Genomic DNA, 57,671 nt, shown 5'->3' with positions numbered 1-57,671 from the left:
CCAGCACCGCCGCCTGAAGCACGAACAGAACGGTCAGGGCGCGCACCGGGTTTCGATTGGCAAGTTTGCCCCCGGCAATATTACCGATCGCAATCGCCACACCGTAAAAGATCAGGATCAGACTGACCGATGATTCGGTAAAACCGGTAATTTCCTGCAAGATCGCCGACAGATAGGTAAAGGCCACGAATGTGCCCCCATAGCCCAGGGCTGTCATGCCATACACAATCAGCAACCGCGAACTGCCAAGCACCCGCACCTGATCACCAAGACCGGCCGTTTCACCGCGCTTGAGATTGCCCGGCAACAGCAACGCAATCCCGGCAAAGGAAATCACACCAAGCAGTGCAACACCCCAGAAGGTCGCGCGCCAGCCAAACATCTGCCCGATAAAGGTGCCAAGCGGCACACCGGTCACAATGGCAACGGTCAGCCCCATGAACATCATGGCAATCGCCGATGCCCGGCGGTCTTCCGGAACCAGATCGGCAGCAATGGTCGCCCCGACCGAGAAGAATACACCATGGGCAAAGGCCGAAATCACCCGCGCAACCAGAAGCAATTCATAACTCGGGCTTAGCGCGGCAACACCGTTACCGATGATGAACAGGCCCATAAGCCCCAACATCAGGGATTTACGGTTCATGCGCCCGGTCAATGCCGTCAGGACCGGGGCACCAAAAGTCACGCCAAGGGCATAAACACTGACAATCAGCCCCGCCATCGGCAGGGTCACATCAAGATCGCTTGCAACTGTCGGCAACAGGCCGACAACCACAAACTCCGTTGTTCCGATCGCATAGGCCGCGATGGTCAACGCAAACAAGGCAAGTGGCATTCAAATTCTCCTTCCGCACTTAGCGCGGATAAACAGGTTTCATCGGGGTTTCCCCGGAATTTGGTGTGACTATGCCAATCAAAACCTTGCGCGATAATCCGGATTGCGCGACAACCATATTTGAATTCAATTCAAAAACGAGGATGCATTGGACAACCGTGCGGGCGAAATGGAGACCTTTATCAAGGTCATCGAACATGGCAGCTTTTCACAAGCCGGGCGGGATTTGCACATGTCGCCATCCGCTGTCAGCAAGCTGGTCACACGGATCGAAGACCGGCTTGGCACCAGACTTCTTGTCCGTTCGACACGGCAATTGCAGCTTACCCCCGAAGGCGAGATGTATTTGCGCCGCGCCCGTACCATCCTTGACCAGATTGATGAAACCGAACGGCTGATTGGTGGTGGCGGTCAGGCAGCCCCGCGCGGCAAACTAAGCATCAATGCATCCGTGGCCTTTGCCCAGGTCTTTATCATCCCCTACCTGCCCGGTTTTTTGCGGCAATATCCCGATATCGAACTGGAACTGACCCAGACAGACGGCATTGTTGATCTGCTTGAAGAGCGGGCCGATATCGCCATTCGTTCCGGCGGGCTTCCGGATTCCAGTTTGATGGCGCGCAAGCTTCTTGAAACCAAACGCAAGATCGTCGCATCCCCGGCCTATCTCGAACAGTGCGGGATCCCGCAAACGCCTGCCGACCTTGCCGATCACAATTGCCTGCGTTTCAATTTTATCAAGGGACGCAATTTCTGGCCATTTACCGATCCGCAAACCGGACGCCAGTTCGATCAGACGATCACCGGTGACTTTCTTGGCAATAATGGCCCATTGGTCAAATCAATGTGTCTGGCCGGTATCGGCATTGCGCGCATTGGCAATTTCCACGTCCATAATGCGCTTGAAAAAGGGGATCTGGTGGAAATCCTAGCCGACTGGACCAAAGACGATATTGAAACCGTTCATGCCGTTTGGGCCGGTCACGACCATCTGGCGACACGCATCCGGGCCTTTATCGACTTTGTTGTCGATTGTGTGCGCAAAAGCCCGTCACGATGATTTGCGCAGGGTCAGGATCACAATCCCGCTGACCACGATCAACCCGCCCACCATCTGGATCGGGCTGATCATCTGATCAAGGATCACCCAGCCAAACAACAATGTGGCAATCGGTTCAACATTCATGACCGACGCATTGCGCGCCATATCCAGACGCGGCACAGTGATGAACAGAACCGAAAAGGCACTGCCATAAAGTGCCACCAGAACGGCAAGCCCGATCCAGCCTGGCCCTGCCTGTGGCAAGGCCATTCCGCCCGGCAACACATCGCCCAATCCGGCAAAGATCATGGCGACAAACACCACCAGCATGGTGAACATTGAACGCACTGAACCGTTCAGTGCCGCCAGCTTGTGATCGGTCACCCAAAACGCAACCGACAGCGCCGTTGCCGCCGTCAGCGCAAAGGCAATGCCAAGCCACCATTCATCGGTGACCGTCACCCCGCCGCCGAGAATTCCCGGAAGATCAAGCGCCAGAACAAGACCGGAAAGTATGAAAAGCATCAATGCTGCCGACTTCAATGTCGGGCGTGCCCCGCCCAATCCCCAGGTCAACAGAGCAAGAATGATCGGAAATGTGTTGGCCGTCAGCAACGCCAGTGCCACCGGCACGCGGGCAACCGCGGAATAAAGACACAGGCTTTGCACCGTGATCATCACCCCCAGCAAAACTTGCCAGCGCCCGAGCCGCTTGGGCAGGCGAATGGAGTGATGCTGGAAAGTCACGATCGAAATCAGGATCAACAAGGCAACGCCGGACCGGCACAAAACCGCCAGCAAAAGCCCCGTGCCGTTTTCAAATGCCAGTCGGGCGGCAACATGATTTCCGGCAAAGCTGCATGCCACAAGCGCAAGCACCATCACCGCAATGTGGCGGGGAAAAAGTGCGGGCGCACCATTCTGGCGTGTCGGGGACGAATTGGCGTTGGCGGCGGGCATTCGCAGACATCCTGACTGTTCGGGGCACCCCGAATAGACCTTATGGCCATAGAAGAATCAAGGCGTTATATGGAATCCTGATGTTCTGTTGCGCGAAGAAGTTCCAGACATCTTTGCGCAACCAGACGGGCGGGCTGCAAGGACGGATGGCGGAACGGCACAAGCTCAGTCCCGGTTTGCATCGGCCGAGCATAATCGCCGTCATAAAGTGACTGGTGCAATCGTTGATGGCGCTCGGATGCCAATCCATCAGGGGCATAGATATACACCCCGCCCGGCGCGGCCGCGGCCTCGCAACACATGGAAACGGAATCCCCGGTAACAATCAGCACATCGGCCAGGGCCAGATACCCGAAATAGGGATTTTCATCCTGCGACGTCCAGTCATGGAGATGATAGCCAAGCCCCGACGCAGCGAGACGTTCGGCGATCAGTTCTTCGTTCGCCGGCCCGGTGCGCCGACTGGTCGTCACCAGCAAACTGCCATCCACCGCGCGGGCCGCGTCAATCGCACGCGAAATCAGTTCATCGGCCATATCACGGGTAAAGGTGGTTTTCTTTGTGCTGCCCCCCACGATCACGGCAAAACGCGGCGCCGGCAATCCTTTGAAATGAGGACGCCAGGTATCAGCTTCGATCAGAAGACGCGTTTCGGTAACACGGTGCGGCGCGCCCGGAATTTCAAGGATGTTTTCACGAAGCGCCATCCGGTCGTGGGCCGGAACAGCAATCAGATCAAATGCACTTTCACCACTATCGGGGCGCATGATCTGACAAATGCGGGTGTGGCCGCGGCTTTGTTTTTTGATCCATCGTGCCACCGGCGCGGTTCGTCGTCCGGCCGAAATCACCAGATCAGGCCAAGGTGCCACCAGACGCATGCGCGAGGGCACATCAACCCCGATCAAACTCGCCCCGCGAATGATATTGGGCAGGCGCGCCAGTTTTGTATATCCGATATCAACACGTTTGAAGGGTTGCGCCAGTGCTTCGGCCACACCGATTGCCTGATTGATGTTTCCCGCACGGTCATCGGCCAGAACCCAGATCAGATGCGTATCTTGTTCGGACATTCAGGGAGACTTTCCTGATTTGATTATTGTTATTGGATTGCGGCCCCAAAGATCATAGTCGCTAATCCTGCATGCGTCGATGGTCTGGCATGATTGGTAGCGTCAGATCACGGCTTTATCAAGCATGGACGCCGGGTTATGAAATTGGCGCTGGGCTTCGCAACAGTTTTGTAATTTAATCTGCGCCCACCCACCTATTCTTTAGGGTGGGTTTTAACCGTCAGTGAAGTGTGGACAGAATGCTTGGGACATCCGTTTCCGTCAAAAGAACATCGCGCATTGTCCTGTGCGTCTTGCTTGCCTTGTTGCCTATTACGGTCTGGATGGTCACGGAATTCTGGCGCGAGACCAAACTTGTCGACATCACCGAAGACGGCCGCAACAAACTGGAACTGTACCGGTCCAACCTTCAGGGTGCGATCAAGGAACACGAATATCTGCCGATCACGCTGGCATCTGACAAACGTATTCTTGATCTTGCTTTGTTTGCCGACCCGGCCAATGCGGCGGCGGTCAATGTCTATCTTGAAAAGCTGGCAGCCGACAGCGGTGCGTCCGACATCTATTTCATGGATCAGAACGGCACGACCATTGCGGCAAGCAACTGGAACAGTCAGGCATCCTTTATCGGGCGCAACTTTTCATTCCGTCCCTATTTTCAACAAGCCCAGGCCGGACTGACCGGCCATTATTTCGCATTTGGCATCACATCAAACGTGCCGGGCTATTACATTTCGCATCCTGTACGTCCGGACGGCACCACGTTCGAAGGTGCCGTGGTGGTCAAAACCCATCTTGAAACACTTGTCCAGCGCTGGGCACGCGGCAGTGAAAGCGTGCTGGTCACCGATGAAAACGGCATCGTGATCATTGCATCCCATCCCGAATGGCGTTTTCGCGATCTTGGTGGTCTGGCGGCCAAGGATCGCCCGCGAATTATCGCGTCGCGCAAATATGGGGATTACCCGCTTGCGCCGATGCCGTTGCTTTCGGGCCATTGGCCGTCCGATGATGATCTTGGCGTGTTGTCACTGGGAGGAACGCCACGTAGCGCCGGGGATCGCAATACCGACCGTGGTGCCGACTGGAATGCAGACCAAAATGCCCCTGCCCCGCGTGCACGCGGCGTCACAAACACGCCATCAGGTGATAGCGCATCGGGAAAACCCGAACCGGCCAGGACGACCTATCTGGTGACAGGAAGCACGCTTCCTGTTCAGGGATGGCGGATGTATCTGTTGACCGACAAGTCATCGCTTGATCGTTCCGTGATCAGTGCCGGGTTGATGGGCGGGGCTGCGCATATCATTTTCACCGGCCTTGTCTTTATCATTTTACAGCGCCGGCGCGCGATGCTGGAACAGCTTGAAATCCGGGACTGGTCGCAACGCGAACTGGAACGGCAAGTTCGCCTGCGCACCGCCGACCTGATGAGCACAAATTTGCGCCTGGCCCAGGAAATTACCGAACGTTCGCGCACCGAAGATGCCCTGCGATCAGCACAGGCCGAACTGGTCCAGACCAGCAAACTTGCCGCCCTTGGCCAGATGTCAGCCGGGATCGCGCATGAAATAAACCAGCCGCTGACCGCCATTCGCAGCTATGCGGAAAACGCCCTTAAATTCATTGCACGCGGCAACGAGGAAACGGCGACCCGCAACCTGCAACGCATTTCCGAACTGACCGACCGCATGGGGCGGATTACCAACAACCTTAAAACGTTTTCCAGACGCCCGGAACAGGACAACCACCCGGTTGATGTTCCCAAACAGGTGCAGACGGCGATTGATCTGGTGCTTGAAACCGGTCGGGCCGGCGTTACCGACATTGCGCTGAGCCATGATGAACATGTGCGCCCGGTCATTGCCGAGGCCAATCAGCTGACACAGGTTTTCATCAACCTGATCAACAATGCTGCCGATGCCTGCCAGAATATCAGTGACCCGAAAATCGAAATTTCAATCACCGAACGGGAAGACCGTGTTCTGGTAAAGGTCAATGATAATGGCCACGGCATTCTGCCCGAAAACCTGCCAAAACTGTTTGACCCGTTCTTTACCACCAAACCATTTGGTGACGGCCTTGGGCTGGGACTTTCGATCTGTTATGGCATCATCCGAAGCTTTGGCGGGACCATCCGTGCGGAAAACCGCCCAAATGGCGGATCCTCCTTTATCATCGAGTTGCGCCACGAAGGCATTGGCGAGGATACGGCGGAAAACAGCCTCTCGACGGCAATCGCCGGGCCTGATAGAAACTTCGGCCAAACCACGACCGTGCTTAATATGCTTAGCGATCAGGCCGACCTTTGACCGGGTTTCCTGATCCCTGATCCGGGCCGAAGGATACGCCAGTGCCAACCACCGCCGATTGCGTTCTGTTTGTTGACGATGATGCCGATGTGCGTGAAGCCGCACAGCAAACGCTTGAACTTGCCGACATTCATGTCGAAGTCTTTGCCGATGCCGGGTCCGCACTTGCCCGATTGCGCAAAGGCTGGCCCGGGGTGGTTGTTTCCGACATCCGCATGCCCAAGATGGATGGTCTGGAATTTCTGGGCGAAATCAAAAAGATCGATAATGACATGCCCGTCATCATGATCACCGGTCATGGCGATGTCGCGACCGCGGTCAAGGCGATGCAAAACGGCGCGTTCGATTTTATCGAAAAACCCTATTCCCCGGATCTGTTCATCGACATTACCAAACGTGCCATGGCCCACCGCAAGCTGATCCTGGAAAACAGGACGCTGCGCATCGAGTTGGCCCGTCATACCAAAAATGCATCCGACTTTATCGGCCGCAATCCGGCGATGGAAAAGCTCCGCACCCTGATCGGCAATGTCGCCAGTACCAATGCCCATGTCCTGATCAATGGTGAAACCGGATCAGGCAAGGAAGTGATTGCGCGCAATCTGCATGAAATGTCGGGGCGTCCCGGACCGTTTGTTGCGGTCAATTGCGGGGGCATGCCCGAAAACCTGATAGAATCGGAACTGTTTGGCCATGAAGCCGGGGCCTTTACCGGGGCGGACCACAAACGCATCGGCAAATTCGAATTTGCCGACAAGGGCACGATCTTCCTTGATGAAATCGAAAGCATGCCGCTTGCTCTTCAGATCAAGCTTCTGCGTGTCTTGCAGGAACGCGCCCTTGAACGGCTTGGCTCAAACCGGGTGCAGCCGATTGACCTGCGCGTTGTCGCGGCAACCAAGACCGACCTCAGAGAAGCATCTTCACGCGGCGAATTCCGCGAAGATCTTTATTACCGGCTGAATGTCGTGCAGCTCCATATTCCGCCATTGCGCGAACGCAAAGACGACATTCCGCTGTTGTTCGAACATTTCACCCGCGATGCCGCCAAACGGTTCGACCGCCCGGTCAAACTGGTCACCCCGGCTGAAATGGCACAATTCACCGCCTATGACTGGCCGGGCAATGTGCGCGAATTGCGCAACGCCGCCGAACGGCGCGTTCTTGGCCTTGATCCGCTGGCGACCGGCAATGACATGGCCAGCCAGAACGGCATGACCCTGCCCCAACAGGTCGAAGCCTTTGAACGAAGCCTGATTACCGAGGCCCTTCGCGAACATGGCGGCAATGTCACCGCCACGGTCAGTGCCCTTGGCGTACCGCGCAAAACCTTTTACGACAAGCTGACCAAATACGACATAACCCCCGCCGAATTCAGGCGCGCACGCAGCGCATCGGAATAATCCAAAGCCCGCCCTTCCGGCGGGCTTTTTCTTTGCCCTTTTGCCCGCAAGACCAGCGCAGCCACAATGTGCGGACATCCACACATCAGACAAGATTTCATGTGTGAAATCGACAACAAAACAGCCGAATATGCTGCAACGCAACAGCGACGAATACCGCACAAGTGCATGATTTTACGTTGTTATCCAGCATCCCTGAAAACTGGCCCGTACCTTGCTGATTACGGCACAGCGCCAAACGGCGTTTTAAAACGACGCCACAAAAGGCGCGCTTACGGGAAAACGCATAAGTTAGTAAAGGGAGACACTTTAATGCGTCCTATTACCAAGCATATCCTCGCAGCAGGCGTTGCCGCAGCAGCCCTGATGGGTGTTAATGCCGCTTCTGCACAGGAAGTCATCAAGTTCGCACACGTTGTCGCACCGAACACCCCGAAAGGTCAGGGTGCGGAATATTTCAAAAAGCGTGCGGAAGAAATCCTTGGCGACAAGGTAAAAATCGAAATTTACCCGAACTCCCAGCTGTTTGACGACGACAAGGTTCTGCCGGCCATCCTGCGTGGTGATGTTCAGTTCGGCGCACCGTCGCTTGCCAAATTCGGCAAATGGACCAAGAAACTTCAGGTCTTCGATCTGCCGTTCCTGTTCAAGGACATGGATGCTGTTTCGTGCTTCCAGGATGGCGAAAAAGGCCAGGAACTGCTGAATGCCATGTCTGGCAAAGGTCTGACCGGTGTCGGTTACTGGCACAATGGCCTGAAACAGCTTTCGGCGAACAAGCCGCTGCGCGTTCCCGAAGATGCCGCTGGCCAGAAATTCCGTATCCAGTCGTCTGACGTGATCGCAGCCCAGTTCGAAGCTGTAGATGCCGTCCCGCAGAAAATGGCGTTCTCGGAAACCTATTCCGCGCTTCAGACCGGCGTTGTTGATGGTCAGGAAAACACCTGGTCGAACATCTATTCGAAGAAATTCTTCGAAGTTCAGGATTACATCACTGAATCCAACCACGGTCTTCTCGACTATATGGTCGTGACCTCGACCAAATGGTGGGAAGGTCTGGATCCGGAAATTCGTGACGGCCTGACCCAGGCAATGAACGAAGCATCCGATTACGCAAACGGCCTGTCGGCTGAACTGACCGCAGAACAGCGTCAGGCAGTGATTGATTCGGGTGAAACCGAAATCCTTCAGCTGTCGGCTGACGATTTCGCAAAGTGGCAGACCGCAATGAAGCCGGTTTGGGATGAGTTCTCTGGCGATATCGGTCAGGACATCATCGACGCCGCTGCTGCGTGTAACTGATCCTTACTTTTTCCCAACATTATCGGAAAAGGGCCGTTTACGATGATCTCAACGGTCGTTAACCGGCTGGAGGAGGGCATTATTGCCCTCCTGCTTGCCTCCATGACTTCGCTGACCTTTGTTAACGTTGTCATGCGTTACGTCTTCAATTCCGGCCTGACCTGGGCCCTGGAAATTACCGAATTCCTGTTTGCCTGGCTGATCCTGTTTGGCATGTCATACGGGGTCAAGGTCGGCTCGCACATTGGTGTCGACGCGCTTGTGCGCCTGTTCCCGGACCGGGTTCAGCGCGTCATTGGCCTGTTCGTTGTTGCCACGGGCATCCTGTATTCAAGCTGGTTGATCATTGGTGGCTGGGAACTGGTCAGCTTCAACCACATGCTTGAAATGGAAGCCGAAGACAGCCCGATCATGCTGTGGTTCGTCTATCTGATCATGCCGGTTGGCGCTGCTTTGCTGGCGTTCCGTCTGGCACAGGTGGGCTGGCGCATCATTACCGGCAAACAGGTCGGCTTTAACCTGGCAGACGAAGCACGCGAAGCCATTGACCAGCTTAATCATGCTGGCAATGCCGCAGATGGCGACAAAACCGCCACACCGTCTAAGCCAAACGCATAAGCCGCGCGGGGGACATTTTTCATGACTATCGCATTTCTGTTTATCCTGCTGTTCGGCTTGATGGCACTGGGCGCACCGATCGCCATTTCGCTTGGTGTTTCTTCGCTTGCGACCATTCTGATGTTTGGCGATGACAGCCTTGCCACGCTGGCCGAAAAGCTGTTTGGCGGGATGGAACATTACACCCTTCTTGCCATCCCCTACTTCATTCTGGCATCGGCATTCCTTTCGACCGGCGGGGTTGCCCGCCGTCTGATCCGGTTTGCCATTGATACCGTGGGCTGGTTCCCCGGTGGTCTGGCCATGGCATCGGTTCTGGCCTGCATGCTGTTTGCTGCTGTGTCGGGGTCAAGCCCGGCAACCGTGGTTGCCATCGGCTCGATCGTGATCGCCGGCATGGTGCGCGCAGGTTATCCGCAAAGTTTCGCCGCCGGTGTGATCTGTAACGCCGGGACACTTGGCATCCTGATCCCGCCATCGATCGTTATGGTGGTCTATGCGGCCGCGACCGAAGTTTCGGTCGGGCGCATGTTCCTGGGCGGGGTCATTCCGGGCATCATGGTCGGCCTGATGCTGATGATTGCGATTTACATCGTTGCACGCATCAAGAAACTGCCAAGCCAGCCGCGTCCGTCACTTGCCGAATGGGGTGGTGCCCTGTTCTCGGCGTCTGGCGGGCTGTTGCTGGTGCTGCTGATCATGGGCGGCATTTATGGCGGGGTCTTCACCCCGACCGAGGCCGCGGCAGTTGCCGCCTTCTATGCCATGTTTGTCGCCGTACTGTTTTACCGTGACATGGGCCCGATCAAGGAAATGTCCTGGGTCCCGGAAAATGGCAATAAAAGCATCGGCAGCCTGATCGCCCACAACGTTCCCCAAATGGGCAAGGCACTGGCGTTGCTGCCATTTGACAAGGATGTGCGTCACGTTCTTCTGGATGCTGGCAAAGTCACCATCATGCTGATGTTCATCATCGCCAATGCGATGTTGTTTGCCCATGTCCTGACGTCTGAACGCATCCCGCACACCATTGCCGAAACCATCATCGGATGGGGACTTCCGGCTTGGGGCTTCCTGATTGTGGTGAACATCGTCCTGTTGCTGGCCGGTAACTTCATGGAACCGAGCGCCATTCTTCTGATCATGGCACCGATCCTGTTCCCGATTGCCATGCAGCTGGGCATTGATCCGATCCATCTGGGCATCATCATGGTGGTCAATATGGAAATCGGCATGATCACGCCGCCGGTGGGTCTGAACCTGTTTGTGACATCCGGGATTACGGGCATGCCGTTGCTCAAGGTTGTCAAGGCAGCCCTGCCCTGGCTGATGATCCTGCTGGGCTTCCTTATCTTGATTACCTATGTCCCGGCGATATCGACCTGGCTTCCGACAACCCTTATGGGGCCGGAACGGATCATGACCCACTAGTCATCCCCGTTTCACGGAAACTGATCTTCCAAAGGGCGACACCGCAAACCGGTGTCGCCCTTTTTGCATGCGCATGCATGGCTGCCATTCCGCGCCTGGCAAACTGTCGCGCTTGGAAAAAACAGCGATCTTGTGGATAATGATCTTTCTTCAATCGTTTCAGGTTGCTGTCCTTGATGGCGTGATCGACAATCGCGCAAGCCCGGACGCAAAGTTGCGCCGTTTATTTGCCTTTTCCTGTCCTGGTTCCGACCGTGACCCGCGTTCACATTTGTGCGCGGCCCTTTGCGCCCCACGCATTGGCAAATCAATGGCAACTTGCGCCGGCAATCAGGGATATGCGCCCTAAGCGCCCCTAATGAAACGGAATGCAGACATATGGCAAAGTCCATGCCCGATACCCGGCCCGATCCCAAACGTCTGGCCCTGCTTCTTGCAGCCCTGATTGCAACCGCGCCGTTTGCAATCGACACCTATTTGCCTGCGATCCCGGCCATGGCAGCCGATTTCGGCACTGCCACCCATGCGGTTGAAGTTTCAATCAGCACCTTTTTGATCGGCTTTGCACTGGGTCAGTTGATTGGCGGGCCGCTTTCCGATCGTGTCGGACGCAGACCGGTCGCCCTTGGCGGTCTTGTGATCTATATCGTGACCAGTGCGATCATTACCGGTGTCGATAGTGCGACAACGCTGAATGTCATGCGGTTTGTTCAGGCGATTGGGGGTGGCTTTGCGCTTGTTGTGGTCGGGGCATCTGTCCGTGATCTTTACGACGGCAAGGAAGCGGCCAAGATGTTTGCCCTGATTGCGGTGATCATGATGATCGCCCCGCTCGCCGCCCCGACGGTCGGTTCGGTGCTGCTGGTCTGGTTTAACTGGCAGGCGATCTTTGTTCTGTTGATTGTATATGGCAGCCTGATGCTGGGGGTTGTCTGGTTCAGAATGCCTGAAACCACCCGGTTCCGCCCGCATTATGCCGGCCCGACCCGGCGCGTCTGGTGGACCTATCTGGAAGTTTTGCGTACCCGGCGTGCCGTCGGCTTCATGCTGACCCATACCGGGGCAAGTGCGGTGATGTTCAGCTTTCTGACAGACAGCCCGTTCATGTATATCGATTTCTTTGGCGTCAGCCCGGCCCAGTTTCCCTATCTGTTTGGTGCCAATGTTCTGGTGATCGTTGTGTGCAACCGCTTGAACACGCCGTTGCTCAAACGTCTGGAACTCCATCAGATCCTTAAGATCGCAACCGCCATTCAGCTGGCAGCCGTCATCGGACTGTTTCTGGCGATCAATGTCTTTGAGCCAAGCCTTTATAGCGTCGTGCCGATGGTGATGATTTCGGTCGGGATGATCGGCCTGACGGCACCCAGTGCGACCGCATCCTTCATGCAGTTTTTCCCCCATATTGGCGGAACCGCGACCGCATTGATGGGCACCATTCAGTTTGCAACCGGTGCCGTGGCGGGCATGGTGATTGGTCATTTCCACGACGGAACCTTGTTGCCGGTGACCTTGTCCATGCTGGGCTTCGGGATTTTTGCCAATGTGATGGTCCATTTCATCGCAGAGGCCCGACCATCGGAAATCACGGCGAATTTACATGAAACGCGCTCGACCGAAGCAGCGGGTTAAGACCTTTCCAAGGAGCACCATCAACCATGGCAAAGATGAATTTCAACGATTACGGGCGCTGCATGGCGACCTATAACAGTTGGCAGAATGCGGTTCTGTTTGATCTGTGTGAACAGATTGGCGACGAGGAACGCCGCCGTGATCGCAACATGTTTTTCACATCAATCCACAATACGCTGAACCATATTCTTTATATCGATCTGCGTATTCTCGACATCCTCAAGACCGGTCAGGCCGGCCCGTATGATGCACGCACCATTGTTGCCGATGATTTTGACGATCTGAAAGAACAGCGCATCCGGATCGACCGTGAAATCGGCGCCTTTGTCGATGCCAATGACCATGCCTGGCAGGACGGTATTCGCGAATTGCAGGGGCTGGACGGGATCAAGCGCAAACTGCCCCGTCAGCTTTTCCTGATGCAGCTGTTCAACCATCAAACCCATCACAGATCGCAAATCACCAGTGAATTGCACAAGATGGGCATTGATTACGGCATCACGGACGTTCCGTTAACGCCCGATCTGCCGCTGTAAAGCCGGGCCTATTTGCCGGTAAAGACAGCTTTGCGCTTTTCAAGGAAGGCAGTGTAGCCTTCCTTGAAGTCCGCGCTGTCAAAAGCGCGATAGCCTTCGTCAAACTCGCGCGCATCAATTGCCCCGCCCTGACGCAGGCGATTGATCATTTTCTTGTGCAGGCGCTGGGTGATCGGCGCACCACCGGCGATGCGATGGGCGGTTTTGTCGATCTCGGCATCAAAATCGGCAATCGGCACGTGACGGGCAACAAAGCCGATCTCGCGGGCGCGTTCGGCACCAAACACCTGTCCTTCAAGAAGAATTTCAAACAGGGCGGCCTCCCCCAGAAGATCAAGCATGATCTCAAGCTCCGGATAGCCAAGTGTCGCGCCAAGCTTCATCGGCGGCACGGCAAATTTGGCGTTATCCGCCGCAACGCGCAGATCACAGGCCGATGCCAGCACAAACGATGCCCCCATGCACGGCCCATCGATTGCCGCAATGACCGGATGGGTGCAATTCTGGATTGCTTGCAGGGCCTCGGCATGAAGCAACCCGTAATCACGGGCCTTTTCGAAACCTGCCCGTTCGCGGACAAATTCATGAATATCGGCCCCCGCGCCGAACCCGACCCCGTCGCCGCCGCGAATGACAATACAGCGCAGATCAAGATCGTCGGAAAGCTCCTGTGCGATATTGGCAAGCGTGCCCCACATCGGCTTTGTCAGCGCATTCTTGCGTTCAGGCTGGCAAATGGTGACAGTTGCGATGCCATCTGCAATGGCAACATTCAATCCGGTCTGGTCGGTCATGACATTTCCTTTGGGGCTTGCTGTTTTGGCACAGCTTAAATCGGCATAACGATACCGAATAAACCGAAACAACCGATTTGCCAATATAAGACAACAACTTCATCGCCGTCGGGCATCAGGCGTGATGCTTGCCGGTCAGTTCGGTTTTTGCCGTGACCACGGGATCAAGCCGTTTGTTCAGCCAGGCGACCGCCTGATCAATATCGGCTTCATAATGTACCATTGGCGGCTTCATCCCGTGGACAAAAAGGTCACGCCGGATATCGTGTTTTGTCCCGCAAAAGACGATATTCCCGCCACGCCCGCGCACCTTCTGTACCAACCCGGCCAGCGTATTGGCTGCTGTTGAATCCAGAAATGGAACAGCGGAAAAATCGATCACAAGTGCCCGGCGCGTATCACCAATACGGTCCAGGACCGATCCGAACGCCGCCGTCGCGCCAAAGAAAAACACCCCCGAAATACGAAAGACAACAATATCGGGATCGCCTGCCAAGGCGGTTCCATCCTGGGGCACTGAAACCTGACTGTCTGCGCGGTCTTCGGCAACAAATGGCGTGTCGCTTTCGACATCGGCGATATTGGACATCCGGCGGATAAACAAAACCGATCCCAGGGCAAATCCGACCACAATCGCCTCAAGCAGGTCGCGAAACACCGTCAGCAATAATGTCGTCAGCAAAACAGCCGCATCACCGCGCGAAGACCGCAACAATGTGATGATCGCATGTCTTTCAATCATGTTCCAGGCAACCACCGCCAACACACCGGCAAGACATGCAAGCGGAATGAAGCTGGCCAGGGGGGCGGCAATCAGGATGAACAGCAACAGGAAAACCCCGTGCAGAATTCCGGCAACCGGCCCATGTGCCTTGGAACGCACATTGGTTGCAGTACGCGCAATCGTGCCGGTCACGCAGATGCCACCAAACAGACCCGACGCAACATTGGCGACACCTTGTGCCACCAGTTCACAATTTGAACGATGCCGCCGCCCCGTCATCCCGTCCGCAACCACGGCCGAAAGCAAAGATTCAATCGCGCCCAGCAACGCAAATGCAATGGCGTTGGGCAGAACGGCCTGTATTTTGGCCACCGTGATTTCCGGAAGCGACGGCACCGGTAATGAACCGGGAATGCCCCCAAAGACACTGCCGATCGTTGAAACCGGCAAATCAAGCATGGCGGTCGCCGTTGCCGCACAGGCCACCGCAATCAGCATCCCGGGCCAATGTGGCCGCAGATGTTTGAGACCGACAATTATCAGGATTGTCAGTCCCGACAGGACCACGGTGGTCACATCGGTTCCGGGCAAGGCATCCCAGATGACCGGCAATTTTTCAAGAAGCGGTCCGGGCTCCGCCCCCGACAGCTTCAACCCCAAAAGATCCTTGATCTGGCTTGCAAAGATAATGACAGCAATACCGGCGGTAAAACCGACCGTAACCGGATATGGAATGAACTTGATATAGGTTCCCAGACGCAGAAAACCGATCAGAACCAGCATCCCGCCAGCAAGGATTGTTGCCAGCAACAAGCCATCCATCCCGTGTTGCTGAACCGTTGCCGCGACAAGCACGATGAAGGCCCCCGCAGGCCCGCCAATCTGAAAACGGCTTCCACCAAGAAGTGATACCAGAATACCGCCAATGATCGCGGTATAAAGCCCCTGGGCCGGGCTTGCCCCCGACGCGATGGCAATGGCCATCGACAAGGGCAAGGCCACGATTGCCACCGTCAATCCGGCAATCGCGTCGGCACGCAACTGCGCAAGACCATAGCCTTCCCGTAAAACCGTGATGAGTTTCGGGGTGAAAAGCTCCACAAATCCCGGGCCGGTTGGGCGGCCCTTGTTTGGTGTTGCTGTCTTCATGGTGTCTGGCAACCTCGTGACAGTGATTGCACAAAACGGTTCCCCGTTCAGATAACCGGGCAACCGCCATATTCGTCAATGGACTTTGACCCTGAACAAGGGCGTCATTCTTAAACCGCGTTATCGTCGCGGGCAGGCTGTGACACGGGGTCCTTTAACCGAACGCCGCGCCCCGTGGCTGTGCTGGGAGCCTGTTCACCGATAAGTTCGATACCGGCACGATCAAGGGCCGTGACCACCTTTGACAATGTGTCGACCACACCGCGAACATTGCCCTGACTGGCTTCCATGCGCTGAATGGTCGGTACCGATACCCCCGCCATTTCGGCAAGTGTTTTTTGATCAATCCCCAAAAGGGCACGCGCAGCCCGCATTTGTCCGGCTGTAATCATATCGGCACCTTTGTCTTCGTCGTCCTTGCACACGCCCCAAAGGACCCAATGCGCATAATTTCGATACTAAACCATAATATTGATGTTTGAAATATCAATATTGCTGCTTGTGATACGACATTACGCGCGGCATGCAGAAATCAGCACGGGTATAGACACCGGATCGGCCGGTACCACCGGCAAACCTGACCAAATGGTCAGCGGCTTTTCTTTGCGCTTTTTGGCAGAAAGCGTTAAGAGGTCGGCAAATATACGATCCGAGAAGGGTAAATTCGTCATGACCAACGCCAATCCGACCGCGCATTGCACTTATGCCGCGAAAACCGTTGCCAAGATTTTGCTTGATATCGGAGCGGTGAATTTCCGCCCGGAAGAAGCCTATATCCTGACGTCCGGCTGGGCCAGCCCGGTCTATATCGATTGCCGCAAGCTGATTTCATTCCCGCGTGCGCGCCGCAAGGTCATCGAACTTGCTGCGCGTCAGGTTTCTGATGCCGCCGGTTACGAGGCATTCGACGCGGTTGCCGGTGGTGAAACGGCTGGCATCCCCTATTCGGCGTGGCTGGCAGATGCCCTTGATCTTCCGATGCAGTATGTCCGCAAAAAACCCAAAGGTTTCGGGCGCAAGGCCCGCATCGAAGGGGATATTCACGAAGGTCAGCGTGTTCTTCTGGTCGAAGATCTGGCAACCGATGGCGCATCGAAAGTCAATTTCGTCAATGCGATCCGCGAAGCCGGTGCCGAATGCAAACATGCCTTTGTCGTTTTCTTCTATGACATTTTCGAAGGCGCACTTGATGAACTGCGCAAAGACGACATCGAAATGCATTACCTTGCAACCTGGGCCGATGTGCTGGCCGTTGCCGAAGAAGGCGAATATTTCAGCAAGGAAGCCATCGAAGGTGTTCGTTCCTTCCTGAACGACCCGATCGGCTGGTCCAAGGCCAATGGCGGCAAGCACGACTAAACTGCAACAAGCCCAAAAGACAAAACGCCCGCAGGTTCAACCAAGCGGGCGTTTTTTATTGCCTTTATTGCGCATCACGTCATCAGCTTGGTGGCGCAAGCACAATGTTGTCTTGCGGTATCATGCGTAAACGGTTTGCCAGATATCCACCCTTGCACGCGATGAACTCGTGCAGTTCCCGATAATAGGTGGCGGGCACTGCGTTTCGGACCGTCTCGTGCTTGGCCAAATCGCTTGCCCAACCACGCAACCCGGGAAAACCGGCAAACAGATCCCGGTTTAGCGCGACCGCGATCACGGCAAAAGGCCGAAAAACCGTCGCAAAAACGATATCGAGCATCGAAAGCTCTTTGCCCGCGCCTAAGGCCTGTGGCAACACAAGACCGGACACAATCGACATCTGTTTGTGGATCTGATGCATCGTTGCATCGAAGCTGTTTTCAGACAGATCGCGATAAATCATATCTGCCGTGAGGGATAATAACTTATCCCCGATCGCAACCACCCCCTGCGCAAAGGCAAGGTCGTAGGCATCCGTCGCATACGGGCTTTTACCCGCTATTGCCTCAAGGTATTGGCAGATGGCGGCGGCCTCAAACAAGGTCCGCCCATCATCAACCACCAAAACAGGAACATTTCCGGTTGGGCTTAGCCCCAGAAACCAGTCCGGCTTGGCATCAAGGACAATGTCTGTGCGTTTGTGGGTAATGCCATTTTGCGCCAGAACCATCGCGACACGCTGGACATAGGGGCAAAGCCGGTGACCGATCAAATGATACGATGTCATCAGTTCATCGTCCTTAGCATCACAACCAATCATCGCCCTAGCCCATATGATGGATGTTGAGTTTGTTACCATCCGGATCGCGGAAGTAGGCCGCGTAAAACCCGCTTTCATGTCGTTGACCCGGCTCACCTTCCGACGTCGCACCAAGCGAGATCGCCTTTTTATAAAGCGCATCGACCTGATCACGCGACGCTGTTGAAAGTGCGATCATCGTGCCATTTCCAACCGTCGCCGCATTCCCGTCAAACGGAACATGCACCGAAAACGCGGGGACGTTTTCGCTAGCACTCCAAACGATAAAGTCCGGCTGATCAAAGACCCGCTGCGCACCAAAGCCGGCAAGCAATGCGTCATAGAACGCGCCCGAACGGGATAAGTCATTGGTGCCGAGTGATGTGTATCCGATCATGTTTTCTTTCCTGACATATGAAGGTGAAATCCGTATGTCGACCAATGTAGGTAATTTCAATTTTGCAATACACAGGCAATTTTGTAGTGTTTAATTGCAAATTTGAAATGGAGTATTCGGTGGATTGGAACTACATCAAGTCATTTCTTGCCATTGTCGAAACGGGAAATCTCGAACAGGCAGCACAGAAAATCCGGGTAAGCACCACTACGGTATTTCGCCATATCCACGCCCTGGAGGAGCAAACAGGAAGCCGGTTGTTTGATCGAATACGCGGTCAATATCACTTGACTGACACGGGAAATGAAATGCTCGTTCCCGCCCGTCAGATCATGAATAGTTTCGATACCATCAGCACTCATGTTGCCGGTGCCGATACTGACCTTGGCGGGTTGGTCCGATTAACCGCCCCGACCAGTTTTTCATATTTTCTCTTGCCAGATTGCATCGCCAAACTTCATCAACGCTGGCCCGAAATTCAGGTGGAATTGCTTGCCAGCAATCTGGAATTCAATATGACACAGCGATATGCAGATATTGCCATTCGCGTTGCGGCAAACCCGCCAGACCATCTCGTTGGTACCGAAGTCCGAACAATTGAATGGGGCATATACGGCGCAACAGGAAAATACACACCGGACGGGCTAGACACGATGTTCGATCACAGGTTCATCGGTGGTGCAGGAAACCTTGTGGGTCACGCGACGTTCAAGTGGCTCGATCAACATATTCGCAAACCATACAAACATCGAACAGATGATCTGATTGCCATGGCGCAGCTTGCACATGCGGGATGTGGCCTTGCCTGTTTGCCTGCTGATCTTGCCCGGCCCGGTTTGCAATTGCTGGCAAAGCTGCCTGATGTTCCTGCAAACAGGCTTTGGGTTTTGACCCATCCTGATCTGCGCCATATTTCGCGCATCCGCGAAACCATGCGCTGGATCAGCAAGTCCTTGAAAAATGATACTCGGCTGAATCTTGCTCAGACTTAGGTGTTCGGCGCACCAAACATCGCAATGATGGATTGTTCATCCTCGCAGACTGGACAGCGTTAACAACCACGTTCAATATGCTCCCAAGCAAAAGCAAAGTCATAGCACCAACTGTGACGGCCCCGGGACAACAGATGACGCGATGCGGGCGATCGCCCGACGGTCAAAGGAGCAACGCATGTCGACGCACAAGACGGCCAAATGCCTGACCATGATTGCAATGGGTCTTGCCTTGTCCGGGTGTTTGCTTGAGGCCAAGGAACCGGTCACTGTCACCAACGATTCCCAAACCCTTGTCACGCCATGGGGCGCGCCATCCGGTGTATCTCGTGCCACGGCGACGCCTTCCGGCATGGCGGCAAAACCGCAGGGCCAGGACAATCTGGTGATGATGGAAGACGCCAATCGCAAGGCCCTTGACCAGATTCAGCAAAAACAGATCGACGAGGCACGCATAGCACTTGGCATCCTTGACCGCATGGCGCAACGCTGCGTTCAGGAAGGCGACAGTGCCGCCTGTGCCACACTTCAGACCAATTGGGGAACACTGTCCCAGCAGTTGCACAAAACTTTGTCGATGATGTCGGGCAACAATATGCAGATGCCCTCAACCGGCCCGTCCGGATCGTCTGCCATGCCTGCGATCGAGGACAGCGAACCGATGAAACCGGTTATGGACACCCCGCCCGCCAACAACACCGCCCCTTCTATGGAAAAGGTCATCCCGATGACCCAGCCCGGCGTTGACGGTTGAAGATCTTTTATCCTCAATGACCTGCAATTTGAGATAGAACAAAGAAAACTTCCGATTACCCCGATATCTTGGTTGGCATGACGTTATGGCCTGTCGGGCTTGGCACCGCTCTGGTCTGCGCCACGTCTTTCACCCAACGGAGATCGCCCAATGTATCGGGATATTCTTGTTCATATCGACACCTCGCCAGCGTGCAAGGAACGTCTTTCGGTCGCATTGAAAATTGCAAAGGCTCAGAACGCCCACCTTACGGGTCTGTTTCTTTTGCCCTATGCCGAAATTCCGCGCTTCATGGAAGTTCAGATCACCGAGGAAATCATCTCCCAGCAGCGCGCAGCCATGGCCGAAACCGCCAATGATGCGCGCAAGGACTTCGAAAACACCTGCAAGGAAGCCGGTATTGCCTTTAGCTGGCAGCAGACAGCCTGTGCGGCATCTGAAATTGCCGATACCGCTGCCATGTATGCCCGTCACCATGATTTGACGATCATGGGTCAGCATGATCCTGAAAGTTCAGATCCGTGTTCGGCATCGGACATGCCCGACAAGGTCATTCTGACATCGGGCGCACCGGTTCTGGTCGTGCCCTATGTCGGGCGTTTCGATACGATCGGCGAACGTGTGATGGTGGCCTGGAAACCCTATCGCGAGGCCGTCCGTGCCGTGAATGACAGCATGCCGATCCTCGAAGGTGCGAAATCCGCGCTTATCCTGTGTGCCGACCCGAACAAGGGTGCACGCGATACCATGCCGGTACCCGGTGTGAATGTGACAGCGCGTCTTGAACGCCACGGCATCAAGGTGCGCCATGAAACCATGAATGCGTCGGGTATCAGTGTTGGCGATCTGGTGCTGTCACGTGCGGCAGATGAAAGCATCGATCTGCTGATTTGCGGGGCCTATGGCCGTCCGCGCCTGCGTGAACTGATGATGGGCGGTGTGACCCAGCATCTTCTGCGTCACATGACGGTTCCGGTTCTGATGTCGCATTGATCCTCCATCATCACGTTTGACACAGAAACCACACAAAACCGGTCAGTCGATCTGACCGGTTTTGTTGTTTTGTGACCCGAACCGCACACCAACAGACCGGTCTGATCAGGAAAGAGTTGCGCCGCACACCGGTAAGCTTAAAGTGCGATGAACAGCTTTCGGGTTTCAGGGTCCCACATCAAGAATTAAGAGGTTCGAAATGACCATCGACGCCACCAACGTCAATCCGACCGTCCCGGGGAATTCGGATGCAAGCCGCGATGTCGCAAGCTATCTGCATCCCTATACCAATCTGGTCACGCATGAAAAAACCGGCCCGCATATCATTACCGGCGGCGACGGTATTTATGTCATCGATGACAGCGGCCGCAAGATCATCGAAGGCATGGCAGGCCTTTGGTGTGCGTCGCTCGGTTTTAGCGAAAAGCGCCTGGTCGAAGCCGCCACCAAGCAGTTGAACACCCTGCCCTATTATCACACCTTTGCGTCCAAAAGCACCAACCCGGCGATTGATCTGGCCGAGAAGCTTCTGGAAATCGTCCCGGTGCCGATGTCCAAGGTCTTCTTTGCCAATAGCGGCTCGGAGGCAACGGATTCTGCGGTCAAGATGGTCTGGTACTATCACAACGCCATCGGCCAGCCCGAAAAGAAAAAGATCATCTCGCGCAAGAAAGGTTACCACGGTGTCACCGTTGCCGCGGCATCGATGACCGGTCTTCCGGGCAACCACAAGCTGTTTGATCTTCCGATTGACCGGATTCTTCACACCGAAACACCGCATTACTGGCGCGAAGCACAGCCCGGCGAAGAAGAAGAAGATTTCGCAACCCGCCTTGCCGAACAGCTCGAAGATCTTATCCAGGCCGAAGGCCCCGAAACCGTCGGTGCATTTATCGCCGAACCGATCATGGGGGCCGGTGGTGTCATCGTGCCGCCGCGCACCTATTTCGAAAAGATCCAGGACGTCCTGAAAAAATACGACATCCTGTTCATTGCCGATGAAGTGATCTGCGGGTTTGGCCGTACCGGTCGCATGTTCGCGACTGAAACCTTCAACCTCAAACCCGACATGATCACGGTGGCCAAACAGCTGTCATCGGCCTATCAGCCGATTTCGGCCCTGTTCATCAATGACAAGATTTATCAGGCGGTCAAAAAGGGTTCGAACGAGGTCGGCACATTCGGCCACGGATTTACCTATTCCGGTCATCCGGTGGCGGCAGCGGTCGCGCTTGAAACGCTCAGGATCTATGAAGAAGACGGCATCATCGAACATGTGCGCACCATCATGTCGCCGTTCCAGAAACGGCTTAAAGACCTGAACAAGTTCGAACATGTCGGCGAAACCCGTGGGCGTGGCCTGATCGGAGCGTTTGAGCTGGTTGCGGACAAATGCGCGAAAACGCCGTTCGAGCCCTATGGCGCGGCGGGCAAGGCGGTTGCCGAGGCCTGCCTTGCACAGGGTGTGATCCTGCGTGCCTTGGGCGATACCGTTGCCTTCTGCCCGCCACTGATCATCACCGAACAGCAGATCCACGAAATGTTTGACGCGGTCGAGGCCGGCCTGACGGCCTGGCACGCGTCCCGTTAAGCGGGCTGCTCCCGCCAGAATGACATTCAAATCCCGCGCGACACGTATGGTTGCGCGGGATTTTTTGTTCCACGACTGCAAGTGACAATTTGGCGTCAGGGCGATAAATAGAAATCCATCAAGCACACTCGGGCAATTGATCGATTTTATCTATATCTAAAATCAATATAATTGTGCGGCCAAATACGTTCAAATCCTTGCCAAATGAAGACAATAGGCCCAAATTGGGAACTGTATTGAGACGGGGCGCGTCCGCATTTGACGATACGGGACGCCTCTTGGGCAAGATCGACAAACGAGAGACGAAACACCTTCTCTGCTCGGACGGTTCCAAACAAAACTGGAATCGCTTTAATTTTTGACAAGGGTCAATGCCCGATCGGTTGCCATGTCCGATAAGGGAACAATCAAGCCCCGGTCAAAAGACGGATCGTCCGGATCCATGATCAGGTCGGGGCGCTGACAGAGCTTTGTGACCAGCCACCTTGGTCACACAGAGACAGGCGAAAGAACCAAAGATGAATTATAACAACTTCTTCAAAGACGCGTTGTCAGGCCTGAAAGCAGAAGGCCGCTATCGCGTGTTCGCCAACCTTGAACGTATTGTCGGCAAATTCCCCAAGGCCCTGTACCATCCGGGCAATGGTGACGCCCCGCGTGAAATTACTGTTTGGTGTTCCAACGATTACCTTGGCATGGGACAGCACCCAAAGGTGCTTGCCGCCATGCAGGATGCCATCACCGGCCAGGGTGGCGGTGCGGGCGGTACCCGAAACATTTCCGGCTCCAACCATCTTCATGTCGCGCTTGAGCAGGAGCTCGCCGATTTGCATGGCAAGGAAGCCGCACTTTTGATGACGTCGGGCTATGTTGCGAACTGGACGACGCTGTCGACACTTGGTTCCAAGCTGCCTGATTGTGTGATCATTTCGGATTCGCAAAACCACAATTCGATGATCGAAGGCATGCGCCATTCCAAGGCCGAACGCCGGATATGGGAACATAACAATGTCGAAAATCTTGAAGCGATCCTGAAGGATATCGGCCCCGAACGTGCCAAGATCGTTGCCTTTGAATCGGTCTATTCGATGGATGGCGATATTGCCCCGATCGGCCAGATCCTTGATCTTTGTGAAAAATACAACGCCATTTCATATCTGGACGAAGTCCACGCGGTTGGCATGTATGGCCCGCGCGGCGGCGGTGTTGCCGAACGCGATGGCGTCATGGACCGTGTCGACATCATCCAGGGCACGCTTGCCAAGGCCTTTGGCGTGATTGGCGGCTATATCGCGGCCAAACCCGAAATCGTTGATTTCGTGCGAAGCTTTGGCAACGGCTTTATCTTTACCAGTTCCCAGCCGCCAAGCATTGCGGCAGGTGCGCTTGCTTCCGTCCGTCATCTCAAGGAAAGCGATGCGGAACGCCAGGCCCAGAAAGAACGTGCAGAAACCCTGCGTCAGCGGATGCGCGCAGCCGGGCTTCCGGTCATGGACGCGCCAAGCCATATCGTGCCGCTGATGGTTGGCGATGCCGCCATGTGCAAGGAAGCCAGCGACCGCCTGTTGTTTGAACATGACATCTATGTTCAGCCGATCAATTACCCGACCGTTCCGCGCGGCACCGAGCGCCTGCGCTTTACCCCCGGCCCGCTTCATGATGACGAGCTGATTGATCATTTGATCGACTCGCTTCTGACGGTATGGGGACAGCTCGGTATCTCCAAGGCTGCCTGAAACACCAGACAGACCAGATAACAAAGGCCGGTGGCATTTGCCCCGGCCTTTTTCGTGATCCGGTCAAAATGACGGCCCGTACCGCTATGTGATTGATGTCCGACATTTGCTTTCGCACGCGCGCGCTCTATATTGAGGTCTGCATAGGGGTTGCCCGTTTCGATACGGAAAATCCAACTTGCAACTAAGAACCGTTCGCGTTAACGTCGGGCCCGTTGTCACACAGGGACCGCATCATGTATTCGGATAGAACCTTGCTTCCCAAAGAATGTCTGCGACTTTGCGCGCTTGGCACCCTTGCCCTTTCGGACAAACCGATCAGCTATGCCGATCTGGCCAATTCTGTGCGCCATTTCATGTCCCATATCATGGGGCCGTCGCTTGATATGATGGGAAGCTCGCTTCAGCTTCTGAAACTTGAAGGTCTGGTCAAGGAAGACACCGCGAACGGATCATTTTCCGACGCGCAACTGAGCCTGACGACAGCGGGCCATGAAAAATTCGTCGAACTGATGCAGGGCAACCTGCGCGATACATCGGGCGAACTTTCCCGTCTGATCATGGCGCTCAAGATGCGTTTTCTGCATCTTCTTGATGACGATATCCGCGCCGAACAGATCGAGATCCTTCAGGATGTCTGCGAACTTGATCTTGACCGTGTTCTTGCCCTTCGCGAAGAGCATTCCAACGAGGCCGGAAATTTCACCGGCTGGCTCGAAATGGAAGTCAAACGACTTGAACAAAAGCGCGACTGGCTGAAAAGCCTGTTGGCCTGAGACATTTTCCCGTTATAGTCGTGACTGAAGACCAGCAGGAAGCCGGTCAAACGTCACAGGCAGGGACGGAAAATGTTGATACGTGAAGAAACCGAAAAAGACTTCGCGGCAATTAATGCGCTTTTGGCCAGTGCTTTTGAAACGGCCCCTCATAGCCAACAAACCGAACATCTGATTGTTGATGCACTCAGAAAAAGCGGCAATCTGACACTTTCACTGATTGCCGAAGAAGACGACGAACTGGTCGGCTGCATTGCCTTCTCGCCCGTTCGTATCAACGGGGTGCATTGCGATTGGTACGGTTTGGGACCGGTGGCCGTTACCCCGGACCGGCAAGGCATGGGAATCGGTTCCGAACTTGTCCAAAGCGGCATTCGTCATCTGCGTGCCAATGATGCACGCGGCTGTGTGGTATTGGGGGAACCCAATTATTACAGCCGGTTTGGCTTTGCCCCGCTGCCCGGGTTGAAGCTTGACGGGGTGCCCGACGAATATTTCATGGCCCGGCCACTGATCAATGACGTCCCGACCGGCAATGTCGATTACGATCCGGCATTTGATATCAAACCGTCTGCCTAGACCCCGACGACAAGCACCAGGTCTTGCCCGCGCTGTTTGACACAGCCAACGCAGATGGCTCGCACCCCGCCCCGTTCAGACATTATGACATGATCTGAATGACTTGACCTTCTTCGTGCACCGTCATGTCAACACCTAATAAAGATGCTGACCGCCAGTGACAAAGATTTCGGTTCCCGTGACATAACTGCTGTCATCACCGACCAGATAATGCACTGCTGCCGCCACGTCTTCGGGGGTTCCCATGCGGTTCATCGGGATACGCGGCACCAGTGCCTCATATTCCGGGGAAATCATGTCGGTCTTGATCTCGCCCGGTGCCACCGCATTGACCCGCACGCCCAGTTCGGCAAATTCCACCGCCATTTCACGGGTCAGCCCGGAAAGGGCCGCCTTTGACGTCGAATAGGCCGATCCGGCAAACGGATGCACATAATGCCCGGCGATCGAGGTGATGTTGCAAATCGCCCCTTTTCCACGATGCAAAGCAGCGGCAAAACCGCGCGCCAGTGTCAGCGGCGTAAAGAAATTAAGTTCGAAAACGTCGCGCCAGGCACCGATATCCCCGTTCAGGCAGCCCAATCGTTCCTTATAGGGGGTCTTTGGTGACACCCCGGCATTATTGACCAGCGCATGCAGCGGATCATCGCCCAGAACTTCGTTAGCCTGTGCGATAAAGGATTCGACATCTTCGGGTTTGGAAAGGTCGGCACGAATGTGGATCCCCTGTGCCGGGTCGCGCGGACAGCTTGGCGGCGGCGCTTCACGTGAACAGCAAATCACGCGCCAGCCACGCCGGGCAAAATATCCAACCGTGACATGACCGATGCCTCGGCTGGCACCTGTCAGGACAACTGTTTTCGGGGCGCTACTGGTCATTTATTCTGCTCACTTCGCGACTGGGGCATCTTCACCGGCCCGGCCCTGATCGGACCTGGCGGGTGACTGCCTTCTTATAGCATTGCCACACCAAACCATTGAAGCAAAAGCCCGGAAAAGATCAATTTTTTAACAGCACATCGCACATTTCGCCGCGTCACGCTGTTTGGCATGACATGCAATAGCCGTTATGATCGGGCCACGGCATCGGTGAAAAGATATGTGCAGTCGATTTGATCTTAATAGCGACATTCGGGCTTTTCAGGTTCAGCTTGGGCTGAATATGGAAGATATCCGGCGTATGGCAATGCAGGATGAAAACCGCACGGCCAATGCCAATGATGAGCTCCGAGATGACGTTTCAGATGACCTTGATGCCGCGTTTGAAGGGCTGACGGGCACACGCCGCCCGACAGACCCGATTGCCGTCATCCTGCCCGGTCAAAAAGTTGCGATACGATCCTGGGGATTGACCGTGCCCGGCCTGAACAGCCCGATGATCAATGCGCGGGCCGAAACCCTTCGGGAAAAGCCGACCTTTCGCCCGTTACTTGAACGGCGCTGTCTGATCCCGGCGACGGGCTGGTATGAATGGCGCAAGGATGGCACGGCCAAACACAAAAACCGGATCACCCTGCCCGATCATCAGCCGTTTCTGTTCGCAGGACTCGAAAATGGACGCGAAGCCACCATCATTACCTGCGCACCCTCACCCGCCATTGCCCATATTCATAACCGAATGCCCGCGATTATCGGCCCCAATCATATCGCACCGTGGCTGGACCCGATGATCGGTTTTGAAGATCTTGGTCACATGCTGGGCCCGTTGCCCGACCACATACTGGCCTGGCACGAAGAAACACCGGGACCCCAAACATCCGGCCCAGATCGCAATCAGATTGATTTGTTTTCGAAATAGGATCACCCGCAAACGGGTTCGATCAACGCTTACATCCCGGCAGGATTAGTCGAGATCAACATCATTTGCCGCACAGGGCGCTGCACCGCATCCACATATATCCGAAGCGAGACCGGCCTTGCCCGCAACAACGGCGCCAAGATCGGGAAGACCGACCTTCGGGTTGTTGAGTTCATGTGCCAAATCCTCGGACATGGCTGCGAAATCAATGACATCGCGCAATGATAACATGGGAATTCCCCTGCCAGACGTTTCTCTTCCTCAATGCGAAACGCCTCGTTTATCGGGGTTTCGTCTTTGTAAGATTTCCGTAACCCTGTCGCGAATTGTTCGCGAGTGCAACAAAAAAAGGCGCATCAAGATGCGCCTTTCGTCCTTCTCGAACGCGAAACTGCCGGTTAGCGCCGCGAAATCATATGGTTAAGATGACCGTTGCCTCAGTGCATAATCCAAAGCGGCAAGGTGCATTTCGCCAGCATATCCTGGGTCACACCGCCAAGGATCATCTCCTTGAAGCGCGAATGGCTGTAAGCGCCCAGAACAATCGTATCCGCACCGCATTTTTCCGCCTCGGAAATCAAGGCATTAGCCACATTTGACGTTTCGGTATTGTCAACGACCCTGGCTTCGACTCCATGCCAGCGGAACTGCTCGGCCAATGCTTTGCCACAGGCCCGGCCATACGGGACATCGCCGATACTGACGATTGTCACTTCCTTGGCACTGCGCAAAAGCGGCATGGCCGAGGTCACGGCACGGGCGGCTTCGACCCCGCCATTCCAGGCGATCATGACTTTTTCGCCGACCGTTGCCGGGGCTGCTTCCGGCGCGACCAAGATCGGGCGCCCGGTTTCCATCAGCGCGGCATCAAAGGTCAGCGACGCCGATGCTTCCTTGGGATCCCGACCGATCACCACAAGATCAAACAGCCGCCCGCGGCGGGCAACGGTTTCATCTTCGCGGCCGCTATCCTTGCGCCAGGCGCAGGTCGGCTTGGTTTCCCGGGATGGTGTATCGGATGTTTCGACACCCGATGCCTTAACAGCAGCCTCAAACGATGCCTTGCCGCTGACTTCGCGTTTTTCGGTTTCGTTTTCAGCAGCGCGGATCATTTCTTCGATGATCAGACCCGACATGCCTTCGCCAACGATCGGGATGGCGTCCTGCGGTTCGGCGGCAACGAACAGCGCCTCAAGATGGGCGTCAAATCGCTTGGCCATCCGAAAGGCCGTTTCCATCACCCGTTCATCAATGGCAGTCCCTGCCACCGGTGCCAGAATTGTTCGTATTGCCATAGTACACACTCCCGCCAGTCAGTTTGATAACCGAGCGACCCGAAAGCCGAGCCCGGCCTTTTTCAGGTCTGTGTCAAGTTTGCAGCTTTTGGCCGCCCATTTCTTTGTTCAAGATCAAACTTCGGTCTATGTGATTGCCATTGTTACACATATCAAAGGCCCGATCCCGTTTTTCATTAAGCCTAACACATAAAATGATTGTATCATCTATGGTTGTGATTACGATGGCGGTTTCAATATCGAACCAAAAATTTCGTCCTTTAAAAATCGCAAAAGCACAACATCGGACGAACACACACACAGAACTTTGAATGGGTCATCTGGCGAATGGATTATGAAGCACTCCAGGAGAATGTCCGCGAAGCAGCGGAATTTCTCAAAACCCTTGGCAATGAGTGGCGCCTGATGATCCTGTGCTCACTCGGGGATCAGGAAAAGTCGGTCGGCACGCTGGAAAACGAACTGGGCATCAAACAATCGGCCCTGTCACAGCATCTGGCACGTTTGCGCCGCGAAGGACTGGTGAAAACCCGTCGCGAAGCCCAAACGATCTATTATTCGCTGGCCAATCCCGACATCATGAAGGTGATCGTGATTTTACAGGAAATCTTCTGCCCGCCCGAAGACAAAGCCTGACCTGTCGGGACGCGCACGCTTGCCAAAGAAAAACGCACAAAGTCATCTGACCTTGTGCGTTTTGTTTTATCCGTTACAGCCCGCCTGGCTTATGGGAACAGCTTGTCGATGTCCCAGCCCGCATCGTTGGCATCACGGGTATAAAGTTTGCGGTCATGCAGACGGAATTTTCCTTCGGACCAGAATTCAATACGATCCGGGACAAGACGGAAACCGCCCCAGTGATCCGGGCGCGGCACTTTGCCAAGGCCGAATTTGGCGGTGAATTCCGCCACCCGTTTTTCCAGATCAAAGCGCCCACTCATCGGACGCGACTGGATCGATGCCCAGGCGCCAAGCTGACTGCCGCGGGGGCGGGATGCGAAATATTCATCCGATTCAGCGCCATCAACTTTCGATACCTTGCCCTCGATGCGGACGCATTTTTCAAGTGTCTTCCAGTGGAAACACAGCGCGGCATAGCTGTTTTCGGCAAGCTGACTGCCCTTGCGGCTTTCATAGTTGGTGTAGAAAACGAACCCGCGCGGATCAAACCCCTTAAGCAGGACAATCCGTGCTGATGGCCGCCCCTGCGCATCGGCAGTCGCCAGCGTCATGGCATCCGGATAGGCTTTTTCCGCAGATTTGGCCTCGTCAAACCATGACTGAAACTGTTCAAAGGGCGCTTCATGGGGTTCGTGCCCAAATTTTGGCGTATTTTTTTCGTCCATTGGGAAAAGAATTCCTTCGGCTGAGTGAATTAGTTGCCTTTCTGCGCAACTTATTCGGAACATCGGTGGCAGACGCATCGTTTGATTAACATATATACGCAAAGCATATCGGTTGGGACCGTAAAGACAAGATGGGCAAAACAAACATGAAATTCCGTCATATCGTAATTCCGGTCGTCATGACCGCCTTTATCGCTGGCTGCGCCCAGGACCAGGGTCAGAAGCAGACGGCTGGCACCCTTCTTGGGGCTGTTGGCGGTGCGGTTGCCGGATCGCAGTTTGGTAAAGGCAAAGGCCAGTTGGTCGGTGTCGCACTTGGTACGCTTGCCGGTGCCTTCATCGGTAGCGAGGTCGGCCGTTCGCTTGATAACGCGGACCGGGCCATCATGGCGCAAAGCACGCAGCGGACGCTTGAAGCGACCCCGACAGGTCAGACTTCCACCTGGCAGAACCCCGATACCGGTGTTCAGGGCACGGTCACCCCGACCCGCACCTATCAGGAACCCAAGACCCAGGAATATTGCCGCGAATATCAACAGACTGTCATGATCGGCGGCCAGGAAGAAACCGCCTATGGCACGGCTTGCCGCAAACCGGATGGCAGCTGGCAGGTTGTGAACTGATCAATATCTGGCCGTCTGGCCAAAACACCGAACAAGGCGGCGCAATCAGTCTGATTGGCGTCGCCTTTTCGCATTCCGACACCTGAAAAGACACATGCAAACAGGACTTGCTGATCGCGAATAAGGTTCATATTTCACCGATCATGATCTAATAATGAACCAACGTGCTTTTTGTTTTTACAACCGGTCTGGACATGCAAGATCCCTACAAGACGCTTGGCGTTTCAAAAAACGCCAGTCAGGAAGAAATCAAGAAAGCCTATCGCAAGCTGGCGCGCGAACTCCATCCCGATGTAAATCCCGGCGACGCTAAAATCGAGGAACGCTTCAAAAAGGTATCAAGCGCCTATCACCTTTTGGGTGACGCCGAACGCCGCAAGAAGTTCGACAATGGCGAAATCGATGCCGAAGGCCGCGAAACAAGCCCGTTCGCACGTGGCGGCGGACGTTCCGGCGGTTTTGGCGGCGGCAATGGTGATCCGTTCGGCTTTTCCGGTGCCAATGCCGAGGATATCTTTGACGAGATATTCGGCAAGGGACGCGGTCGCGGTGGTGGCGGTTTCGGCGGCTTTGGCGGGGAACGCAAACCCCAGAAAGTTAAAGGCCCGAATATTTCCTATGAGCTGAGCCTTGATTTTGCCGAAGCCATTCTGGGAACGACCAAGCGCATCAATCTTGCCAGTGGCAAAAGTCTTGAAGTCCGCATCCCGCCCGGAAGCGAGGATGAGCAGACCTTGCGCCTCAAGGGTCAGGGCATGGCCGGCATTAATGGTGGCGAACCGGGTGATGCATTGATCAAGCTGCATGTCCATCCGGACAAGACATTCCGTCGCGAAGGCAATGACATTCATTGTGATCTGGCAATCAGCCTGTCCGAAGCCATTCTTGGCGGCTCGATCGAAGTGCCGATCATTGACGGCAAGGTCAATATGAAGCTTCCCGCCAACGCCAATAGCGGCACCAAATTGCGGTTGCGCGGCAAGGGTGCGCCCTATGACCGCGGCAACAAGCGCGGTGATCAATATGTGCATCTGACGGTGAAACTTCCCGATGAACGCGATGATGAACTGATCGATTTCATCCGGGAATGGTCAGAAAAGCATCCCTACAAGACGCGCTGAACATCATTTCAAAAGCCGGCATTTGCCGGCTTTTTTCTTGTTCCTGATCAACCGCCGACCCTGGACCGCAATCATCTGACTGTAAATATGGTTTCGTGTTACCATATGGAATCAAAGGATTTTGGATCCCCATTCAGTTGGCAAAAGACCAAACAGCAATCAGGGCATGATGGAACAATTCACCAATCCGGACCAATACGCAAAGTGGCTTGAACAGGCTATCAACTGGCTTTCGGCCAATGTATTGCTGATCCCGATCCTGATACAGATTGTCGCCTGTGTCGCGGTGATCATTCCGGCATTGCTGTTGCGTTCGCGTCTGGAAAAACTGTTGGCGCGGCTGCAAAAATGGAAACCGTTTTTGCAATATGCCGGCTTTCGGCGGTTCGCCAATGTTCTGCCCGATCTGGCCTTTCCCTTGTTGCTGGTGGTGTTTGTCTGGCTGCTTGATGCCATCGCGGTTCAGGCCGGATATCGTCACAATGTCATTCGACTGATTGCAAGCCTGCTGAATGCCTGGATCGTCATTCGACTGGCCGCTGCCATTGTCAATGATCCGGTGTGGTCGCGCACCATTGCCGCGGTTGCCTGGGGGCTGGCGGCATTGAACATTGTCGGATGGCTGGATCCGACGATTGAAATCCTTGACGGGCTGGCCATGCAGGTCGGCGAATTCCGGGTATCAGTTTACGGAATTATCAAGGCTGTGCTGTCACTTGCGGTATTGCTTTGGGTTGCATCATTTGCATCACGCCTGTTTGAACAGCGCATTCAGAAAGTCCACCGCCTGACCCCGTCGGTTCAGGTCCTGATGGCAAAGCTTCTGAAACTTGTGTTGCTTTCGGTTGCGGTCTTGTTTGCGTTGTCGACCATCGGGGTCGATTTAACCGCACTTGCCGTGTTTGGCGGTGCGGTTGGTGTCGGGATCGGGCTTGGCCTGCAACGGATTGTTGCCAACCTGATCAGTGGTGTGATTCTGCTTCTGGACCGGTCGATCAAACCCGGCGATGTCATTGCGATTGGCGAAACCTTTGGCTGGATCCAGTCGCTGGGTGCCAGATACACCGCCGTTCGCACCCGTGACGGCACCGAATTCCTGATCCCGAACGAAGACCTGATCACCACCCAGGTCGAAAACTGGAGCCATTCCGACGTCAAACTGCGTCTGAAAATCCCGGTTGGCATTTCCTATAACTGCGATCCGCATTTCGCAATCAAGCTGTGCAACGAAGCCGCCGCGAAGTGCCAACGCGTTCTGGAAAACCCGGGGCCGAACACCCTGTTGCGCGGGTTTGGCGATAATTCGGTTGATCTGGAAATCCGGTTCTGGATCGATGATCCGCAAAATGGCCGGGGCAACATCATCAGCGAAATCCTGCTGAATGTCTGGGATGCTTTCAAGGAACACGATATCGAAATCCCGTTCCCGCAACGTGACCTGCATTTGCGCAGCGGCGACACCCCGATCAAGATCGAAATGAGTTCCCCGCAATCCCCGCCGCAAACGCCAAAACCCCATGGCGCGTCGCAGGACGCATAACCATAATCGTCACGGTTGGTTTGCCTTCAGGTTGCTGTCAGCTCGATCGGACAAAATGTCTCCGTACGCTGAACCATCCAATGCAAAAGCATCCAACGCAACCTGTGCGGAGCCACCGTGAACGATTTTGCCCATCTGTTTATTCCCTTGTCTATGACTCTGGCGCGACCGATCGGGCATCGCCATGCGGGTTGATGGTAAACGCGTCTTTCTGACCGGGGCGACCGGCGGTATTGGTCGTCCGCTTTCTGCGGTTCTGCGATCACGTGGGGCAATTGTTACGACCCATGACCATGCCGAACAGGGTGATCTGATGGAACAGATCGATACGGTTTGTAAGTCACTGCGCGAAAACACCCCGGATATTCTTGTCAATCTGGCGGCGATCAACGCGTTTGATCTTGCCGAACATCAGAATTACGACGCGTTGCTGACACTGGATCTGCTGGTGCCCATGCGCCTGTGTCAGGCGGTCTTGCCCGCCATGCGCAATCGCGGCCATGGTCAGATCGTCAATATCGGATCAATGGCCGGCCTTATCGCCCCGGCACATCTAAGCGGATATGTCGCAGCCAAGGCCGGGCTTAAGGGATTTAGTGATGCCTTGCGCCGCGAAGTTGCCCGCAATGGCATCGAGGTATGCCACATCGCACCGCGCGCTACTCACACAGGTATGAATAGTGCGAAACTCGGACTGCTTCATCGGCAAACCGCAACATCCGAAGATCGCCCGCGTGATATCGCAATCCGGATCGCCAACGCCATTGAACGCAACCGGATCGACCTGCGCACCGGCTGGCCCGAACGGCTGTTGGCACAGATCAATGCCCTGTGCCCCGCCATTATGGATAAAATCCTGCACAGCCATACCCGAACCGGTTTGGATATTCTGTGTTCCGATCAACAAAATTCCAGGATTGCGGATATCGCGGATGTCGCGAATGCAGGCCCCGCACCGTCAGGCACGGTTACCCACAAAACCACTGCCTAAGGCCAACGCCTAAATCCGGGCGATCCCCAGATCAGCCGATGGTATCGGTCATGTCCTTTTGATCGATTTCACGGGACTTTTGTTGATGCGGGTCGGCTTCGACCGGTTCGGGAACCTTGTCTTCGGGGCGCGGTGTATCAAGCAACTCACCAACACTGATATCAAGAACAGACTGGCGTTTCTTTTCCAACTCGACCAGCCGTTCGCGCATCACCACCGGCCAGCCACCATCGGTCTGCACCAGCAACAACCGGTCATAATCAAGAAACAGCCCAAGCCGTGTCATCAATTGCATCAGGCTGATCCGTGACAAATCCCCGGATAACAGCCAGCGATGGCTTTCTGATCGGTCAATCAGCTTTTCACGTCGCAGGGCGGCCAGCGCCCAGTTAAGGTCACGCCCGCCGAGCTTCAATTCGCGCATCATGCGACGATAGGTCGGCGGTTTCCCGGCTTCGTGGAAACGGTGTTGCAGATATTCCAGCACACGCAAGACCGCAATGATCCGTTCCATATGTCCCGGAACCGCCCCGCGCGGATCGGGGATCAGTCCGGCTGCCCGCGCTGCACGCCATTCCGATTGTGCGGCGGCCACCTGTGCGCCGAGCAAAATGACGATCCAGGTCAGATACATCCACAACAGGAAAATCGGTACCACCGCCACCGCCCCATAGATCGTCTGATAGGTCGGAAAGTTGGTGACGTAAAATCCGAACCCCTTTTTAAGGGCCTCGAACAGCAATGCGGCAACCATGCCCCCGACAGCCCCGTCGCGGATTTCCACAGAACGGTTTGGCATGCCGATAAACAGCAGTGAAAAGGCCGCTGCCGACAAAAAGAACGGTGCAATAAAGGTCAGTTGGCCGATCTGCTGGCCCAGTGCCTCGCCACCGACCAGATGGCGCATGGCAAAGATATAGGACGCCAATGACAGGCTAAGCCCCAAAAGCATCGGCCCGACCGTCAACAAGGTCCAGAAAACCACAAGCCGCGACAGCAATTTGCGCGGGCTGGTCACGCGGAAGACGTCATTCATCGCCCCTTCGATCGCGCCCAGCAACATCACGGCGGTCAGGCCAAGCACAATGGTGCCAACAGCGGTCATCTGGCCTGTATTTTGAAGGAAACTTCCCAGATACCCGCTGACCTGTTCGCCGGTTTCAGGCAGAAAGTTATTCAGAACAACGTCCATGATCTGATCTTTGAACTGATCAAAAACCGGAAATGCCGAAAGAACCGTCAGCGCCACGGCAAGAAACGGAACCATTGCCAGAAGCGTCGTGTAAGACAGGCCCGCTGCGCGCTGCACCGATTTGTCATGGACAAAACGCATGGCGGCATAGCGCCAGAATGCGGTCCGATCCGCGATCATTTTCTGAATTTCGACCATTAAACGCTTATCCCTACGCATTTTCCGGTTATACTGCACGTGATCAACAAGATAGCGTGCCCGCACACGTTAGGACAGGCCAGATTGACCTTGAGCTAGCTTTGTGTAGGATGCGCCGAATGTCTAATGCCTCCTGTGCCGGTCGCGGCTTTGATTGAATGCCTCCACCTGCCAGAGAGAGATCGTGGGAACGAGAGGAAAAATGAGCCTGTCCACCGAAAACATTTCGGGCCTGATGGCCGGTAAGCGTGGCCTGATTATGGGCGTCGCCAACGATAAATCCATCGCTTGGGGCATTGCACGTGCCGCTGCCGCCGCCGGTGCCGAAATTGCTTTTACCTTCCAGGGTGAGGCCCTCGAAAAACGTGTTCGTCCGCTTGCTGAATCTGTCGGCAGCGACATCGTCTTGCCATGTGACGTGTCGGACGCGGCCAGCATTGACGCTGTTTTTGACACGCTCAAGGAAAAATGGGGCAAGCTGGACTTCGTCGTCCACGCCATCGGCTATTCCGACAAGAACGAATTGCGTGGTCGCTATGTCGACACCTCGCCTGAAAACTTCGCCATGTCGATGAATATCTCGGTTTATTCGTTCACTGCTGTTGCCCAGCGTGCCGAAAAACTGATGTCTGCGGGTGGGTCGCTTCTGACCCTGTCCTATTACGGGGCAGAAAAAGTCATGCCGCATTACAACGTCATGGGCGTTGCCAAGGCGGCCCTTGAAGCCAGCGTAAAATATCTTGCCAATGACCTTGGTCCGGATGGCATTCGTGTGAATGCGATTTCGGCCGGCCCGATGAAGACCCTTGCGGCTTCGGGTATTGGCGATTTCCGCTATATCCTGAAATGGAATGAATACAATTCGCCGATGCGTCGCAACGTCACCCTTGATGATGTTGGCGGGTCCGGCCTGTACTTCCTGTCTGATCTGTCGACCGGTGTTACCGGCGAAACCCACCATGTCGATTGTGGTTATCACACGGTCGGCATGAAACAGGTTGATGCGCCTGACATCTCGGTTGTTAAAGGCTGATCAGCAAAAACGCTTATTTCCGGGCCGCCCAAAATCCTTTAAAGATCGGGCGGCCCGATTTGTCTCTGACCCTTGCATTCTGGAATTCGGATATGGCTGGCAACAGTTTTGGAACTCTTTTTCGGTTCACCACCTTTGGCGAAAGCCACGGCCCGGCAATTGGCTGTGTCGTTGATGGTGTGCCCCCCCTTCTGGAACTTTCCGAAGCCGACATTCAGGAATTCCTTGAAAAACGCAAACCCGGTCAGTCGCGCTTTACGACCCAGCGTCGCGAACCTGATCAGGTCAAAATCCTTTCGGGTGTGTTCGAAGGCAAAACCACCGGAACCCCGATCGGGCTTCTGATTGAAAACGTTGATCAGCGGTCCAAGGATTACGGCGAAATCAAAAACCAGTTCCGCCCGGGCCATGCCGATTACACCTATTGGGAAAAATACGGCACACGTGATTATCGTGGCGGCGGTCGTTCTTCGGCCCGCGAAACGGCGATGCGTGTTGCCGCCGGTGCCATTGCCCGCAAGGTTCTTGGCGATGATATCCAGATCCGCGCTGCACTTGTCAAAATGGGTACCAAGGAAATCAATCGCGACAACTGGAACTGGAACGAAGTTGATAACAACCCGTTCTTCTGTCCCGATCCCGAAGCGGTACCGGTATTCGAAGAATATCTTGATGGCCTGCGCAAGGATGGCTCATCGGTTGGCGCGGTGATCGAAGTCGTTTGTTCCGGCGTTCAGGTCGGGCTTGGGGATCCGGTTTATGACAAACTTGATGCCGATCTGGCCAAGGCGATGATGACGATCAATGCGGTCAAGGGTGTCGAAATCGGTAACGGTTTTGAAGCAGCCGAACTGACCGGCATTGAAAATGCCGATGAAATGCGCCTTGGCAATGATGGCAAACCGGTTTTCGGCTCCAACCACGCAGGCGGCATTCTGGGCGGGATTTCATCCGGGCAGGACATTGTGGTGCGTTTTGCGGTCAAACCGACCAGTTCGATCCTGACTCCGCGCAAAAGCATCGACATCTATGGCAAGGAAGTTGATGTCGTCACCAAGGGCCGCCATGACCCGTGTGTTGGCATTCGCGGCGTTCCGGTTGGCGAAGCCATGGCCGCCATCGTGCTTGCCGATCACCTTCTGCGCCACCGCGCGCAATGCGAAGGCTGGAACACCAACAAACATTTCCCCAGCTGATAATTGGGGTCTTTGCCCAAGGTTTCCTGTCACAACCGGGTTGATGCCACGTCTTGATGGCATGAACCCAGTATTGCTCAAAACCCTGATCTCACTTGCTGCATCCAACAACAAGCCCGCCAAGAGCGGATCCCTTGGTGATGATGCACAACTGCGTGGCCGCACGATCCTCTATCCGGACGAGGCATTGGATCTGCCCGAATGGGGAATTGCCGGAATGCCCGGCATGGTCCTTGGCGCGGCACCGCAGACCTGTCTGTTTGTCAGTGATCTGCACATATCAGACGCCAGTGACGATGCTCATAGCAGCGACACGGCATCTGGCGACAATGCATCCACGACAAACGACAGCAGCAATGATCAGGACAAGGACGCCGGCGAAATCGTTTCTTTCAGTCTGACGCTCAAATGCAATCCTGCACCTGAAAGCAATCTGAAATCCTGTACCATTGTCTGGAAGCTTGCCCTTCCGGTTGCCGGCTATCGCGACATCCAGACCAGCAGCAACAGCGCAAGTGTACGCGCCCCGGTCATTCACACCCGGATGAAAATTGGCGGCATCGTGAGAGATGTTGAAATCGGCCTGTTGGAAATGGGTGGCCTTGAACAGCCACTGCTGATCGGACAGGACACCCTGGCTGACAAATTCCTGATCCGTCCGGACAGAACCGAAAAAGACAGGAAAGTCGCAACCCCGTCCGTCGATCTCAATCCGCAAAAACCGGTCGACAGCCCCGCACCTGCGGCCAAGGATGGTTCAGCGCCGACCACACCGGCGACACCTGCAACGCCAGGCGCAACAGCGGATGCAACCCCGACCTCGACTACGGCAGCGTCCCCGACTACGGCGACGACCACGCCCGATACTCAGCCAGCATCCGTAACGCCGACACCGGATACGGCAGCGACACCAGAAGCACAGCAGCCCCCGACAGCACAGCAGGACAGTATACCTGATGCATCCGGTGCACCCGCTACACCCGGCACCAACGAACAAAGCCAGGAACCCCGGTCGGCCGACACAGCGACCGGCACCGACGGCAACAACACACAAACCAACCCGGCACCCGTCCCCGCGACCGGCACGGATACACCAGCAACACCGGACACAACGAGCACCCCGGAAGTCCCCCCGCAACCTGCAACAGATACCCCCGATACATCACAAGATGGATCCACCAATCCCGATGTATCCCCCGATACCAAAACCGCCCCAACGGCGGACAGCACGGAACAAACGCCCAACCCCGTCTGACGTTCCTGCGACATATCCCTGTATAAACTGCACCGTCCCGATTTGGACGGTGCTTTTGTTTTGGCAGCGATTTGGGAAACCCGGAAATCCGCCACCTTTTTCACCGATCAACGGTCGATTTTTCCTTGAAATGCGGGTCTTTACCCGCTAATGTTAACTTAGTTAACATAAGAAAATCGAGATACGAGCTAATGGGGAAATACCATCACGGTGACGTCCGTAATGTTCTTTTGCAAAAAGCCGAAACCATCCTGACAGAAGAAGGCCCGACCGGGCTGTCATTGCGCCGTCTGGCCCGCATGACCGGTGTATCAGAAGCCGCACCCTATCGTCATTTTGACGGAAAGGATGGCATTTTGGCGGCAGTTGCAATTGCCGCGTTTGAACGCTTTGCCGAACAGCTTGAATCTGTGGCGGCAAGTGTTGCGCATCACGAAGAACGCATCATGAAGCTTGGTGCGGCCTATGTCGGCTTTGCCGTGGAAAATCCGCAACATTTCCGACTGATCTTTGGCCGCGAACGTCCGCCACTTGATCAATATCCCGAATTGCGTGATGCCGCGGATAATGCCTTTGATGTGTTGCAACGCGCGGTGACCTCGGTCGATCGCAAGGCCGAAATGACCCTGACCGAGGCCGCAACGGCCTATAACCGTGCGCTTGCCGCTTGGAGCCGTGCGCATGGCATTGCCATGCTGGTGATTGACGGCATGATCGTGCCGCCAGCCGATCAGGAACTTGGCGATTTTGTCCTTGGCCTTCTTGCAGAAGACCTGACCGCCCCGACCGATCTGTAACCCCGCCTTTTTCAACCGCCATCAAACCGGATCAACCGATGGAATATTTCACCGTTAAATTCATTCATGTTCTTGGCGTTGTGCTGTTTCTTGGCAACATCATTGTATCGGCACTGTGGAAGACACAGGCCGACAAAACCGGCAATCCTGTGATCATTGCCTTTGCCTGTCGGCTGGTGAATATGACGGATCTGGCCTTTACCGCATTGGGCGGTGCCTTGATAACCATTGGCGGGATCGGGTTGTTTCATGCGACCGGAATTGCGATTTCGGATGCGCCCCATCTGACAATCGGCATCAGCCTGTTTGGCATGGCCGCAATGCTTTGGGTGACGGGGTTGGTCCCCTTGCAAATCTACATGTCAAAGATCGCCAGCCGGACCGTACAGGCGGGCGATCAAGCCATGCCACCGGCCTATGAAAAATGCCGCAAACTTTGGAATATCATCGGGCTGATTGCCGTTATCTTGCCGCTGGCAACCCTGTATTTCATGATTTACCGCTAGGCAGAGCCAAGACGCTGGCATTTGGCGGGTATTGCCCATCGCATCCGTCACAGCGGTGATGCCAACACCATGATTGCTAAGGTCATCACCGTCGGCCACGCCATTTGCGCCATGCCGCGCCGTATGGCGCCACATACCGGGCTTCATCACCTGCCCGACACGGCATTACCGCCCCCGCCATCAGTTGATATCAGCCTGATGGGGCGTGACCGTACCAATCGGGTGCCGTGTGGACTGGCCGTTGGTGCGATTGCCGCCTTGTTGCCTGATGAAGTTGCCATTGAAACGGCTCCGGGCTGATTAACCGGGCAATCTTCCACCATGTGAAAAGACGTTTTATGTGATTGATCGGCTTTTGCGCCACCACATAAGATGCGCCAGCTTATTTCAAATCCCCGGAGACGTTCCATGCTGACCATCAAACGCCTGTCAATCGAAGACGCCTATATCCTGATTGAAGGCGCACGCAATCGCGCCAATGAAATCGGCGTTCCGATGTGCATTGCCATCACCGATGAATCCGGCGTCCTTATCGCTTTTGAGCGCATGGATGGCGGCAAGGTCACCAGCACCACCATCGCCCAGGACAAATCATTCACCGCATCGGGCGCACGCAAGGGCACGCATGAATATGCCGCCGCCGCACAGCCGGGCAAACCGGCCTATGGCATTGACAGTGAAATCGGCGGCCGCCTGTCGATTGTCGCCGGCGGTCTTCCGGTATTTGTTGATGGTGAATGCGTGGGTGGCATCGGCGTCAGTTCCGGCACCCCGCCCCAGGATCAGGATTGCGCACAGGCCGGCATTGATTTCTTCATGAAGAAAATCGGCAAATAACGACACGGTCACAGGTTGGAAATTGGCCTGACTTCAGGCCGGTTTCCGCCCGCAAATCAAAAACTCGACATTGCCTTCCGGCCCGGTGATCGGGCTTTTGGTGATACCCAGCACTTCCCAGCCGGGCAAGTTTGACAGCCAGTCGGAAATGGTGTCACAGACTTCCTGATGCAGTTCGGGTTCGCGGACGACGCCTTTTTTGCCGACGCGTTCCTTGCCGACTTCAAATTGCGGCTTGATCAGCGCAATCAGATGCCCGCCGGGTTTCAGGCGTTCCATGCTTGCCGGAAGCACGGTACGCAATCCGATGAAGCTGGCATCGCACACCACGATATCAACAAGATCGGGAATTTGTTCATCGGTAAGATGACGGGCATTGGTCTTTTCCATGACCACGACACGATCGTCATTGCGCAGCTTCCAGTCAAGCTGCCCCTGCCCGACATCGACGGCATAAACCTTTGCCGCACCGTTTTGCAGCAAGACATCGGTAAAGCCACCGGTTGATGCCCCGACATCAATGCCGATAAAACCGGTCACATCAATCCCGAATTCGGCCAAGCCTTTTTCAAGCTTGAGCCCGCCGCGTGAAACCCACGGATGAGGTTGTCCACGCAGGGTGATCGCCATGTCTTCCTTGCACTGCATGCCCGGCTTATCAAGCCGCTGCTCGCCGCTAAAGACATTTCCTGCCATGATAAATGCCTGTGCCTTGGACCGGCTTTCCACCAATCCGCGTTCCACAAGCAACTGATCTAAACGTTTCTTTGCCATGGCTGCGTTTTAGCGCACCGGGACAAAAAGGTCACGCCCAATCACAGGCAAGTTTGCCCGCCGAACCAGCAGTTTTTGAAAGTCGTGGATAAGACGTCAGCTCGCCAGCGGCTCAAGATATCCGCGCGGGACGATCGCCAAAAGATCGTTCAGGGCCTCGCCCTGAACCGCAACATGCTGTTGCATCAGTTTGCCGGCAATATCGGCCTCGCCATTTGAAATGGCGCTCAGGATATCGGCATGTTCGTTGTTGGATTTTTTAACGCGCCCCGGGCGATGAAGCTGCAAACGGCGATACGGCGCCAGCCGGTTGCGGACATTTTTGGTCTGGCGTTCAAGGAAACTGTTGCGGCACCCGGCATAGATCGCTTCGTGGAAACGCACATTGGCCTCGTAATAGGCATCAGCATCGGCATGTTCCTGAAGCGCACTGCATTCATCGGCCAGTGCGATCAAGTTATCGATATCGACACGTGGCATCCGACGCGCGGCAAGGCGGGCACACATGGCTTCGAGTTCTGCCATGACTTCGAACATTTCAATCAGTTCGGCAACCGTGATCGACGCAACAATGGTTCCGCGACGGGGCATGGTGGCAACAAGCCCGGATCCGGCCAAAGTCTGGAGCGCTTCGCGAACCGGGGTGCGTGAAACACCGAACCGTTCGCTCAGGGAACGTTCGTCAAGCTTGTCACCGGGTTTAAGAACACCGGTCACAATATCGCGTTCAAGTTTCTGCACCAGATCGGTGGCAAGCTTACCGTTTTGCGCCATAAAACGCCCTTTTCTACAATCGGCCACTGGTATACCAGAACACATAAAATGGTACTAATCAAAGCCTTTTCTGTGCTGCTGCGCAGGGTTTTCATATTGCATTGCAAAAGTTGAATGGGAAATTTCCGCGATTTTCAAGCAAACACTCACAGGCGGGTTTGTGGCACTGCAAAACGCATCTCTGGTATACAAAATTGCATAGACAGGATGCCAGAAATCTGTAACGCTTTCCTCCAATGCGAAAACCGCATCAATAAAAAGACGCGCAAAAGCCGTCACAATGCATCCAAAAACGCATGCTTCATCCGGGAGGAAAAGATGAAGATTTTTAAAAAGACCCTTTCGGCGTCTGTCGCCGCCATCACCATGTCTGTTGCCGCTTTTGGCATGTCCGCATCTGCTGATGCGGAAACCCTGAAACTGTCGCACCAGTGGTCGACCAGCGACATCCGTCACAAGGTTGCACAGATTGTTGCCGACGAAGTCAAAGCGGCCAATGTGGATCTGGAAATCCAGATCTTCCCGTCCGGCTCCCTGTTCAAGGCGAAGGAACAGTGGACCCCGATGACCCGCGGGCAGCTTGACATGATTGTTTACCCGCTGGCGTATGCCGGTGGTCGTGTTCCGGCAACCAACCTTACCCTGATGCCGGCACTGGTCAAAAACCATGACCATGCAAACCGTATCAACGAATCCCCGTTCATGGCTAAAATCGAAGAGCTCCTGAACGAGGACGGTGTTGTCACCGTTGCCAAGGGCTGGCTTGCTGGCGGCTTTGCATCGACCAAAGGCTGCATTCACAAGCCTGAAGACGTAAAAGGCCTTCAGATCCGCGCTGCCGGTAAATCGTTCGAGCAGATGCTTGAAGGTGCTGGCGCCTCGATCGCTGCAATGCCGAGCTCGGAAATCTATCCGGCCATGCAGACCGGCGTTCTTGACGCAACCAACACCAGCTCGTCGAGCTTCGTTTCCTATCGTATCTACGAACAGGTCAAATGCTACACCCCGGCTGCCGGCAATGCGCTGTGGTTCATGTATCAGCCGGTTCTGATGTCGAAGAAAAGCTATGACAAGCTGAATGACGCGCAGAAAGCAGCCCTGGCTGCTGCTGCGAAGAAAGCAGAAGAATACTACACCACCGAAGGCCGCAAGCAGGATTCGGACAGCATCCAGGTCTTCAAGGATGCCGGTGTTGAAATCGCCGAACTCAGCGATGAAGATTTCGCAGCATGGCAGAAACTGGCCATGGAAACTTCTTACAAGAAGTTCGTCGAAGAGACCCCGAATGGTCAGGAACTTCTGGATATGGCACTTGCTGTAAAGTGATCCATACCTGATGTGCTGGTGGTGCCGACATGTTCGGCACCACCCCATTTCCCAAAGAATACAAATAAACAGAACAATACGGTTCCGTCAGAGGAGTACGCGCGTGTCCAACGCCATGTCCCCGCACCCACTTCCGATTGATCTGCCCGATGATTTCGCGCAGACCCAAAGTGCGTCGCATTCCGTTAAGTCCGATATGCCGCCCCCGCCTGATGTCGAGCCGATCGACGACCACCACGCAAAGGCAGCCCGCCACCCGATGCCGCCCAAGGGGCCGCTTGATGCCTTTGTTGCCGTGATCCACACCGCATCTCGGATCTGCGGCATCGTATCGGCAACCATGTTCGGGGTTGCCATGCTGATCATTTGCCAGCTGGTGTTCATTCGTTATGCGCTTAATGACTCCACTGTCTGGCAGACCGAGGCGGTCATTTTCCTGATGATTGGCGCAACCCTGATCGGCCTGCCTTATGTGCAGTTGCTGCGCGGGCACGTGAATGTGGATTTGCTGCCGCTCTATCTTAAAAGCGGCGCGCGCATGACGCTTGCAGTCCTCACCCTGTTGTGTGGCATGGCGATCAGTGCACTGTTTGGCTTCTATGGTCTTGAGCTTGTACTTGAAGCCTATGACGGCGGCTGGCTGTCTGAAACCATCTGGGCGGTTCCGCTGTGGAAGCCCTATTCGGCATTGCCGATCGGTTTCGGTCTTCTGTTCCTGCAGTTCCTGGCCGACTTCCTGACCCTTATCACCCGCCGGTCGACACCGTTCGACCTGCGTGACGACGCCCTTTAAGGAGGCCGCATCATGGATCCGTTGCTTCTTGCGGCCATCGTTGGCATCGCAACCACAGTTGTTCTTTTCTCCGGTATTCCGGTTGGTATCGGCCTGCTTCTGGTCAGTGTCGGTTTCATCATCATCTTTGATGGCACCGGTTCGCTGCCGCTTTTGCCGGAAATCCTGTTTGGCAAACTTGAAAGCTTTGAAGTTCTTGCCATCCCGATGTTCATCCTGATGGGGGCGGTTGTTGCGTCCTCACGTGCAGGGGGTGATCTTTATTCCGTTCTTGATCGCTGGTTGACGCGTGTGCCGGGGGGTTTGGTTATTTCCAACCTGGGGGCATGTGCGATTTTCTCTGCACTGTCGGGGTCTTCCCCGGCGACCTGTGCTGCGATCGGAAAAATGGGCATTCCGGCAATGCGCGAACGCGGCTTTCCTGACACGGTTGCCGCCGGATCGATTGCTGCGGGTGGTACGCTTGGCATTCTGATCCCGCCAAGTGTCACCATGATCGTGTATGGCATTTCGACCGAAACCTCGATTGGTCGTCTTTTCCTTGCCGGTCTTTTGCCGGGTCTTCTGGTCACCGCCCTGTTCATGGCATGGTCGCTTTATTCGACCTGGCGTCAGGGCAATGCCCAGGCTGCACTTGGCGTCGTCAAGTACAGCTGGAAGGAAAAGTTTGAAATCCTTCCGCGTGTTCTGCCCTTCCTTGTGATCATCGGTGCGGTTCTGTTTGCGCTGTATGGCGGTGTCGCGACCCCGTCCGAAACGGCTGGTGTCGGGGCATTGTTCTGCCTGATCACCGCGATGATCATTTACAAGATGTGGAAACCCGGCCAGCTTTGGAATGTCTTCCGCGACACCACCAAAGAATCGGTGATGATCCTTCTGATCATCGGGGCGGCGGGTCTGTTCAGCTATATGCTGTCATCCCTGTTCATTACCCAGTCGATTGCACAGTGGATTTCCGCACTTGAGGTCAACCGCTGGGTTCTGATGGGCTTCATCAACCTGTTCCTGCTGATCAGCGGTTTCTTCCTGCCGCCGGTTGCCGTGATCCTGATGAGCGCCCCGATCCTGCTGCCTGTGATCATCAATGCCGGTTTTGACCCGTACTGGTTCGCCGTCATTCTTACGATCAACATGGAAATCGGCCTGATCACCCCGCCGGTCGGACTGAACCTGTATGTCATCAATGGCATTGCACCCGACATCCGCCTGCAAAGCATTCTTAAGGGCGCCTTCCCTTATGTGATGTGCATGATCGTGGCCATTATCATTCTTTGCTTCTTCCCTGAAATCGCCACCTGGCTTCCAGAAACGATAATCGGAGGACGCTAATGTCAGGCATCTCTGTCAGAAGCTGGATTTCAAGCATCGCCGACCGTGGGCGTGAACTGCTTGATCTGCCAATTTCCACCCCGCAGGATTCCTTCACGCAACTCGGTGCCATGTGCAAAGACCTTGTTTCGCAAAAGGGCGAAGCACGTGGCACCGCCGTTGCCCGCGAAGTGGTCCGGCTTTGGGAAAACCTGCCAGAAGAAGATCATCTGCGCTTTTTCCAAATGATGCAGAACGACTTCAGCGCAGACCGCACCAAAGTTTCAAAAGCGGCCGACGCCTTTGCCAAGGACCCGTCAGAAACCAATCTGGCGGCCCTGACCCAGGCATCGGAACCCGCACGTCAGGAACTTCTGCGCCGCATCAATATGGCACCGGGGGGCACCCGCGCCATTGTCGATATGCGTGAAACCCTGATCGGTCTTTTGAAAACCAACCGCGATCTGGAACCGCTGAATGCCGATATGCAGCACCTGCTGACCAGTTGGTTTAACCGCGGCTTCCTTGAACTGCGTCATATTGACTGGGATACATCGGCTGCCATCCTTGAAAAACTGATCCGTTACGAAGCGGTACATGAAATTCAGGGCTGGGATGATCTGCGTCGTCGTCTGGCAACCGATCGCAAATGCTTTGCTTTCTTCCATCCGGCGATCCCCGATGATCCGCTGATCTTTGTCGAGGTCGCCCTTGTCCATGGGCTGGCCGACAGTGTTCAGGCTCTTCTGGCGCCGGAAATCGATGAAAAGGCTCCCGAAACCGCCAAGACCGCGATCTTCTATTCGATCAGCAACTGTCAGGCGGGGCTCAAGGGGATTTCATTTGGCAACTTCCTGATCAAACAGGTTGTCGAAGAACTGAAACGTGAATTCCCGCAGCTCAAGCAATTTGCCACCCTGTCGCCCATTCCGGGCTTCATGGGCTGGTTGCGGACGCGCCAGAAAAGCAAGGCCGATGATGCTGATCTTGCCGGTCAGGTTCTTGAAGGCCTTAGTCAGGATGGCTGGATCGACGATCCGGAAAAGGTCGAAGCCCTGCGCAAACCGACTGTTGCGCTGTGTGCGACCTATCTTGCGACCTGCAAACGCGGTAAATCGCCACTCGATCCCACCGCACGGTTCCATCTTGGCAATGGCGCACAGCTCGAACGGCTTAACTGGTTGGGCGACACATCAATCAAGGGCCTGCGCCAGGCGGGCGGCATGATGGTCAATTATGCCTACCACCTTGACGATATTGAGAAAAATCACGAAGCGCTGATGAATGACGGAAAAATCGCAACATCGAAATCCGTCGCACAGCTTGCCGGCATTTAAGTAGGTATGACCATGTCCGATAATCTTTTTCAAACCTTTCTCGACCGTTTCCCGGCAGACAAATCGCGTACGTTCCTGATCGAACGCGATGGCACCGAACGCAGTTTCGCCTGGCTGCTGGACCGCACCGGTCGTTATGCCGCGGTGCTGGCATCCCATGGCGTGGTCAAGGGTGACCGCGTTGCCGCACAGGTCGACAAATCATCAGACGTGATCGCGCTTTACCTTGCTTGTCTGCAACTTGGTGCCATTCACCTGCCGCTCAATACCGCCTATACCGGTGACGAGATCGCCTATTTCCTTGGCGATGCCGCACCGCGCGTCTTTGTCTGCCGCCCGGCACATATCGATGCAGCCCGGACCCTTGGCGCGCAAAACAATGTTGGCGCGGTTCTGTCGCTTGGCGCCAACGGTGACGGCAGCCTGAATGACGAGGCCGCAACAGCCACCCCGATCACCGATATTGTCAGTGCCGACAAGGATGATGTTGCAGCAATCCTTTATACCTCGGGCACGACCGGCCGGTCCAAGGGCGCGATGCTGACGCACAACAATCTGGGATCGAATGCCAAAACCCTGCATGCGGCATGGGGCTTCAAGCCCGGTGATACGCTGCTGCATGCTTTGCCGCTGTTCCATACCCATGGCCTGTTCGTTGCCATCAACATCATGCTGATGAATGGTGGCAAGGTGATCCTGCTTCCGAAATTCGATGCCGATGATGTGATCGAACGTTTGCCGCAATCAACCGTTCTGATGGGGGTTCCGACCTTCTATACTCGCCTTCTGTCACATCCGCAGTTTGACAAGGATGTTACCGCTAACATGCGGTTGTTTGTATCGGGTTCCGCACCGCTTCTGGCCGAAACCCATGACGCGTTCTTTGAACGTACCGGGCACAAAATCCTTGAACGTTACGGCATGACCGAAACCTGCATGAACACGTCCAACCCGCTGGATGGCGAACGTCGTCCGGGTGCGGTTGGCCCGACGCTGCCGGGGATCGAAGCCCGTGTATGCGACAAGGATGGCAATGTCCTTGGCGCCGGTGAAATCGGCGTTCTTGAAGTGCGTGGCCCGAATGTGTTCAAGGGCTACTGGCAGATGCCGGAAAAAACCGCATCCGAATTCCGCACTGATGGCTTCTTTATCACCGGTGACCTCGCCACCATTGGCGAAGACGGCTATGTCACCATTGTCGGTCGTGACAAGGATCTGATCATTTCGGGCGGCTTCAACGTCTATCCGAAGGAAGTCGAAGAAGTCATCGCCGAATATGACGAAGTCGAAGAAGTCGCAATCTTCGGCCTGCCCCATCCCGACTTTGGCGAAGCCGTTGCCGGTGTCATCGTGGCTGCAAATGGCAGTCAGGCCGACACCGACGAAATCATCAAACGCACCCAGGACAAGCTTGCGAAATTCAAGGTTCCCAAGCGCATCTGGGTGATCAAGGAACTGCCGCGCAACACCATGGGAAAAATCCAGAAAGCCCAGCTGCGCAAGCAATATGCCGATACCTTTACCTCCCCAGCTGCATGATGCGATGTAGTCTGTATCTCCCGCTGTCCTGACGGGCAGCACCCAAAGGGTCTTTGACCCAACCTTCCTTCCGGTCAGAGCCGATCTGGCCGGAATTTTTTTGCCTGAATGCAATTGTCCCCATCCCGCCTGGGCCCGCTCGGGCCCTATCCATGGTTGATCGTTTCCTTTTGTTATCAGCTTGTTAGGAATTGGAACGCAAAGATGCTAAATTAGACAAACAAACAACAACCAAAATGCTGGCACGTTTTCATGTGCCAATCAGGAAGTCGCTGGGATCAATGGCAGAACTTGATGAGGCCATAGACACAATAGCAGACAGCATCGCCCAGACCGGCGCGCTGACATTTGAAGCATCGCGCCGCTATGACGAGATGTTCCAGACATTTCGTCGCGTGCTTGAAGATGCCCTTGATGCGCAGCCAACCATGACGGATGCCGCGCGCGTTGCAATGTCGATGGTTGACACCGCATCACGTGCCATCCAGTCAAACTTCCCCAATCCCCAACATCGCGATTGCTGCGATCAATGCAGCGCCTGCTGCAACCTGTTTGTCAGCGTCCCGCCCGGGGTCACCAGCCTGATTGCCGACTATATCCGCAAAACATTCACCCCCGAACAACAGGCTGACCTGTTGCAACGGCTGGTGAATGCTGCCGCAACCATTGAACAATCAACCACAACGGCCGAAGTACGGGTGCGTTGCCCGCTTCTTGGGGATGACAATCGCTGCACGATTTATGAAATCCGCCCGCTTTCATGTCGGGCCTTTACATCCTCGGATGCGCGCAAATGCCACAGGATGGTGTTCGGAACAGCCGAAGAACGTACCACCACCATTGATCAGGACCCGGGCCATTATCGGTTGCATATCGAAGCAACCGACGCCCTGCAACAGGCCGCGGCCCGGCGTAACCTGAACCCGCGCCAGAAGGGCTTTGTCCATGCGCTGCTTGATCAGCTGTCCCCGGCCGCAACGTAAACTGGACCGTGATCAATCGATCAATCCGGCGGGCATGGCATTGCAATTGACGAAAAATATGCCCATTTTCCGCGTTCCGGCCCATCCGGCCACCTGAATTCATCCAACAGATACGGAGCAAATATGAACAACGCGTCTGATCAACCGGTTGCTTTTGTAACCGGTGCCGCACAGGGTTTGGGTCTTGGCATTTCAAAACACCTTCTTGATGCGGGCTGGCGGGTCACCTTGTTTGATCAGGACGCCGACGCCGGGCAGGAAGCATTCGATGGCCTTTCCCCCGCCCATCAGGATCGCGCGCTATTTATTGCCGGTGACGTCGCCAATGAAGCCGACGTCAAACTTGCCATTCAGCAAACCGTCGACCGGTTTGGCCGGATTGATGGTCTGGTCAATAATGCCGGCATTGCCGATCCCCATTCGGGCCGTATCGAAGACCTTGAATGGAATCGCTGGCAGCGGGTGATCAATGTCAATCTTGGCGGTGCCTTCCTTGCGGCCAAACACGCGGTTCAACATCTGCGCCCGGTCAAAGGAGCGATTGTCAATATCGCCTCGACCCGCGCGTTTCAATCAGAAGCCAACACAGAATCCTATGCCGCGTCAAAGGGGGGCATTGTTGCACTTACCCATGCGCTTGCGGTCAGTCTTGGCGGTGATGTGCGGGTCAATGCAATTGCCCCGGGCTGGATCGAAGTCGGTGACTGGCAGAAATCGGACAAACGCACCACACCATCCCACAGTGACATCGACAAATCGCAACATCCGGTCGGGCGTGTCGGCACACCAGAAGACATCGCACAGGCGGTAAGCTTCCTTCTGGACCGCACCAAATCCGGCTTCATGACCGGCGAAACCATCCGCATTGACGGCGGGATGACCCACAAGATGATTTATGCCGACTGACACCGACTGACGCCAACTGACAATGCAAAACGCCGCCCCGGGGGCGGCGTTCTGTTTTAATACTGCGGGCTGGTATTTCGGCCAAATCCGATCAGGCGCGCGCCTTGCTTTCGCTAAGGCCAAGGGCACCAAGGGCCGTCTTGACGATGCTTTGCGCATCAAGACCGGCTTTCTGATACTGGATTTCCGGTTTGTCATGATCAATCAGTGCATCGGGCAATGCCATGGTGCGGATCTTGAGCCCGTTATCGAGCAATCCCTGCCCGGCCATATGCTGAAGAACCATGGCGCCAAAGCCATTGATCGATCCTTCTTCGATGGTGATCAGCACTTCGTGATTGCGTGCAAGATCGGCAATCAACTGATGATCAAGCGGCTTGGCAAAACGGGCATCGGCAACCGTCGCCGGAAGGCCGCGCGCGGCAAGGTCTTCTGCGGCCAAAAGCGCCTCGGCCAAACGGGTGCCATAAGACAGAATGGCGATCTTGCTTCCTTCGCGCAGGATACGGCCCTTGCCGATTTCAAGAACCTGTCCTTCGGTCGGCATTTCAACGCCAACACCTTCGCCACGCGGATAACGGAACGCGCTGGGGCGATCATCAATCGCCCAGGCAGTCGTGGTCATATGCACCAGTTCCGCCTCGTCCGCCGCCGCCATCAAAACGAAGTTCGGCAGGCAACCTAGGAAGGCAATATCATATGCCCCGGCATGGGTCGCGCCATCGGCCCCGACCAGACCGGCACGGTCCATGGCAAAGCGGACCGGAAGGTTCTGGATCGCGACATCATGGACAACCTGGTCATAGCCACGCTGAAGGAAGGTCGAATAAAGCGTGCAAAACGGTTTGTAGCCTTCGCACGCCATACCGGCGGCAAAGGTCACCGCATGCTGTTCGGCAATACCGACATCAAACGCACGATCCGGGAAACGATCGGCAAAGATGTTTACCCCCGTGCCCGATGGCATGGCAGCCGTAATCGCCGTGACCTTTTCGTCCTTTTCGGCAATCTTGACCAGCGTTTCGCCATACACCTTGGTGTAACTCGGCGCATTCGGGGTCGGCTTGGCTTGTTTGCCGGTCACAACGTCAAACTTGGCAACGCCGTGATATTTGTCAGCGGCATTTTCCGCCGGGCCATAGCCCTTGCCCTTTTGGGTCACTGCATGGATCAAGATCGGTCCATCGACATCGGCATCGCGGACGTTTTTCAGAACCGGCAACAGATGATCCATGTTGTGGCCATCAATCGGCCCGACATAGAAAAAGCCCATTTCTTCAAACAGGGTGCCGCCCGTGACCATGCCACGCGTATATTCTTCAAGCTTGCGCGCCGCTTCTTCGATCTGGCGGGGCAGATGTTTGGTTAGGCCCTTGGCCGCATTGCGCAGGCCCTGATACCCTTTGCCCGAAATCAGACGCGACAGATACCCCGACATGGAGCCCACCGGCGGGGCGATCGACATGTCATTATCATTCAGGATCACAATCAAACGCTGATCGGTGGCCGCGGCATTGTTCATGGCTTCATAGGCCATGCCCGCACTCATCGAACCGTCGCCAATGACCGCAATCACGTTCTTGCGCTTGTCATTCGAAAGCTGATTGGCAACCGCCATGCCCAAGCCGGCCGAGATCGAGGTCGAGCTGTGCCCGGCCCCGAACGGGTCATATTCGGATTCAGACCGTTTGGTGAACCCCGAAAGCCCGCCGCCCTGACGGAGCGTGCGAATACGACCCCGACGCCCGGTCAGGATTTTATGGGGATAGCACTGATGCCCGACATCCCAGATCACCCGGTCATAGGGCGTATCAAACAGGTAATGGATCGCAACGGTCAGTTCGACCACACCAAGACCGGCACCAAGATGCCCGCCTGTGACAGATACCGCATCAATCACCTCGGCGCGCAATTCATCTGCGACCTGCTTCATCTGGGCAGGCTGCAATTTGCGCAGCTCGTCTGGGGTGTTAATCGTATCCAATAGCGGTGTCTTGGAGGTCGTGCTCATACCGATCTCGATTTTCAATTTTTTATATGGCGTAGATTACAACAGAGTGACGTTTCCGGGTCGATGTTGCAAGCTGCGTAAAATAGCGGGGTTCAACCGATTTAGCGACCCTGAATTTCACCGCTTTGCACCTTCTCGAAGAAACGGTGAACAACCTGTTCGACAGTGCGGTGAATGGTGTCGCGATCCTGACCGAAATCACGGCACAAATAGCTAAAGTTTTCAGCAATATACGGCGTGCATTTCGGCAGAAATGAATAATGTCCCGCCCCTTTGACCTTGATGAATTTCGCCCGGCCGCGCAACAGATTGCGAAAGTGGGTGGCATTAACATGGTCATGCAGAATTTCGTCTGTATCGGCCTCGACAAACAACATCGGCACCTTCACATCGGCCAACCCGTCATCGGTTGCCGCCACCCCGAAGGCCGGGGTTACCGCAACAATGGCCGATATCCGGGGATCGTATTCCGAAACCACCGGCGCGCCATAGGTTTGATGCAGACGATCAATATGATCATCTGTCGGGGCATGCTGGCAAATGACCTTGTCGGTTTCGCCATTCACGGTGCAGTAACTTTGCCAGGCCCGGGCATCAAAATCCCACCCTGCCAGTTTAAGCACCGTGGCACCGCCCGCCGAATGGCCAAGAGCATAGATCCTGTCATGATCAATCTGCTCGGCGATGTCATCGTGATCAAGCAACAGATCAAGCGCCAGCCGCATTTCACGCGGACGACGTTCAATGATCGTGATCTGGCGGGCATCGGATGCATCAAGGTAGTTGTCACCTTCATGCTGCGGGGCTGCAACAATATAGCCCCGCCGTGCCAGATATTCCGCCAGCCAGAACTGATTGAAACGATGGCCTTCCGAACCGTGCGAAAACATCACGATCGGAAACGGACCATCCGTGGCAAAGGCCGCATTACGCGCGGCACTTGATGCCACGCCCATATGGCGCACCGAACTTTCCGGCGCGGATGCGGGATACCAGATCGCCAGCGGAAATGGATCCTTGTCAAACAGCCGGTCGCGAAAACCGGCTGTGTATTTGGGCTGTTCAGTCATTGTGGGGCGCTTTGACGATATCGGGCTTAACGGCCGCGTTCGACAACGAAACGCGCCACCGCGCGCAGCGGTTCGGCCTCGCCGTCAAAGCAGCTCAGATGGTTGATTGCCTGATCACACAGCATGGCGGCCTGATCACGGGCCTGATCAAGGCCCAGCAATTTGACAAAGGTCGACTTGTCCTGATCAAGGTCCTTGCCCGCTGTCTTGCCGAGCTCCTCGGAACTTGCTTCGACATCAAGCAGATCATCCTTGATCTGGAACGCCAATCCCATGTCATGGGCATAGGATCGCAGCGCCATGCGAATGCTTTTTGGCGCCTTGCCAAGGATCGCACCAGCTTCGCAGGCAAAGGCAAACATGCGTCCGGTTTTCAGCAAATGAAGATGCGTGACCTGCGCCTGATCAAAGGACTGACCTTCGCCCGCCAGATCAATCATCTGCCCGCCAACCATGCCATGCGGACCAGCCGCACGGGCAAGGGCGCGGACAAGATCGGTGCAGACGCGCGGATCGGGATGGGTATCTTCGTCGGCCAGAACTTCAAACGCCTGGGTCAAAAGCGCATCACCGGCAAGGATCGCGGTTGCCTCGTCAAACTGCTTGTGGCAGCTCGGCTTGCCGCGACGCAGATCATCGTCATCCATCGCAGGCAAATCATCATGGATCAGTGAATAGCTGTGGACCATCTCGACCGCCGCCGCAACCCGAAGGGCGGACTGGCGCGATACCTTGAACAATGACGCAGAACTCAACACCAGAAACGGGCGCAGACGTTTGCCTTCGCCCAAGGTGGAATAACGCATCGCCTGAAACAGGCGTTGCTCGATCTGGCCATTGGCACGCGGCAAAATACTATCCAGCGTCTCGCCAAGATCAGCAGACGCAGCACTCAGTCCGGCAAGCAGGTCGTAACTCACCATGGCCTCCGATTACTCGATTTCAGTCGGGGTTGCCGACGGGCGGCCATCCGCATTCAAGGTGATTTTTTCGATGCGTTCTTCGGCTGCACGCAATTTGTCCGCACAATGCCGTTTCAGGGCCGCACCACGCTCATAAGATGCGATTGCGTCATCAAGCCCGACCTGTCCCTGTTCGAGCTGACGAACAAGAGTCTCAAGCTGGCCCAGCGCCTCTTCGAAGCTGAGTTTTGCGATATCCTCGGGAATGGCGGAAGATGAAGTAGCCTCGGACATGTAAGCTCCATTTCTTTGATTGGCGCGGAGTTTACGCGCAAGTCCGGATCAGGGCAACCAGACAGAATGGAATTTCGTCACGCCGAAATATTCCTGTGCAACACAGATCGCCCTATCCGGTCATCAGGGTCCGGACATGTTGCAAAACACTGTCGGCAAGGGACGGCAAATCATATCCGCCCTCCAGCAACGAGACCAGTCGCCCCTGACATTGCGCATCGGCAAGCGCCATCAATTGCCGCGTTATCCAGACAAAATCTTCCGCCTCGAAACACAGCCCGGCAAGCGGATCATTCTTGTGGGCATCGAACCCGGCCGAGATGATCAGAAGTTCCGGCTTGAAGGCGGAAATTCCGGGCAATACGGTCTGGTTAAAAGCAGCCTGCATTTCCGCAGTACCCGCCCCGGCCGTCAATCCGACATTCAGGATATTATTGGCACAGCCCCGTTCGGTCTCTGCCCCGGTTCCGGGATAAAGCGGCCACTGATGGGTCGAACAGTAAAACAGGTCCGGATCATTATAAAAAAGATCCTGGGTGCCGTTGCCGTGATGCACATCGAAATCCATCACCGCAATACGTTTAAGCCCATAGCGTTTCCGTGCGTGATGGGCGGCAACCGCCGCATTGTTGAACAAACAGAATCCCATTGCCCGGTCATATTCCGCATGATGCCCGGGGGGACGGGTTGCAACAAAGGCGTTGCTTTCATGCCCGTCAACAACCGCATCAACCGCAACGCATGCGCCGCCCGCTGCGCGCAAGGCCGCCTTGCCAGACTTCGCCGAAACATAGGTGTCCCCGTCAAGCGACCTGATCCCGGTTTCGGGAATCGTTGCCATCACCTTGTCCACATAGGCCGGATCGTGCACCGCCTTGATCAGATCGATATCGGCAAGCGGGGCTTCCTCGCGGTGCAGGAACATGAATTCCTCGGCCTCGAATACGCGCTGGATCACGCGCAGCCGATCCGCGGATTCCGGATGTCCGGGGCCGGTATCATGTTCAATGCAATCGTGATGGGTAACGAACAAAGTCGCCATCTGTCTGGGTCGCCTTCCTGATTGGATCAGTTGTCTGATCGGTCTTGCGGGTTCATGGCCAACATGTCCCGCTTTTATGCGTGATTTTGATATTATAATCGCGATACGTGACGTCCCGCTTTGTTCTAAATCAGCATATCGGGCATGGGCGCTGCAAGTCCTTTGGTCCCGGATTCCGGACTCTTTGGTTATATAACAGTGCCAAACCTGTAAAAGCGTTCACAGTTTTGCCCTTTTTTTAGTGTTATATTCTTGAAATCGGATCCATTGTTGTGCACAGAATAACAATCGAGGTTCGATGACAAATTGCCCGTAAATCGGCGCAATTTTGCCTTTAAACCCTGCGACAAGTCAGGGTAATTTGAACATGAGCTTATCGGATAAATTTCTGATATTTGGGCGAAAATCCGGAGTGACACGAAGTTTTCCAACCGATTCACATCCCGCAGAGGCACTGTTGAGAACAAACACCATCTTGACAGAAACTGCATATACTTGAGAATAAGAACGAACCAAACATTAGTGTTTGGCTGGTTCAAGAGCAACAGCCTCAAAGGTTGTAAAAGGAATGGAAAATCCGGTCACATGATCCCGTCAAAATTGTCGGAATCAAATGACAAAAAAATACGGATTTTCATTGGGACAATGGCCGCTTGCGGTCAGGCTTATAAGGAAGCCAAATGGAACTAAACCATCTAGAACAAAAGGCCCAGCAGGCGAGCACCCTGTTGAAGGCCATGAGCAATCAGAGCAGACTGCTAATCCTTTGCCAACTTAACGAAGGCGAAAAGTCCGTTGGCGAACTCGAACGTATCGTCGGGCTCAGCCAGTCCGCCCTGTCGCAGCATCTTGCACGCCTGCGTCGTGACAAACTTGTAAAAACGCGTCGCGAAGCACAGACCATCTTCTATTCGTTGCATGGTGATGAAGCACTGCGTGTTATCAAAACACTCTATGGGCTTTACTGCGATACCAGTAGCAATGCCGCTGCTGCGTGAAGATGACCAGGGTACTCCCTGTGCCGTCCTAAAATACGTTGACAGTTTTCATGGAGCCAGCGGGATCATACCGCTGGCTTTTTGATGCACGGCTTC

The 57,671-nt window shown here is 55.1% G+C and carries 58 protein-coding genes (1 of these 58 running past the window's edge); 37 read left to right on the top strand and 21 right to left on the bottom strand.

The window, feature by feature from the left end; all coding sequences use genetic code 11:
* A protein-coding gene (locus WA429_RS09890; protein WP_206927323.1) for an MFS transporter crosses the window boundary here: on the bottom strand, window positions 1-838 show its 5' portion. The gene continues 347 nt to the left of window position 1, outside the view; only the first 838 of its 1,185 coding nucleotides appear in the window; its start codon is at window positions 836-838; the stop codon falls past the left edge of the window.
* Between the two features lie 148 nt (window positions 839-986).
* On the opposite strand from WA429_RS09890, the gene WA429_RS09885 reads away from it, so the two are divergent.
* Window positions 987-1,898, top strand: a complete 912-nt coding sequence (locus WA429_RS09885) for a LysR family transcriptional regulator (protein WP_287465911.1) — start codon at window positions 987-989, stop codon at window positions 1,896-1,898.
* Here the strand turns inward: WA429_RS09885 and WA429_RS09880 are convergent.
* Both WA429_RS09880 and WA429_RS09875 read right to left on the bottom strand, forming a co-directional pair.
* On the bottom strand, window positions 1,890-2,840 hold the full coding sequence (locus tag WA429_RS09880; RefSeq protein WP_287465909.1) for a DMT family transporter: 951 nt from the start codon (window positions 2,838-2,840) through the stop codon (window positions 1,890-1,892). The two genes, WA429_RS09885 and WA429_RS09880, sit on opposite strands and share 9 nt — an antisense overlap.
* Window positions 2,841-2,905: 65 nt before the next feature.
* Entirely contained in the window at window positions 2,906-3,913 is a 1,008-nt protein-coding gene (locus tag WA429_RS09875) for a mitochondrial fission ELM1 family protein (RefSeq protein WP_287465907.1), read from the bottom strand.
* A gap of 239 nt (window positions 3,914-4,152) precedes the next feature.
* Between WA429_RS09875 and WA429_RS09870 the strand changes: the two genes are divergently transcribed.
* From WA429_RS09870 to WA429_RS09840, 7 genes are all read left to right on the top strand, one after another.
* The gene (locus WA429_RS09870; protein ID WP_287465905.1) at window positions 4,153-6,225 is read left to right on the top strand and encodes a sensor histidine kinase; all 2,073 of its coding nucleotides are present in this window, start codon (window positions 4,153-4,155) and stop codon (window positions 6,223-6,225) included.
* A 41-nt stretch (window positions 6,226-6,266) separates the two neighbouring features.
* Entirely contained in the window at window positions 6,267-7,628 is a 1,362-nt protein-coding gene (locus tag WA429_RS09865; protein ID WP_068518160.1) for a sigma-54-dependent transcriptional regulator, read from the top strand.
* 312 nt (window positions 7,629-7,940) lie between these two features.
* Entirely contained in the window at window positions 7,941-8,930 is a 990-nt protein-coding gene (locus tag WA429_RS09860; protein WP_068518161.1) for a TRAP transporter substrate-binding protein, read from the top strand.
* Window positions 8,931-8,972: 42 nt separating this feature from the next.
* Window positions 8,973-9,548 (top strand): TRAP transporter small permease, encoded by a 576-nt coding sequence (locus WA429_RS09855; RefSeq protein ID WP_250282983.1) that lies wholly within the window; start codon window positions 8,973-8,975, stop codon window positions 9,546-9,548.
* Between the two features lie 21 nt (window positions 9,549-9,569).
* On the top strand, window positions 9,570-10,979 hold the full coding sequence (locus tag WA429_RS09850) for a TRAP transporter large permease (protein WP_068518163.1): 1,410 nt from the start codon (window positions 9,570-9,572) through the stop codon (window positions 10,977-10,979).
* Window positions 10,980-11,357: 378 nt separating this feature from the next.
* Entirely contained in the window at window positions 11,358-12,611 is a 1,254-nt protein-coding gene (locus WA429_RS09845; protein WP_287465903.1) for a multidrug effflux MFS transporter, read from the top strand.
* A gap of 26 nt (window positions 12,612-12,637) precedes the next feature.
* Window positions 12,638-13,147, top strand: coding sequence for a DinB family protein (locus tag WA429_RS09840; protein WP_068518166.1), 510 nt, complete (start codon window positions 12,638-12,640; stop codon window positions 13,145-13,147).
* A gap of 8 nt (window positions 13,148-13,155) precedes the next feature.
* On the opposite strand, the gene WA429_RS09835 is transcribed toward WA429_RS09840, so the two are convergent.
* The 3 genes from WA429_RS09835 to WA429_RS09825 form a co-directional block, all read right to left on the bottom strand.
* The gene (locus tag WA429_RS09835; RefSeq protein WP_287465902.1) at window positions 13,156-13,941 is read right to left on the bottom strand and encodes an enoyl-CoA hydratase/isomerase family protein; all 786 of its coding nucleotides are present in this window, start codon (window positions 13,939-13,941) and stop codon (window positions 13,156-13,158) included.
* 115 nt (window positions 13,942-14,056) lie between these two features.
* Window positions 14,057-15,814 carry a SulP family inorganic anion transporter gene (locus WA429_RS09830; RefSeq protein WP_287465901.1) on the bottom strand — a complete coding sequence of 586 codons (1,758 nt, stop codon included), beginning with the start codon at window positions 15,812-15,814 and terminating at the stop codon, window positions 14,057-14,059.
* Window positions 15,815-15,924: 110 nt separating this feature from the next.
* Complete coding sequence (locus WA429_RS09825) at window positions 15,925-16,239, bottom strand: helix-turn-helix domain-containing protein (RefSeq protein ID WP_233433177.1); 315 nt, start codon at window positions 16,237-16,239, stop codon at window positions 15,925-15,927.
* Window positions 16,240-16,483: 244 nt separating this feature from the next.
* Between WA429_RS09825 and WA429_RS09820 the strand changes: the two genes are divergently transcribed.
* Window positions 16,484-17,173 carry an orotate phosphoribosyltransferase gene (locus WA429_RS09820; protein WP_101248029.1) on the top strand — a complete coding sequence of 230 codons (690 nt, stop codon included), beginning with the start codon at window positions 16,484-16,486 and terminating at the stop codon, window positions 17,171-17,173.
* Between the two features lie 82 nt (window positions 17,174-17,255).
* Here the strand turns inward: WA429_RS09820 and WA429_RS09815 are convergent, their stop codons facing one another.
* Window positions 17,256-18,071 carry a glutathione S-transferase family protein gene (locus tag WA429_RS09815; protein WP_287465900.1) on the bottom strand — a complete coding sequence of 272 codons (816 nt, stop codon included), beginning with the start codon at window positions 18,069-18,071 and terminating at the stop codon, window positions 17,256-17,258.
* The gene (locus WA429_RS09810) at window positions 17,998-18,369 is read right to left on the bottom strand and encodes a VOC family protein (protein ID WP_287465898.1); all 372 of its coding nucleotides are present in this window, start codon (window positions 18,367-18,369) and stop codon (window positions 17,998-18,000) included. The genes WA429_RS09815 and WA429_RS09810 overlap by 74 nt, the downstream gene beginning before the upstream one ends.
* A 62-nt stretch (window positions 18,370-18,431) precedes the next feature.
* On the opposite strand from WA429_RS09810, the gene WA429_RS09805 reads away from it, so the two are divergent.
* The 7 genes from WA429_RS09805 to WA429_RS09775 all read left to right on the top strand — a co-directional run bounded on the left by WA429_RS09805 (window position 18,432) and on the right by WA429_RS09775 (window position 25,790).
* Complete coding sequence (locus tag WA429_RS09805) at window positions 18,432-19,361, top strand: LysR family transcriptional regulator (protein ID WP_287465897.1); 930 nt, start codon at window positions 18,432-18,434, stop codon at window positions 19,359-19,361.
* Window positions 19,362-19,539: 178 nt separating this feature from the next.
* A complete protein-coding gene (locus WA429_RS09800) occupies window positions 19,540-20,115 on the top strand; it encodes a hypothetical protein (RefSeq protein WP_287465896.1) in 576 nt (191 codons plus the stop codon).
* A 150-nt stretch (window positions 20,116-20,265) separates the two neighbouring features.
* The gene (locus tag WA429_RS09795) at window positions 20,266-21,108 is read left to right on the top strand and encodes a universal stress protein (protein ID WP_287465895.1); all 843 of its coding nucleotides are present in this window, start codon (window positions 20,266-20,268) and stop codon (window positions 21,106-21,108) included.
* A gap of 199 nt (window positions 21,109-21,307) precedes the next feature.
* Window positions 21,308-22,699, top strand: a complete 1,392-nt coding sequence (locus WA429_RS09790) for an aspartate aminotransferase family protein (protein WP_228195862.1) — start codon at window positions 21,308-21,310, stop codon at window positions 22,697-22,699.
* Between the two features lie 518 nt (window positions 22,700-23,217).
* Window positions 23,218-24,435, top strand: coding sequence for a 5-aminolevulinate synthase (gene hemA, locus WA429_RS09785; protein ID WP_068518173.1), 1,218 nt, complete (start codon window positions 23,218-23,220; stop codon window positions 24,433-24,435).
* Window positions 24,436-24,671: 236 nt separating this feature from the next.
* On the top strand, window positions 24,672-25,211 hold the full coding sequence (locus WA429_RS09780) for a hypothetical protein (protein WP_228195861.1): 540 nt from the start codon (window positions 24,672-24,674) through the stop codon (window positions 25,209-25,211).
* A 72-nt stretch (window positions 25,212-25,283) separates the two neighbouring features.
* Complete coding sequence (locus WA429_RS09775; protein ID WP_206927310.1) at window positions 25,284-25,790, top strand: GNAT family N-acetyltransferase; 507 nt, start codon at window positions 25,284-25,286, stop codon at window positions 25,788-25,790.
* Between the two features lie 135 nt (window positions 25,791-25,925).
* Here WA429_RS09775 and WA429_RS09770 read toward each other — a convergent pair whose 3' ends face one another.
* Window positions 25,926-26,669 carry an SDR family NAD(P)-dependent oxidoreductase gene (locus WA429_RS09770; protein WP_068518176.1) on the bottom strand — a complete coding sequence of 248 codons (744 nt, stop codon included), beginning with the start codon at window positions 26,667-26,669 and terminating at the stop codon, window positions 25,926-25,928.
* Between the two features lie 220 nt (window positions 26,670-26,889).
* On the opposite strand from WA429_RS09770, the gene WA429_RS09765 reads away from it, so the two are divergent.
* A complete protein-coding gene (locus WA429_RS09765) occupies window positions 26,890-27,588 on the top strand; it encodes an SOS response-associated peptidase (RefSeq protein ID WP_287465892.1) in 699 nt (232 codons plus the stop codon).
* Window positions 27,589-27,633: 45 nt separating this feature from the next.
* Here the strand turns inward: WA429_RS09765 and WA429_RS09760 are convergent, their stop codons facing one another.
* Complete coding sequence (locus WA429_RS09760; RefSeq protein WP_287465891.1) at window positions 27,634-27,819, bottom strand: hypothetical protein; 186 nt, start codon at window positions 27,817-27,819, stop codon at window positions 27,634-27,636.
* Window positions 27,820-28,025: 206 nt separating this feature from the next.
* Window positions 28,026-28,883 carry a universal stress protein gene (locus WA429_RS09755; RefSeq protein ID WP_287465889.1) on the bottom strand — a complete coding sequence of 286 codons (858 nt, stop codon included), beginning with the start codon at window positions 28,881-28,883 and terminating at the stop codon, window positions 28,026-28,028.
* 327 nt (window positions 28,884-29,210) lie between these two features.
* Between WA429_RS09755 and WA429_RS09750 the strand changes: the two genes are divergently transcribed.
* Window positions 29,211-29,519: an ArsR/SmtB family transcription factor gene (locus tag WA429_RS09750; protein WP_068518179.1), complete on the top strand. Its 309-nt coding sequence runs from the start codon at window positions 29,211-29,213 to the stop codon at window positions 29,517-29,519.
* Between the two features lie 89 nt (window positions 29,520-29,608).
* Here the strand turns inward: WA429_RS09750 and pdxH are convergent, their stop codons facing one another.
* Entirely contained in the window at window positions 29,609-30,229 is a 621-nt protein-coding gene (gene pdxH / locus WA429_RS09745) for a pyridoxamine 5'-phosphate oxidase (protein WP_068518180.1), read from the bottom strand.
* A gap of 146 nt (window positions 30,230-30,375) precedes the next feature.
* Between pdxH and WA429_RS09740 the strand changes: the two genes are divergently transcribed.
* The 4 genes from WA429_RS09740 to WA429_RS09725 all read left to right on the top strand — a co-directional run bounded on the left by WA429_RS09740 (window position 30,376) and on the right by WA429_RS09725 (window position 34,504).
* The gene (locus WA429_RS09740) at window positions 30,376-30,852 is read left to right on the top strand and encodes an RT0821/Lpp0805 family surface protein (protein WP_101248070.1); all 477 of its coding nucleotides are present in this window, start codon (window positions 30,376-30,378) and stop codon (window positions 30,850-30,852) included.
* 194 nt (window positions 30,853-31,046) lie between these two features.
* On the top strand, window positions 31,047-31,973 hold the full coding sequence (locus WA429_RS09735) for a J domain-containing protein (protein WP_287465887.1): 927 nt from the start codon (window positions 31,047-31,049) through the stop codon (window positions 31,971-31,973).
* A gap of 166 nt (window positions 31,974-32,139) precedes the next feature.
* Window positions 32,140-33,513 (top strand): mechanosensitive ion channel family protein, encoded by a 1,374-nt coding sequence (locus tag WA429_RS09730; RefSeq protein ID WP_287465885.1) that lies wholly within the window; start codon window positions 32,140-32,142, stop codon window positions 33,511-33,513.
* A 184-nt stretch (window positions 33,514-33,697) separates the two neighbouring features.
* Entirely contained in the window at window positions 33,698-34,504 is an 807-nt protein-coding gene (locus tag WA429_RS09725) for an SDR family NAD(P)-dependent oxidoreductase (protein WP_287465884.1), read from the top strand.
* Window positions 34,505-34,535: 31 nt separating this feature from the next.
* Here WA429_RS09725 and WA429_RS09720 read toward each other — a convergent pair whose 3' ends face one another.
* On the bottom strand, window positions 34,536-35,894 hold the full coding sequence (locus tag WA429_RS09720) for a YihY family inner membrane protein (protein ID WP_068518182.1): 1,359 nt from the start codon (window positions 35,892-35,894) through the stop codon (window positions 34,536-34,538).
* A 202-nt stretch (window positions 35,895-36,096) separates the two neighbouring features.
* On the opposite strand from WA429_RS09720, the gene fabI reads away from it, so the two are divergent.
* The 7 genes from fabI to WA429_RS09685 all read left to right on the top strand — a co-directional run bounded on the left by fabI (window position 36,097) and on the right by WA429_RS09685 (window position 41,518).
* Window positions 36,097-36,927 (top strand): enoyl-ACP reductase FabI, encoded by an 831-nt coding sequence (gene fabI / locus WA429_RS09715; RefSeq protein WP_068518183.1) that lies wholly within the window; start codon window positions 36,097-36,099, stop codon window positions 36,925-36,927.
* Window positions 36,928-37,019: 92 nt separating this feature from the next.
* Complete coding sequence (gene aroC, locus WA429_RS09710; RefSeq protein WP_287465882.1) at window positions 37,020-38,123, top strand: chorismate synthase; 1,104 nt, start codon at window positions 37,020-37,022, stop codon at window positions 38,121-38,123.
* A gap of 43 nt (window positions 38,124-38,166) precedes the next feature.
* The gene (locus WA429_RS09705) at window positions 38,167-39,378 is read left to right on the top strand and encodes a hypothetical protein (RefSeq protein ID WP_287465881.1); all 1,212 of its coding nucleotides are present in this window, start codon (window positions 38,167-38,169) and stop codon (window positions 39,376-39,378) included.
* 191 nt (window positions 39,379-39,569) lie between these two features.
* Window positions 39,570-40,175, top strand: coding sequence for a TetR/AcrR family transcriptional regulator (locus WA429_RS09700; protein WP_068518186.1), 606 nt, complete (start codon window positions 39,570-39,572; stop codon window positions 40,173-40,175).
* A gap of 38 nt (window positions 40,176-40,213) precedes the next feature.
* Window positions 40,214-40,681, top strand: a complete 468-nt coding sequence (locus WA429_RS09695) for a DUF2269 family protein (RefSeq protein WP_287465880.1) — start codon at window positions 40,214-40,216, stop codon at window positions 40,679-40,681.
* Window positions 40,682-40,702: 21 nt separating this feature from the next.
* Window positions 40,703-40,981 carry a hypothetical protein gene (locus tag WA429_RS09690; protein WP_287465878.1) on the top strand — a complete coding sequence of 93 codons (279 nt, stop codon included), beginning with the start codon at window positions 40,703-40,705 and terminating at the stop codon, window positions 40,979-40,981.
* A gap of 108 nt (window positions 40,982-41,089) precedes the next feature.
* Window positions 41,090-41,518 (top strand): GlcG/HbpS family heme-binding protein, encoded by a 429-nt coding sequence (locus WA429_RS09685; protein ID WP_008891292.1) that lies wholly within the window; start codon window positions 41,090-41,092, stop codon window positions 41,516-41,518.
* A gap of 33 nt (window positions 41,519-41,551) precedes the next feature.
* Here WA429_RS09685 and WA429_RS09680 read toward each other — a convergent pair whose 3' ends face one another.
* From WA429_RS09680 to WA429_RS09670, 3 genes are all read right to left on the bottom strand, one after another.
* Window positions 41,552-42,292 (bottom strand): TlyA family RNA methyltransferase, encoded by a 741-nt coding sequence (locus tag WA429_RS09680; RefSeq protein WP_287465877.1) that lies wholly within the window; start codon window positions 42,290-42,292, stop codon window positions 41,552-41,554.
* Between the two features lie 96 nt (window positions 42,293-42,388).
* The gene (locus tag WA429_RS09675) at window positions 42,389-43,066 is read right to left on the bottom strand and encodes a GntR family transcriptional regulator (protein WP_068518189.1); all 678 of its coding nucleotides are present in this window, start codon (window positions 43,064-43,066) and stop codon (window positions 42,389-42,391) included.
* A 54-nt stretch (window positions 43,067-43,120) separates the two neighbouring features.
* Window positions 43,121-43,345 (bottom strand): hypothetical protein, encoded by a 225-nt coding sequence (locus WA429_RS09670; protein WP_147250602.1) that lies wholly within the window; start codon window positions 43,343-43,345, stop codon window positions 43,121-43,123.
* A gap of 39 nt (window positions 43,346-43,384) precedes the next feature.
* Here WA429_RS09670 and dctP point away from each other — a divergent pair, with 39 nt between their 5' ends.
* The 7 genes from dctP to WA429_RS09635 all read left to right on the top strand — a co-directional run bounded on the left by dctP (window position 43,385) and on the right by WA429_RS09635 (window position 51,258).
* Window positions 43,385-44,392 carry a TRAP transporter substrate-binding protein DctP gene (gene dctP, locus WA429_RS09665; RefSeq protein WP_068518292.1) on the top strand — a complete coding sequence of 336 codons (1,008 nt, stop codon included), beginning with the start codon at window positions 43,385-43,387 and terminating at the stop codon, window positions 44,390-44,392.
* Window positions 44,393-44,495: 103 nt separating this feature from the next.
* Window positions 44,496-45,185: a TRAP transporter small permease gene (locus tag WA429_RS09660; RefSeq protein ID WP_287465876.1), complete on the top strand. Its 690-nt coding sequence runs from the start codon at window positions 44,496-44,498 to the stop codon at window positions 45,183-45,185.
* A 12-nt stretch (window positions 45,186-45,197) separates the two neighbouring features.
* Window positions 45,198-46,514: a TRAP transporter large permease gene (locus WA429_RS09655; RefSeq protein ID WP_068518190.1), complete on the top strand. Its 1,317-nt coding sequence runs from the start codon at window positions 45,198-45,200 to the stop codon at window positions 46,512-46,514.
* On the top strand, window positions 46,514-47,830 hold the full coding sequence (locus tag WA429_RS09650) for a malonyl-CoA decarboxylase (protein WP_114112649.1): 1,317 nt from the start codon (window positions 46,514-46,516) through the stop codon (window positions 47,828-47,830). Before WA429_RS09655 ends, WA429_RS09650 begins: the two co-directional genes overlap by 1 nt.
* Before the next feature lie 12 nt (window positions 47,831-47,842).
* Window positions 47,843-49,369 carry a malonate--CoA ligase gene (locus WA429_RS09645; protein ID WP_228195849.1) on the top strand — a complete coding sequence of 509 codons (1,527 nt, stop codon included), beginning with the start codon at window positions 47,843-47,845 and terminating at the stop codon, window positions 49,367-49,369.
* A gap of 281 nt (window positions 49,370-49,650) precedes the next feature.
* Window positions 49,651-50,352, top strand: coding sequence for a YkgJ family cysteine cluster protein (locus tag WA429_RS09640; protein WP_287465874.1), 702 nt, complete (start codon window positions 49,651-49,653; stop codon window positions 50,350-50,352).
* A gap of 123 nt (window positions 50,353-50,475) precedes the next feature.
* Entirely contained in the window at window positions 50,476-51,258 is a 783-nt protein-coding gene (locus WA429_RS09635; RefSeq protein WP_287465873.1) for an SDR family oxidoreductase, read from the top strand.
* Between the two features lie 91 nt (window positions 51,259-51,349).
* Here WA429_RS09635 and dxs read toward each other — a convergent pair whose 3' ends face one another.
* The 5 genes from dxs to WA429_RS09610 all read right to left on the bottom strand — a co-directional run bounded on the left by dxs (window position 51,350) and on the right by WA429_RS09610 (window position 56,577).
* Window positions 51,350-53,269 carry a 1-deoxy-D-xylulose-5-phosphate synthase gene (dxs, locus tag WA429_RS09630; protein WP_287465872.1) on the bottom strand — a complete coding sequence of 640 codons (1,920 nt, stop codon included), beginning with the start codon at window positions 53,267-53,269 and terminating at the stop codon, window positions 51,350-51,352.
* Between the two features lie 101 nt (window positions 53,270-53,370).
* Complete coding sequence (locus WA429_RS09625; protein WP_287465871.1) at window positions 53,371-54,339, bottom strand: alpha/beta hydrolase family protein; 969 nt, start codon at window positions 54,337-54,339, stop codon at window positions 53,371-53,373.
* A gap of 26 nt (window positions 54,340-54,365) precedes the next feature.
* Window positions 54,366-55,262: a polyprenyl synthetase family protein gene (locus WA429_RS09620; RefSeq protein ID WP_287465870.1), complete on the bottom strand. Its 897-nt coding sequence runs from the start codon at window positions 55,260-55,262 to the stop codon at window positions 54,366-54,368.
* A gap of 9 nt (window positions 55,263-55,271) precedes the next feature.
* Window positions 55,272-55,535 (bottom strand): exodeoxyribonuclease VII small subunit, encoded by a 264-nt coding sequence (locus WA429_RS09615; RefSeq protein ID WP_068518196.1) that lies wholly within the window; start codon window positions 55,533-55,535, stop codon window positions 55,272-55,274.
* Window positions 55,536-55,647: 112 nt separating this feature from the next.
* Complete coding sequence (locus WA429_RS09610) at window positions 55,648-56,577, bottom strand: histone deacetylase family protein (protein ID WP_287465869.1); 930 nt, start codon at window positions 56,575-56,577, stop codon at window positions 55,648-55,650.
* A 680-nt stretch (window positions 56,578-57,257) separates the two neighbouring features.
* Between WA429_RS09610 and WA429_RS09605 the strand changes: the two genes are divergently transcribed.
* Window positions 57,258-57,575, top strand: a complete 318-nt coding sequence (locus WA429_RS09605) for an ArsR/SmtB family transcription factor (RefSeq protein WP_068518198.1) — start codon at window positions 57,258-57,260, stop codon at window positions 57,573-57,575.
* Window positions 57,576-57,671 lie beyond the last annotated feature (96 nt).

The sequence above is a fragment of the Thalassospira sp. CH_XMU1420-2 genome, from assembly GCF_037029325.1.
Taxonomy (GTDB): domain Bacteria; phylum Pseudomonadota; class Alphaproteobacteria; order Rhodospirillales; family Thalassospiraceae; genus Thalassospira; species Thalassospira povalilytica.
The sequence above is the reverse complement of the archived record's forward strand: the minus strand, read 5'-3'. Positions and strand labels throughout refer to the sequence as shown.

Coding starts and splice junctions, on each gene's coding strand:
- WA429_RS09615 (WP_068518196.1), bottom strand. CDS start 55,535: ATGTCCGAGGCTACTTCATCTTCCGCCATTCCCGAGGATATCGCAAAA.
- WA429_RS09655 (WP_068518190.1), top strand. CDS start 45,198: ATGGATCCGTTGCTTCTTGCGGCCATCGTTGGCATCGCAACCACAGTT.
- WA429_RS09875 (WP_287465907.1), bottom strand. CDS start 3,913: ATGTCCGAACAAGATACGCATCTGATCTGGGTTCTGGCCGATGACCGT.
- WA429_RS09765 (WP_287465892.1), top strand. CDS start 26,890: ATGTGCAGTCGATTTGATCTTAATAGCGACATTCGGGCTTTTCAGGTT.
- WA429_RS09685 (WP_008891292.1), top strand. CDS start 41,090: ATGCTGACCATCAAACGCCTGTCAATCGAAGACGCCTATATCCTGATT.
- dxs (WP_287465872.1), bottom strand. CDS start 53,269: ATGAGCACGACCTCCAAGACACCGCTATTGGATACGATTAACACCCCA.
- WA429_RS09840 (WP_068518166.1), top strand. CDS start 12,638: ATGGCAAAGATGAATTTCAACGATTACGGGCGCTGCATGGCGACCTAT.
- WA429_RS09810 (WP_287465898.1), bottom strand. CDS start 18,369: ATGATCGGATACACATCACTCGGCACCAATGACTTATCCCGTTCGGGC.
- WA429_RS09795 (WP_287465895.1), top strand. CDS start 20,266: ATGTATCGGGATATTCTTGTTCATATCGACACCTCGCCAGCGTGCAAG.
- WA429_RS09680 (WP_287465877.1), bottom strand. CDS start 42,292: ATGGCAAAGAAACGTTTAGATCAGTTGCTTGTGGAACGCGGATTGGTG.
- WA429_RS09750 (WP_068518179.1), top strand. CDS start 29,211: ATGGATTATGAAGCACTCCAGGAGAATGTCCGCGAAGCAGCGGAATTT.
- WA429_RS09740 (WP_101248070.1), top strand. CDS start 30,376: ATGAAATTCCGTCATATCGTAATTCCGGTCGTCATGACCGCCTTTATC.
- WA429_RS09760 (WP_287465891.1), bottom strand. CDS start 27,819: ATGTTATCATTGCGCGATGTCATTGATTTCGCAGCCATGTCCGAGGAT.
- WA429_RS09830 (WP_287465901.1), bottom strand. CDS start 15,814: ATGAAGACAGCAACACCAAACAAGGGCCGCCCAACCGGCCCGGGATTT.
- WA429_RS09845 (WP_287465903.1), top strand. CDS start 11,358: ATGGCAAAGTCCATGCCCGATACCCGGCCCGATCCCAAACGTCTGGCC.
- WA429_RS09620 (WP_287465870.1), bottom strand. CDS start 55,262: ATGGTGAGTTACGACCTGCTTGCCGGACTGAGTGCTGCGTCTGCTGAT.
- hemA (WP_068518173.1), top strand. CDS start 23,218: ATGAATTATAACAACTTCTTCAAAGACGCGTTGTCAGGCCTGAAAGCA.
- fabI (WP_068518183.1), top strand. CDS start 36,097: ATGAGCCTGTCCACCGAAAACATTTCGGGCCTGATGGCCGGTAAGCGT.
- WA429_RS09790 (WP_228195862.1), top strand. CDS start 21,308: ATGACCATCGACGCCACCAACGTCAATCCGACCGTCCCGGGGAATTCG.
- WA429_RS09700 (WP_068518186.1), top strand. CDS start 39,570: ATGGGGAAATACCATCACGGTGACGTCCGTAATGTTCTTTTGCAAAAA.
- WA429_RS09835 (WP_287465902.1), bottom strand. CDS start 13,941: ATGACCGACCAGACCGGATTGAATGTTGCCATTGCAGATGGCATCGCA.
- WA429_RS09650 (WP_114112649.1), top strand. CDS start 46,514: ATGTCAGGCATCTCTGTCAGAAGCTGGATTTCAAGCATCGCCGACCGT.
- WA429_RS09860 (WP_068518161.1), top strand. CDS start 7,941: ATGCGTCCTATTACCAAGCATATCCTCGCAGCAGGCGTTGCCGCAGCA.
- WA429_RS09780 (WP_228195861.1), top strand. CDS start 24,672: ATGTATTCGGATAGAACCTTGCTTCCCAAAGAATGTCTGCGACTTTGC.
- aroC (WP_287465882.1), top strand. CDS start 37,020: ATGGCTGGCAACAGTTTTGGAACTCTTTTTCGGTTCACCACCTTTGGC.
- WA429_RS09775 (WP_206927310.1), top strand. CDS start 25,284: ATGTTGATACGTGAAGAAACCGAAAAAGACTTCGCGGCAATTAATGCG.
- WA429_RS09725 (WP_287465884.1), top strand. CDS start 33,698: ATGCGGGTTGATGGTAAACGCGTCTTTCTGACCGGGGCGACCGGCGGT.
- WA429_RS09755 (WP_287465889.1), bottom strand. CDS start 28,883: ATGGCAATACGAACAATTCTGGCACCGGTGGCAGGGACTGCCATTGAT.
- WA429_RS09730 (WP_287465885.1), top strand. CDS start 32,140: ATGATGGAACAATTCACCAATCCGGACCAATACGCAAAGTGGCTTGAA.
- WA429_RS09880 (WP_287465909.1), bottom strand. CDS start 2,840: ATGCCCGCCGCCAACGCCAATTCGTCCCCGACACGCCAGAATGGTGCG.
- WA429_RS09770 (WP_068518176.1), bottom strand. CDS start 26,669: ATGACCAGTAGCGCCCCGAAAACAGTTGTCCTGACAGGTGCCAGCCGA.
- WA429_RS09735 (WP_287465887.1), top strand. CDS start 31,047: ATGCAAGATCCCTACAAGACGCTTGGCGTTTCAAAAAACGCCAGTCAG.
- WA429_RS09640 (WP_287465874.1), top strand. CDS start 49,651: ATGGCAGAACTTGATGAGGCCATAGACACAATAGCAGACAGCATCGCC.
- WA429_RS09850 (WP_068518163.1), top strand. CDS start 9,570: ATGACTATCGCATTTCTGTTTATCCTGCTGTTCGGCTTGATGGCACTG.
- WA429_RS09820 (WP_101248029.1), top strand. CDS start 16,484: ATGACCAACGCCAATCCGACCGCGCATTGCACTTATGCCGCGAAAACC.
- WA429_RS09870 (WP_287465905.1), top strand. CDS start 4,153: ATGCTTGGGACATCCGTTTCCGTCAAAAGAACATCGCGCATTGTCCTG.
- WA429_RS09705 (WP_287465881.1), top strand. CDS start 38,167: ATGCCACGTCTTGATGGCATGAACCCAGTATTGCTCAAAACCCTGATC.
- WA429_RS09815 (WP_287465900.1), bottom strand. CDS start 18,071: ATGAAAGCGGGTTTTACGCGGCCTACTTCCGCGATCCGGATGGTAACA.
- WA429_RS09625 (WP_287465871.1), bottom strand. CDS start 54,339: ATGACTGAACAGCCCAAATACACAGCCGGTTTTCGCGACCGGCTGTTT.
- WA429_RS09610 (WP_287465869.1), bottom strand. CDS start 56,577: ATGGCGACTTTGTTCGTTACCCATCACGATTGCATTGAACATGATACC.
- WA429_RS09605 (WP_068518198.1), top strand. CDS start 57,258: ATGGAACTAAACCATCTAGAACAAAAGGCCCAGCAGGCGAGCACCCTG.
- pdxH (WP_068518180.1), bottom strand. CDS start 30,229: ATGGACGAAAAAAATACGCCAAAATTTGGGCACGAACCCCATGAAGCG.
- WA429_RS09800 (WP_287465896.1), top strand. CDS start 19,540: ATGTCGACGCACAAGACGGCCAAATGCCTGACCATGATTGCAATGGGT.
- WA429_RS09645 (WP_228195849.1), top strand. CDS start 47,843: ATGTCCGATAATCTTTTTCAAACCTTTCTCGACCGTTTCCCGGCAGAC.
- WA429_RS09720 (WP_068518182.1), bottom strand. CDS start 35,894: ATGGTCGAAATTCAGAAAATGATCGCGGATCGGACCGCATTCTGGCGC.
- dctP (WP_068518292.1), top strand. CDS start 43,385: ATGAAGATTTTTAAAAAGACCCTTTCGGCGTCTGTCGCCGCCATCACC.
- WA429_RS09635 (WP_287465873.1), top strand. CDS start 50,476: ATGAACAACGCGTCTGATCAACCGGTTGCTTTTGTAACCGGTGCCGCA.
- WA429_RS09855 (WP_250282983.1), top strand. CDS start 8,973: ATGATCTCAACGGTCGTTAACCGGCTGGAGGAGGGCATTATTGCCCTC.
- WA429_RS09675 (WP_068518189.1), bottom strand. CDS start 43,066: ATGGCGCAAAACGGTAAGCTTGCCACCGATCTGGTGCAGAAACTTGAA.
- WA429_RS09695 (WP_287465880.1), top strand. CDS start 40,214: ATGGAATATTTCACCGTTAAATTCATTCATGTTCTTGGCGTTGTGCTG.